We start from the raw sequence: 52,009 nt of genomic DNA on the forward strand, positions 1-52,009 counted from the left end.
CGTTCACGCAGTTGCCGGGCTTCGGCTTTTCCGTCGATCAGGAATGCGGACATTGTTTCTCCGGGTCTTACAGATGAAGCAGGCCCTGAGACCCAGGGCCTTGCCGACTCAGCTGCGGCGGTTGTCGGTTTTGTACGGTGCGGGCTGGACAGTGGCGCGGATGGGCAGTTGCGGCTCGCCCGGATTGCCCCAGATAACCGTGACTTCAGTACCTACTTCTGCCTGGGCGATGTCCAGGGTGCACAGCGAGAGCATCTCGCGGAAGAAGTAGCTGTAGCCACGAGAGGTGGAAACGCCGACCTCACGGCCGTTCACCAGCACCTTGTCGGCATACATGAAACCGCGCTGATCCCGGGGCATCTCCATGAAGGCGTAGTGCTCGCCCTTCTGGAACAGGGATGCGAATACCTTGAGCACATCATCGGGATTCCACACCAGGGTGCGAATCACCCGGCGTGGGTTGGCCACTTCCTTTTCCAGGGCCTCGCGGCCGATGAAGTCGTGATCGAACTTGATGTTGCGCCCCCAACCGAGCTCGACAGGGCTGCGGTACCAGGCGCTGACATCATCAGCCTCGAAGCTGCCGGCAACGTTGAAGGTCGAGGCGAACGCCGGCAGAGACGCTTCGAATTCGGCGCGATACTCAGCCATGTCCTCGCTGAAGATCGCCGGCAGGTAGTCGGTCACGATAGTGGGGAAACAGGCTTCCAGGTGGTTGATGAAGGCAGCTCGACCACCCAGCTTGCGAATCCCGAACGCTTCGCCGGCTCGCACCACTGCCTCATACACCTCGGCAGCATGTTCGGCAGGACCTTGCAGCTCCACACCAGGCTCCCCGGACATGCCCTGTCGCAGCGCGTAGACCTCATGCCCGGCAATCTTCACCACTTGCGAGTGCATGAACTTGATGTCCGCCAGGGCCACGCCTGTCAGCTTCTCGATCAATGCGGCAGCCTTGGGCCCAGCAACCTGGAATTTGAACCCTTCGACAACCTCCGAGCTGACGTTGTAATCACCCTTGCGTAGGTGGAAGTCCATGAGGAAGCCGCCGCGACCGAAGAGCATGAAGTCATCCTCCCCCCAGCGGCTGAGGATACCCTCATGGATCACCTTGCCATCACGATTGCAGTGGGTGACATGCTTGGACTGCATGATGTCGAACTTGGCGAAGCTGTTGATGGAGGTATCGGAGAAAAGCTTCAACACGTCCGGTCCACGGTAACGCCGCTGCCAAAGGAACGACCAATCACCGATGTAGCAGTGGTCCTTCCAGGACATGCTCTCGTCGAGCCAGTCCGTGTACTCAGGCTGCCCCCAACGGGACGTGAAATAGCCCTCTGGAGTCTTTCTGAAATTCTTGGGGAGCATGTCTTTACCTCGGTTACTTCAACGAATTGTTGTTATGCGTGGCCAGGCGTCAGCCTTCGAACACGATGGTTTTGCGACCGTTCGGAATGACGCGGTCTTCCAGATAGGCGCGCACTGCCCTGGCCAGGACGCGTCGTTCGATGTCACGCCCCTTACGTACGAGATCTTCCGCGCTATCGCGGTGGGAAATGCGCTCGACGTCTTGCTCGATGATCGGGCCCTCGTCCAGGTCGGCGGTGACGAAGTGCGAGGTCGCGCCAATCAGCTTCACGCCACGCTCATGGGCCTGGTGATAGGGACGCGCGCCCTTGAATCCCGGCAGGAAGCTGTGATGGATGTTGATGCAGCGCCCATCCAGCTTGCGCGAGAGGTCATCGGAGAGGATCTGCATGTAGCGAGCGAGCACAACTAGGTCGGTCCTGGTGGACTCGATCAAGGCAAGCAGTTTCTCTTCCTGCTGGGACTTGTTATCCCGGGTCACTGGCAGGTAGTGAAACGCTATGCCCTGCAGATCAACCGCGGCGTATCGCTCCTGGGGATGGTTGGCGACAACGGCCGATATCTCCATCGGCAGCTCGCCGATTCGGCTGCGGTAAAGCAGGTCGCGCAGGCAATGGTCATAGCCGGACACGAGCAGCATTACGCGCTTGCGCTGGTCCTGCGGACGCAGCGACCACTCCATGCCGTACCGATGGGCAACATCGGCGAATCCAGCCTTGATGTCCTCGAGTACCAGTTGCGTCGCGCTGTCTATCGCGTCGAACACCACCCGCATGAAGAACTGCTGAGTATCCAGATCATCGAATTGCTGCGCATCGAGGATGTTGCATCCCTGGTCAAAGAGGTAGCTGGAAACATCCTTCACGATTCCGGCGGTATTACGGCACGACAACAGCAGAATGAATTTTGGATTGGACACAGCGGTCTCCGATCATCGTTTTTATTGGAGTGGGCATCAGCGCAGCCGCACTGACGTCTGAGTCACTATAAAAACTAGATAAAATGAGATCCACGCATGCCATAGATGCACAGAATGCACGCCGTGCATAATGATCCAGCCAGTTTTCTCGCTCATGTGCGAATTGCTCAGCGCGTCGTAGCAACGGCACCAGCTACACCAAAAAAGGCCAAGCGAGAACGCGCTGTTCGAGACTCCATCCTATGTCGATCAGCACGCTCGCCAGGTAGGGATCGAGCACAGCGCCTACCCGCCCCACTCTCCTGGTGGCGGGAATATCGCAGTCGCGGTGAGTTGCCCACTGGTTCAGCGATGCCGAATCCCATCCGGCGTTTCAAGTAACGAACCTCTTGGAATACCTTAATGCATCACGATCACAAAAATACTCGACCCCATGCACAGCATTCATAGCGAAAAGAAGCTCGACCTAAACCTCCTGCCGGTCTTCGATGCTCTGATTCGGGAGGGCAGCGTGACCCGGGCCGCTGACAGCCTGGATCTCTCGCAAAGCGCGGTCAGTCACGCGCTGAAACGATTGCGGGACTTCTTCAACGATCCGCTGTTTATCAAGGTCGGTGACGGCATGAGGCCGACGCCCAAGGCCGAGCAGTTAGCAGTCTCGATACTGGGGGTCATCAGCACGGTACAAAACTCGCTACTCACCCAAACTCGCTTCGACCCGAGCACGGCGATCCGTACGTTCAAGTTCTGCATGACCGACATGGGCGAACTCGTGTTTCTACCCAGGATGATCCAGGAGCTAAAGCGCAGAGCACCACACTGCACCATTCAAACGCTGCAGGTCAGGCCCGAAAACATAGCTGCGACGCTAGAGTCGGGCGAGGCTGACCTTGCGATGGGATCGCAGCTTGCCGTAAACGACGAACTCTTCCAGCAGAATCTGTTCTTCCACAAGTTTGTCACGATCGTCAGTCGGGAAAACCGACAGGTTGGGGACTCGATCAGCCTTGAGCAATTCACCCGTATGAAGCACATCGTGATCAATCTCGGGGGCAAGACCACGCACTACGATCGAGCGCTGGACGAGCACGGTATCAAGCGTGGTGTGTTCCTGCTGACCCCCCACTACCTGGTCATTCCCATGCTGATCAAGAATGACCCTGAGCTGATTGCGACCGTTCCAGGAGAGATCGGCCGTATCTTCGATGAGTACGGCTGGGTTCGACGCCTGAAACCCCCAGTGGATCTCGCGCCATTCCCAATTTGTCAGTACTGGCATCCCCGCTTTCACCACGATGAGGCGAATCGCTGGCTCAGGCAGTTGATGAAGGAAATCTACGATGACTTCCTACCGGAATCTGGGAATGCCTGGTGAGGACGCTGGTGGAATGCCGACGCCGAAGGAGGAGGAGCAGTAGAAAAGGTCGGTGAGTGTTGCATGCCGGTCCTACTTTCATGCTGCCGCTTCGCACTAGGTCACCCCTATTCCGAGATGGCCAGCACAGCTATCGAAAGATAGGACCTTTTTGAAACGCAAATAGAGACGCTATGGCTGTCCTGCTCCAACCAGAGGCATAGCCATGAGAACAAAAATAATTTCCATCGGCCTCGCAGTTACCATCGCCATCCTGCTGATCGTCGCTGCCGCCCAAACCACCCCACAACGCTACACCGCAGACATCCCTGAAGCTTGCATGCATTCCAGCGTCAATTGCACATTGCCGCCGGGCTTTCGAGGCTGGCCTTCGATTCCGTGAGCCAACCGCGACCATAGTAATGCATACAACCTCCACGAGGCGCGCGACGAAGCCACGCACTTAGCATGGACAGGTGTTGCCCCGGGCAGAAAATCGACTTCCCGGGGCATAAGGCCTGGCCCAAAAGGTGGCTTCGCTTGCTGTGAAGGAATTGGGGGGGGGGAAGGAGCAAGAGAAAGCGCCGGCGGGCAGCGCTCACCGGCGCTTTTTCATTGGCGGGCAGTTCGGCCTCCGACCTCTACTTTGGCGGCTAGGGGTAGCGACAAGCGCTTGTACAGAACACCGAATGCATCCTGTACAAGAGGCACTAGGCAACAAGACGATTACTGATGGTTCTCACGCCAGTTTTTCGGTAACGGTCCAAGCGTAGTGCCGCCATCTACCAAATACTCACCGCCAGTAATAAAGCCCGAATCCTGGTGCGCAATAAACAACACCATACGGCTGATTTCTTCCGGCTGTGCCGCCCGCGGGATAGCCTGAATAGAAAGCATTCCACTGAGATCATGTGGCGCAGTCATCGGCGTGTGAACTGCCCCAGGGAACACCGCATTTACTCGAATATTGTCGTGAGCGAGCTCCAACGCCGCCGCCTTAGTCAGACCACGCACGCCCCACTTGCTGGCGCAATAAGCAGAAGCCAAAGGATATCCCTGGACGGCGGCAGTGGAACCAATGTTGATGATACTGCCGCGACCCAGTTCCTTCATTCCAGCGACAACAGAGCAGATTCCAAGATATACGCCCGTAAGGTTGATATCGAGCGTCCGTTGAAAAATGGCCTTCTCGCGGCCATCAAGCGGGTCAAAGCCAATAATACCGGCGTTATTAACTAATACAGAGACCAGACCAAAGGTGCGAGCCTGCTCCAGAGCAGCATCCCAAGACTCTTCATCAGTTACATCCAGAGTAACGAACATCGCACGTTCGCCCAACTCGTCTGCAAGCGCCTGGCCTTTGTCCTTTGCGATATCGCCAATGACAACATTCGCGCCCAGACGATGGAACGCGCGCGCATGAGACTCCCCCATGCCGCTGGCTGCGCCGGTAATCAGGACAGTTTCATTTTCGAAGCTCATCATCTTATTTATTTCCTTTTATGAGACTACTACTTAGAACGCATGTACATAAGCGTTTCAGCCGGGGACGGCCGATTTATCATGCCTATGCAGGCTAGACAAACATTCCAAGTAATTCCCCCTATCTGAGGATAGGGGATTAAGCACTCACACACGCTTATCTTGAGCCTATGCACATCCGGAGCTTTTACTGCATCGAATCGGCCTCACTAGAAAATACCGATCGTGACATTGGCGGCGTAGGGACTAGGGCTTACATCACCGTCTCTTAGTGTCCAAACACCGTAAGAACACGCTGCTCATCGATTCAAATCTGTCCAAGTTAACCGCAATAACGCAAGTGTTACGCGCCGCGGCGGCAATCTCAGTTTTTATGTCCGAAGCTTGGAACTGGATGATAGCCGTTAACCTTTTGTTCGACACTTCAATACAAGAAAGTTAAGGAAATACCATGAGCAAAGCAAATCCGCAGCCTCTATACCACGTAGCGCAAGTACCGGACGACCCTCGCACCACCTCTTACACACGTTTCTTCTTCGAGCTTGAGCCCACGGAATACACCAACTGGATCGATGAGTGCGAGTCTTGGAAGAAAACTTGCTTCATCGGCGACTGGTCCCCGCTAATGAAACTGAAAATTACTGGGCCGGACGCTCTGTCTTTCTTCTCCTCAATTTCCGTAAACAGCTTTGCAAAATTCGACATCGGTCAAGCCAAACATGCGGTTCTTTGTAATGTATCCGGCAAGATAATGGGAGATGGCGTCCTGATGCGCCTCTCCGAAGAAAGCTTCATTTACACCAGTGGGCCCGGAGTCGCCTGGGCGATGTATCAATTTGCAAAGGGTAATTACAACGCCAAGGCCGAAGTCGTTACCGAAGACTATTTCGCATTCCAGGTCCAAGGCCCCAACTCCTTGCTTCTCCTGGAGGAGCTCACGGGCGAAAGTTTGCGCGACATCGGCTTCATGCGATTCCGCAAGTCCAGCATCAATGGCATGACCTTCAACGTGCTCCGCCAAGGCATGGCCGGTGAACTCGGATACGAACTTCACGGCGAGAGCCACAACGGTGTCGAAATCTACAACACGATTCTTAAGGTGGGAGAGCGATATGGCATCCGCCGTCTTGGCGGACGCAGCAAGATGGTGAATCACGTCGAAGCCTGCTTCCCCACACCGACCGTGGACTATTTACCGGCAATGTTCGGTGACGATCAACGCGACTTTCTCGGTGTGATCCTGCAGAGCATGCCTTACTTCATGGAGTGGCTTGCTGTCGCCGGTAGTGCTCAAAGCAGGGACTTCACAACTTATGCCCGCACGCCGTTCGAGCTCGGCTGGGGTAAGAACGTGAAGTTCGACCACGAATTCATCGGTCGCGCCGCTCTAGAAGAAGCGGCCAATCCACGTCGGACAATGGTCACTCTCGTCTGGAATGGCGAAGATGTATCCGACGTTTCAGCCTCGTTTCTGAGCAAGGACGCAGAGCCATACACCTATATGGAAATGCCCCGAAACCTGCTGGGTTTGACCTGGATGGACAAAGTGCTAGTGGATGGCCACGAAATCGGCGTTTCGAGCTCGCGATGCTACAGCTACACCTTCCGCGAAATGCTGTCGTTGTGTGTTATCGACCAAGAGTACGCGACCCCAGGTACGGAGGTTGTAGTGGTTTGGGGCCATCCCGGCACCCGTCAGAAGCACATCCGCGCCCGCGTCGCGCCTGCCCCCTACAAGAAGGACAATCGTCGAATCGACGTCACCGGCCTTCCTTCAGCGCAAACCGTCTGAAATTAACGCCATTTATGCCGGGGTCTCTCCCGGCATTCATTCCTCGGCAGGTCTCGTACGCCGCTCGCCTCGAATCTTCCATCGTCAGCCAAGGCGCAAACAATTCATTCTGATAGATCACAGATGAAACCTGCGGAACATTTGATAAATCCGAGAAGTTTTTATTAAGAGCTCTCCAAGATCAGTATCACAAGAGGACCATAACAAGATGACTACCACTCTCGGTGATGAACGATTATCTCAACTGACAAACTCAGTCATTGCACAAATGTCTACAACACCCTCCACACGCCTACGCACGTTGATGGAATGCGCAGTTCGACATTTGCATGCATTTGCCATTGAAGCAAACCTGACACCTGAAGAATGGTTGACTGGAATTGCATTTCTCACAGCGACCGGTCAAATGTGTAATAGCGATCGACAAGAGTTCATCCTCCTCTCGGATGCCCTCGGTCTGAGCACTATCGTTAATCTGCTTCAGGATGGGAGTGGGGTAAACCAAGCCACCGAAAGCAGTCTGCTCGGTCCGTTCTATCGGGAGAATGCACCGAACTACCAGGCCAGTGAATCAATGGCACGCCGCTGCAATGGCCCCCAGCTTCAGCTCTATGGCCGAATCCTGAATACGGATGGAAATCCGATCCCCAATGCCACAGTGCAGATCTGGCAGACCGATTCAGAAGGGGTTTATGACATTCAGCGCGGACAGGAAATGGATACGCGGGGCGTCTACAGCACTGACGAGAACGGTTGTTACCATGCCTTCACGGTCATGCCGAAAAGCTACCCGCTACCTGACGACGGGCCGGTAAGACGCATGCTAGATGCCCAAAGTCGCCATGGGTACCGACCAGCTCATATCCACTACCTGATCAGCGCCCCCGAGCACAAAGAGCTCGTAACCGCCCTCTACATAGCTGGGGATTGCTACATCGATGACGACGCAGTCTTCGGAGTGAGTTCAACCACGCTGATCGTGACCCCAACCCTGGACAACAACGCTCCCCACCCTGAAGTACCAGCTATCTCGTACGACTTCCACTTGGCCCCTGGCATGACGGCAAGCGGTAGAATTGGTGCAGACGTTGCCACATTGAGCTTCTAGTTCGCCTTGCAAGCCCGCACGATGGAGAAAGGGCACGGTCTTCATACTGGCCGTGTCCTTATCCTCTGTCTTTGACTCTTTCCCGATGCTCGTACAATGCCACCGGAAGGCTAAGGCAGATTCGCGGCTAGGAACTCCGCCCCCTGGAGCAAGGCAGCATCACCCTCCTCCAACTCTGACGCATGGTTGTGCCAGAGATGGAACATATTCGGCCACACGTCCAATCTCACCCGCACTCCCATCCCACCTGCGTGCCTTGCCAGCCTAAGCGAGTCATCGAGAAGCAATTCGTTTGAGCCCACCTGTATCATCATGGGGGGCAATCCGATCATGCTGTTCTGCAGCACTGACACTCTTGGATCTACCGCGGAAATCTCTCCCAAGTAAAGAGAGGCGCAGTTCGCCAGCCACTCTGGGGTAAGGCAAATGTCGCTAGCTGCTTTGGTCGTGAAGCTCTCGTGCTGCAAACTGAGGTCGACCCAAGGCGATATAAGAAGTGCCGCTGCGGGCAAAGGTAGACATTGGCACTTAGCATCTTCCAGCAACGAAAGAATCAGATTCGCCCCTGACGAATCTCCTGCGAACACTATTTCTTCCGCAGCAATACCATTGCCAAGAAGCGCATGGTAAGCAGCAAGAATGTCTTCGCGTGCAGACGGGAATGGGTGTTCGGGTGCCAAACGATAGTCAAGGATCAACGCCCGTGCACCCGCCTGCAGAGCCAGATTGCCGGCCAGCCCCACGAAGGCCTCGGCAGATCCCAACACAAACCCTCCACCATGCACGTATACGAGTGTCCTGGACCCGACGTAGTCCTCTGGGATGGCCCACATCGCACTTACACCGTTCAGGTTAACCCGCTCCACCTGCATATCTGCCGGGGGCTGCAACTGTTTACAACGGGTATCAAAACTGAACCGCGCCAACTCCAGAGAGCTGAAATTCCGCATATGGGTATCAGGAAAATGCTGAGCGAGTGCTGGAGGTCGAGGCTGGGTCATGGCGGCTAGTTGTGACTCAATTGATGGAGGTGCTGGGTAAGCGTCCAGCCAAGTCACCTTCCGAACTCCAGCATTAAGGGCGATGGTGTCCGCGTATTTTTAAGCGGACGCGATAGCCCTTATCGCCGGGATTTCCATGCGCCAACGAAGCTCTTACCCCAAATTATTCAAGGCCCAGGTTGTTCAGGAATGCCTGCAACCCGGTGCGACCCTCTCCAGCGTTGCCATCAGCCACGGCATCAACGCCAACGTCATCCGCAAGTGGCTACCGCTTTACCGAGATCAGCCACCAGCGGCGTTGCCGGCGTTCGTTCCATTGAGGGCCACGCCCAAACGAACCACTGAGGCGTTCGCAATCATTGAGTTGTCCCTTGGCGAGCAAGCGGTCACGGTGAAATGGCCAGCCTCCGATCCTGAAGGTTGCGCCCGCTTTGTGCGTGGGCTCACCCCGTGATCCGCATCGATACCATCTGGCTCGCCACCGAGCCGATGGACATGCGCGCCGGCACCGACACCGCGTTGGCCCGTGTGGTGGCCGTGTTCGGTGCGGCGAAGCCGCACTGTGCCTATCTGTTCGCGAATCGCCGCGCCAACCGCATGAAAGTCCTGGTGCATGACGGCGTGGGTATCTGGCTGGCCGCGCGGAGATTAAACCAGGGCAAGTTTCACTGGCCAGGCATCCGGCATGGCTCGGAGGTCGAGCTCGACACCGAGCAACTTCAGGCTTTGGTTCTTGGCCTACCCTGGCAGCGTGTCGGCGCCGCCGGCGCGATCACAGTGCTGTAGCACCTGCCATTAGCCCATCGGTTTATCTCCGCTGACCGCCGGCTCTGGCACAATCAGCGGCATGACTGCTTCGCCCAATCTCGACCAACTGACTCCTGACCAGCTGCGCGCCCTGGCTGCGCAGTTGCTCACGCAGGTCGACGTGATGGGCAAGAAGATCCACCGCGACCAAACGGTGATCGAGAACCTCACCCACGAAATCGCCATCCTCAAGCGGCACAAGTTTGCCAAGCGCAGCGAGCAACTGAGCCCTGACCAGGGCCGCCTGCTGGATGACCTGCTCGACACCGACATCGTGGCCATCGAGGCGGAGCTGAAAGCGGTCAATCCGCCGGCTGCGCCGGCCGAAGCACGCCAGCAGCCCAAGCGTGCACCGCTGCCACCGCAACTCCCGCGCACCGTGATCCATCACGAACCGGAGAACACCCAGTGCGTCTGCGGCTGCCAGCTGCAACGCGTGGGTGAAGACGTCAGCGAAAAGCTGGATTACACGCCGGGCGTGTTCACCGTCGAGCAGCATGTGCGTGGGAAATGGGCCTGCCGCCAGTGCGAAACGCTGATCCAGGCGCCGGTGCCGGCGCAGGTGATCGACAAGGGTATCCCCACCGCTGGCCTGTTGGCGCACGTGATGGTGGCCAAATTCGCCGACCACCTGCCGCTGTACCGGCAGGAAAAGATCTTCGGCCGTGCCGGCCTGGCTATCGCTCGTTCGACGCTGGCGCAGTGGGTCGGGCAAACCGGCGTGCAGCTCCAGCCGCTGGTCGATGCGCTGCGCGAAGCGGTGCTGGGCCAACGCGTGATCCACGCTGACGAAACCCCGGTGCAAATGCTCGCGCCGGGCGAAAAGAAAACCCATCGGGCTTACGTCTGGGCCTACAGCACCACGCCCTTCGCCGATCTGAAGGCCGTGGTCTACGACTTCAGCCCCAGCCGTGCCGGCGAGCATGCGCGCAATTTTCTTGGCCAGTGGAATGGCAAGCTGGTCTGCGACGACTTTGCTGGCTACAAGGCCGGTTTCGAGCAAGGCATCACCGAAATCGGCTGCATGGCCCACGCCCGCCGCAAGTTCTTCGATCTGCACGCGGCGAACAAAAGCCAACTGGCTGAACAAGCGCTGCACTCGATCGCTGGGCTGTACGAAGTCGAACGCCAAGTGCGCGACATGAGCGATGAAGAACGCGGGCGAATACGGCAGGAAAAGGCCTCACCGATCCTCGCCGCGCTGCATGACTGGATGCTGGCCCAACGTGATCGGGTGCCCAACGGATCAGCCACGGCGAAAGCCTTGGATTACAGCCTCAAACGCTGGCAGGCACTGACTCGCTATGTCGAGGATGGTGCTGTGCCCATCGACAATAACCAAGTCGAGAACCAGATCCGCCCGTGGGCTCTAGGTCGCTCCAATTGGCTGTTTGCCGGGTCGCTACGCAGCGGCAAACGGGCGGCGGCAATCATGAGCCTGATCCAGTCGGCCCGCATGAACGGACATGATCCGTATGCCTATCTCAAGGACGTGCTGACACGACTGCCGACGCAGCGAGCAAGTGATATCGGCCAACTGCTGCCGCATCAGTGGGTGCCTGCCTGAATCACGCAAGGTGAGTTCGGCGTACGCTTACGGTGCTGGAGAGAAACACTCGTAATAAGAGGTTCCGGCTCACAGAGAGATGCTGCAATCTGGAGAATAGGAAGAGACAGCCAACGCAGTACCTATCGCAAGATAGTAATGCGGAGCCAGAGGAGACTTTCATGGGAGTGGTGCCAAGGGCCAATGCAGGCGCGTGCTCTTAGACCTGGTCACACCGCTGTTTAGCTCATATCCCAGCTCTGAACCGTGGAGACTTTAACTACGCCCCACATGGTCCCCTGTATAAAAAAGAACCCACCGGAGTGGGTTCAAAGGGTGACACTTTTAGGAGCCAATCATACAGCTTCGCACTTTTCCTTAAGCCGAACGTCCGCCTCAACTTTCTCCTTAGCTACCTTGCTCGGTTTCAGGAGGAAAGCCGCTAGACTCGGAAGTAGGATCAATGCACCAAACATATTAACGAGGAACATAAACGCCAGCAACAAACCCATATCAGCTTGGAACTTAATTGGCGAGAACATCCACGTGGCCACGCCAGCGGCTAGCGTCATACCAGTCAGCAACACCACCCTGCCAACAAACATCAGTGAACGTGCATACGCTTCTTCTAAGCTATACCCCATCCTCAACCAGAGCAGCATTATGCTAAGAATATATAGTGCGTAGTCGATACCGATCCCCACGCCCAACGCAGTAACTGGCAATGTGGAAACCTTAAGCCCTACCCCTACGAGCACCATCAGAGCTTCAGCCAATATACTAGTCAGCGCAAGCGGCAATATCGCTACCAATACCGCCCGCCACGATTTGAACGTTATTAGACTCAGAACTATAACCGCGACATACACCCCCAAAAGCATCAGGTAGTTATTTTTTTTAACCACCTGATTAGTGGCTGCCTCAATCCCAGCGTTACCTGCCGCCAGCAAAAACTTTACTTCCTTAGTGTTTGACTCTGCAGCGAAGCGCTCAACCACCTCTACAGCTTGCTGTAAAGTCTCAGCTTTGTGATCGCGCAGGTAAGCGTAGACCGTGAGCATGTTGCAATCACCATTGAACAACCCACGCGTGGCCTGAGTCATAACAGTGTTGAGCACTACCTGATTAGGGACGATCTCAGCCCATTTAAAGCTACCTTCATTGAAAGCCGCCCCCATCTGACGCACTAGGTCGGCAAATGAATTGGTAGCCTCTACTCCAGGAAGCTGCTGCAGGCGCCCCTGCAGATCGCGCACAGCAACCACCGTATCGTAATCAGCGCACTGTTCATCAGCAGTAGTCACCATGATTGCCATCACGTCACTACTGGTTGAGTAGTTTGTGGTGATGTACGCATTGTCCCGGTTGTATCGTGAGTCCGGATTGAGCTCCGGGGCGCCAGCATCAAGATCACCAATCTTCAGCTGTGAGGCCAATATGGCCCCCCCGATAGCCAGGCATGATGCAACGCAGACTGCACCAAATGCCCAACGGCGCTGAGTGAACCGGACAAGCAGTCCCCACGGCCCGCTATTGCCATTTAAAGCGCGTTCTTCGCTACGAAGGGCACGCTCAGCGGCATGACGGTTGACGCCCGTATAAGTGAGCAGAATCGGCAACAGGATCAAGTTGGTAAAGATAAGGATAGCGACGCCAAGGCTTGCGGCTAGTGCCAGCTCCCTGATTGCCTGAATATTGACCATAAACAGAACAGCAAAGCCTACGGCATCGCATACCAGGGCAGTAAATCCAGCCATGAACAGACGTCGGAATGTGTTACGCGCAGCGTCCACTTTTGATAGCCCGCGCCCGACATCCTGCATCACGCCGTTCATCTTCTGTGCGCCATGGCTCATGCCAATGGCAAAAATCAAGAACGGCACAAGGATCGAATATGGATCAAGGTGGAAGCCCATAAGCGGCAGCATGCCGAGCAGCCACAGTACGGCCACAAGGGAACACAGCACTACCAGCATCGTGCTGCGCAGGCAGCGGGTAAACCAGTACACCATGACAGTGGCAATGGCGATTGCCACACCGAAGAAGATCAGAATCTCTACCAAGCCATCGATCAAATCCCCCATTACCTTAGCGAATCCGATGATGTAAATGCCGACGTTATCGCTTTCGTACTTTGCCCGGATCACCTCCAACTGCTTGGATAGCTGTCCGTAGTCGAGGCTCTGGCCAACCTGGGCATCGTACTCAAGGAGGGGCACAATAATTGCGCTGGATTGAAAGTCACTGGCGACCAAACGACCGACTTCCCCGGACCGCATAATATTGAGTCGCAACTCTTCCAAGCTGGCCTTTGAACCATCATAGGCGTCCGGCATGACGGGCCCACCGTCAATACCCTGCTCGGTTACTGCAAGCCAGCGCGTGCTGCGCGTCCAGAGTGATTGCAAATACGGCCGTTCGACCCCTGGCAGCGCAAAAATCTCGTCGTTGACTTTGCGCAGAGTATCCAGGTAGTGGGGGTCCAAAATGCTCCCAGATTTATTTTCCACAACCACACGAAGAGTATTCCCCAACCCCTTCAAATCCTTTTCGTGGGTAAGATAGTTCTGGATATATGGATGATCATGGGGAATTACCGATTTATAACTAGCATTCAATCCAAGGTAGCGTGCCTGATACCCTAGAAACACCGTTATCAGCAGGCAAAGGAGAAGGATGACTCCGCGATTCTCAAACAACAGTCGCTCGAGGAACGAACTATCACCAACTTGAAACGAACTAGAGGATGCCCCGGTTTGGAATTGCATTTTACTTTGCCTCCAGCTGAACAATTTCTACACCAAGAGGTCCCACAACCAACAACTTCTCCCTTGAAAGTTGAAGGATGTCAGCGACAGGCTGATTGGACTGCGCAAGAGGAGAGAACTTTTCTCCCCCATCTCGGCTTACAATGATCTGGCCGTTATCGCTACCGAGAACTACCGCACCATCATCCAATATCTCACTGGCCTGCAATGAGGCAGAGACACCGCTTTCAATTCTGCTCCAGCTCTGCCCATGGTCACTTGAGCGCACCAAGTTACCTCTGAGACCAAACGCTAGAACATCACTGTTCTTGGTAACCACAGCACCAAACAATGTGCCCTCGTAAGGTTGTTGAAGCGCCCGGAATCGTTTCCCATCTTCACTACTCAGCAGCAAGCCCTGCTCACCGGCCACGTACAGAGGCCCCTGGGACTGTGTAAGAGCGTAGAAATGAAGACTTCCCGGGTTAACTTGCGCACTGTTTTCGGAAGTCCATGAAAGCCCCCCATTTACGGTGCGGTACATCAATCCATAGGCACCAGCAACCAAGACCTCTCTTGCGCCGCGAATGCTTAACGATAGAAATGGCTTGTCAGGTCCGTCCGCAACAAGATTCTGGGCACTAGTCAGCGCATCCAATGGCTGATCTACGGAAGAAGCGGTGCCAGCAGTGCTGTGGTGGACGGCTTCCGCGAGTACCAACTGCGCCGCCTGGATTCCATCGAGCTGACGGCTCCAGGTCTCCCCACCGTCCTCTGTGTGCAAAACCACCCCCAGATGCCCAACGGCCCAACCGGAAGTATCATTTGCGAAGGCAACATCGGTCAGCAGGACGCTCGCTGGTACTTCACGAGCCTGTCTCCAGGTAGCTCCCTGATCATCGGAAAGAACGATCAAACCTTTCTCACCAACGGCCACCAACCTATTGCCGGCCCGTGCCGCTGCCAACAAAAACCCTTTATCTGGATGCTTGATAGTGACCGCCGGTCGATCTAGGACCACGGGCCGAGTACGCTCACCTGCATGCGCATGACTAGTGCACCAGGTAATCGACAATAGCAAGGTCAGCAGCAAGGCCTTTTTATTTGCACGCATAGCTTTGTCCACGGGGCGATTAAACCCCTATTTGTTATTATCTTTACGAGCCCATTACTCAGCGAATGAACTAGCCACCTTCACGCGGATCCCGAAGAATCCTAGCGTCTAGGCTAAAATCTACACCGACCTGAAGAGCGCATAACCTATCTTAAGATAGACGCTATTCAATCCCTAAAAACACACAACCACCGCAACTGCCCACAATATAAAAAAGCCCTCGCAAAGCGAGGGCAAGACCAGCCTAAGCTGTAAACTAGAAGCTTGTGCTTAGCGTAAGCGCTACAAAGTCACGACCGACATAACGGTTATCATCATCATTACCAAAGAATTTGGTGTAGTTAATAGCCGCTTGCCAAGTTTGCTTATAGGTAGTAGCCAGACCGACGGTGACGTCCCCGCCTTGGTTTTCCCCATAGTTGCCGAATGCCCCCGAGGTCGGGGACCTACCTTTGAACACATAACCAATACCGATAGGCACGGACAGATCAAGACTTGGAGCAACTTGGTAGTAATCCAAGGTAACCACACCACGCGCACCATAGGCAAAACTATTCAAAGTGGTATCGCGCTGATCGCCATTCCGAGTAACCTTCGCCAATTTATGACCAGCAATCTCACCAGCAAAAGTTATATTGTCCCAGAGCATGCCTGCATTGCCGACATAAATGGCGGAAACCTGAGCATTCACTGTATCCCCCAAGGAGTCCGGCTGAAGGACACTGGTCGATACGCGCAGCGGGATATTATGGCGGTAACTGAGCTCGGCACCCAAATTGAGATTATCAATACTGGAGTTAACGCTAACTCCATACAGTTCGATATTCTCTTTATACTCCAGATGATAAGTACCAACAGAACCTGTTGCCGGATCAAATCCACCAGACAACTCCGTCATTACACGGGGTTCTTTGTAGTTGTAGCGAATAGCGTATAGCCCTAGGTCAAAATTGTATTGAGCCGGCCGCCAGCGAAGTGATACCCCAAATTGAGGAGCATCCGCTTCATCATCCGAGCCCCGGTAAAGGAACGCACCGGGCCCCACGATGATACGTTCGCCACCTTCGTCCAGGACGTCCGTCGACGCAAAGAACGTACCTACAGGCGGGAGGCGCGACTTTTCCCATTCAAACTGATAGAAGGCCTCCACCGTCCACTCATCGCTCAGCAGCGCACTCGCAGACAACTGGTTTACCGGAAGGAACACTTCCTGAGCCTTGATGTTAGGTACGCTGAGGGCCTTGTAGACATCGACCGGCGCCATAGCGGATGCAATGCCGTTGTCCGTAAAGAACAAGCTTTCGCCCCAGAGCAACGTGTGCCGCCCCAAACGGAAACTCAAAGGCATTCCACCTGGCTCGAATTGCGCGCCGATAAAGGCATTCATCAACTCAAAGCTTTGTCCCGCCCAGCGCTTGGTAGCAGAAGTAAATTGATCATTTTCAACACTGAACGGGTTGAACGTTTCAGGGGAGTCGTTACTGTTGCTGGAATTATAGACATCGTCATACCAGCCAGCGCCGCTCAAGTTGAACGTAAAATTCTGGTATTTCAGGTTGAGCTCTGTGAGCAGATCCACCCGGTTCATCACCAGATCGCCCTCATCAAAATTTCGCTCAATCTCATCAGAGTTCGGATCATTCAGGTTATTAGAGTTTCCACTCCCAGTTCTAACCCCAGCGGTATATTTAACTGTATTTGTCCAGTCTGCCGTAATCTCAGGACCAAGATCGAACGCCATGCCCTGACTTACCGCACTAAACCCGACGCCCGCAACAATTATTGCCCCTCGCGAAGCAGCTTTAATCAGCTTCGCTTCGCTTCCACGAACGGCATTTTCAAGAAAATCAGCGCAGGCACTTTTGCAGACGCGATTTATTATCATTGTTTTGCCTCCACACTCACGCGAGAGAAAAGCAGCACTTGCTTTCCCAATGTATTTAAACGTACCAACTCGAAGGCTGGCAAATTTAAGATAGAGGCATTCCACCAACTAAAAAACCTATCAAAAGATAGTAACCGCCCGATATCCAGTTGATATCCATAAATTTCGGCGTGTACTCAACGCATGAGCCCCAGCTGTCGAGCTCTGCTGGCCGCCTGCGCACGGCGACGCGTTCCAATCTTGTCAAATACCTGTTGCAGGTACCACTTCACACATCCCTCCGTGATACTCAGCTTTCGACCTATTTCTTTGTTTCTGAGGCCTTCATCAACCAGTTGAAGTATCTCGATTTCACGTCCATTCAAAGCTCCCAGGACGTTTTCAACGACTGCTGGCTCTGCCCTCTTTGCAACGGAGTTTTTCGTATCACGGAATGAAATTAGGACTTCCTCAATAAACTCCTCGGCGGACTTTCCTTCTTCTCCACTTGCTGACTCCGCTCCCATTAGCAGACCACTGAGCCAAGCTCCCTCGTCCGAGAAGGTGCGAATGAAACGCCCCCGAGCCGCAAGCTCTAGAGAGCGCTTAAGGTTTCGCTGAGCCCCGCGCTCATCGCCAGTTAGGACTAGCAAATGAGTGTGCACCACATCCCAACGGAGGAAGTTGCGGGTAGCGTCAGCTTTAGCCAAATAACGCTGCCAATGCTTGGCCAGATCCATCGCTTCGTTGAGCCGATTCTGCGCAATGGCCACACGTACGCTACAAAGTGCCTTTACCTCATCCTTGGTGGTCACGCCCAGCGACGGCTTCAAATGACTGAATTGCCCAATCAAGCCATGCTTCCGGCCCTGACGGATCATTTCATTCACTTCCCCCATGCGTAACAGGCAGCGCAGGCGTTCAGCCAGGGCCGAATAATGCAGACGGTCAAAACCATGCTTGGCGGCGGCTACTTCAGCTTTGTCGAGCAAATCGAATGCGGTTTCTGGATCACCATCATTGAACGCGAGACGCGCTGCGGTGAGCCATCCTGCGATCGCTTGATCTACGAAGCCCTCGGCCTCCACGTGCGGCAAGTATATTTCTAGCAGCCGACGCGCCTGATCCAGTTCGTTGCGCTCGTAATGCACTTCCGCCAGCGGCAGAGCAAGGATAGTTGCATAGGGCGACCCTATGCCAGCGATCGACTCCGCTGCAGTGAGCGCTTTAGTGAGTCCAGTGATAACGGCCTCGGTTTGTCCGCCCATAAATCGGGAAGGACCAATTACCGCCTCATGCACAATAATGGAGAGCTTGCTTTCACCCCGACTGAGATATTCACGCGTCAGGTTACTCAACCTTTCAATCTCATCGAGTTTGAAGCGCTCCCTCTGCGCATACAGCAACGCGTTGTAGATGCTACCGCGAATGATGGGATGCGCGTCACTGTACTTCTCAACAAGGCTACGAGCCTGCGTCTCCAACAGTGGCGTATCGTCAATCATCATTGACAACATGGCCTCTCGATGAAGAAGCTCGCTCCGCATTACCTCAATAAATTCCGGCGAGTACTTTGCTATGTATTCCGGATCACCGAGACAACGCCTAGCCTGGGCGAGCAACTCCTTGGCCGTCTCAAACTTCCATAGATGAAGCATGGACCAAGCTTGCGAGATCAGAATCCGGGGGTAACGACTTATTAGTGAGGAAGGAAGCTGCTCAACCATTCGCCAAGCGATGTCATCGCTTCGCTCAAAGAAAGCCACATGGTTATCTTCAATAATGCTCGCGGCCAGCTCTTGGTCTCCGGAGCTCAACGCATGATTGAACGCCTTGAAGAATTCCTCTTTGAGCACGTAGAAGTCGCTTGCCTCCCGGTGCAAATAGCTCAGCTTGGCCCCATCATTTTCCGATAGATACGTGAGCAGGAACTCACGAAACAGGGTATGCAACCGATAAGACTGCGATTTGGGGTGATCAGTAAAAACAAACAGGTCTCTGGACTGGCACTCCTTAAGCAGGCTCAGACCGTCTATTCGCTTGCTGACTATCGCGCAGGCTTCGGGCTCCAAACGCTCCAGAATGGCACAGGACACTAGGAAATCCTGGAGATCAGATTCCAGCGGCTCAAAAACCTCTTCGAAGAAAAACTCCTGAAAGAGCGCTCTTTCCTCAATACTGGTGAGATTGCTGACTTGACCACCGTCCGATCTGATCGCGCGGCTCAAGAGATTCAGACCACCAACCCATCCCTCAATACGCTGAAAAGGAGTTGGTACATCTGAAACCAAGGAGGACTCCAAGCCCTGATTCCCAAAGTGACAGGCGACTTCGTCTTCATCGAAAGCCATATCGTGGACATCCAGGTCCAACAACTCACCTCGCATGCGAAAGCGAGCCAGCCGAAGCGAAGGCTGGCCGCGCCCGGAAAGCAGAAAATGGAGGTTGGCAGGCGCCCGCTCCAACAGCTCGTCAATTGCCTCAAGGGCTGCGCCCTCTACGCACTGCAGATCGTCGATAAAGACAAACAAGGGCGTCCTGATGTCCCTTAGCTGCGTCGCACTACGCAGACAGGAGCCCGGGTCAGCATGCAAAGATGCCAGATCGGCTCGACGACAAAACACATCGCGCAAAGCAATGAGCATCTCCGTGGCGTCAGCATCATTGCGACACCCGACCCAGAAGCATGCAACTCCCGACGCTTGTAGCTCGATGAAATACTGCGACAGTAGTGTGGATCGACCATACCCCGCGGGAGCGCGTAGAGAGATCACTCTCTGGCCCTGAGCAGCTCGGAGCTGTTTCATCAACCGAGGACGTACGATCAATCCCTGGGTATTAAAGGCTGGACTCCTGGTGGCCGACAGCGGCGTGCGACTTTCTGGCTTTATCGCGACGACGGGGGCAACGGCATAGGTGTCACGGTGCATCTCGAACCTCCGTCAGGGCGGTAGGTAGCCTCTTGTAGTGACGCTTCAGCCAGTGAAAGTCTCGCTAGCTAGCTTCTTCTTATCAGGTCAGCGCGGGCGGCGCGGCCCGTATCATTGAATGCGCGAATCGAGGGGGGCACAGGCAGTCTGCCCCCCTTTCTTTTCGTCAGCGCTGCGCGCTCTGCACCAAGGACTCCGCGGAATAGAAGGAGCGTGGTCGAGCCTGTCGTGGGGTGTAATGGTCACTCCACTCACCGACTACATACGCATTCTGCTGGAAGTCGATGTTCTGGAAAGGCAATGCCACGATACCCGGCAGATCACAGGAAATGCTCGAGTACATGATGCCGCCGCGCCAGTGCTTGCCTTGAGTGTCCCACAGGTCACTCAACACGATGTTCCACGTGTCTTCATCCAGGTACAGGGTACGGCTCGCCACGGCGTTCCGCACACCGCTTCGCACTTTGCCTTCTACCTGCCAGACGCGATGCAGCTCCCAACGGACATGGTCAGGGTTGAAGAAGCGCTCGCCAATCGCCGCATCCTGGCCGGCCTTGAGCAGCTTGTTGGTGTTGTAGGGGATGTACATCTCCTTCGACCCAACCAGCTTCCACTCGTACTGCTCTGGCGAACCGAAGAAACCGTAGGCTTCGTCAAAGTTGGCAACGCCAGAGACGAAGAAGTTCGGAGTGTCAAATTGCACGTTCGGCAGCTTGCGTACGCGGCGCTGGCCTGGCATGTACTGCCAGGAGCCGAAGGGCACGTTCTGGTAATCCATCGGCAAGGTCCCGACTGTAGCCTCCCCTACTCGACGTGCGGGAGCCTTAATCTCTGCGCGGGAAAGCTGCCAATGCTTGCCGTCGAACTGCGCCTCGCCATTCTGGACGTAGTACGGGAAGACGCGACTGGCGTCTATCCGAGCGGTCAGAGACTTGGAACCATTGGTGTCAACGACTATGAGGTCCGCGAGGGTGTCCACCGCCTCACCTTTCCACGAAAGGTAGTGGTTCCACAGCGCTTCACCGCCGGTTTTGGCGATCGGGAATGGGACGCCGCCATAGGCACCGTGCACCGCTTTATCGCTATCGCTAATCGTAGCGTTGGTTGCGTTCTTTTTGGTGTCGTCATACACCCACTGCGGCGCAGTCGCGGTCCGGTGAGTCGGGTAAACGTCAATTCGGTAATCAGGATTGTTCTTCAGCAGGGTCTGAACACTGAGAGACAGTCGCCCCTCGTACTCAGCCATGTTCTTCGACGTGATGGTCAGCGTTGGCTTCTCGTCCGCGAAAGGTTCCCATGCCAGACTTCCCTTCGGGAGATTTGCAGGACATTGCGAATTATCCCCGCTCCACGCAGGAATGGTTCCCTCCGCATTGCCCGCTTTGACAGCCCCCATCGGGGTGAGCGTCGTGCCCAGCTGCTGAGCCTCTTGCGAAGAAACGGCGGCAGCGGCCATACCGCAGGAAACCTGAGCAATAGCGAAGACCAACGAGAGCTGCCAACGCTTGTTTGAAAGCAGATTTTGCATGTAATCCTCCGACCTTTCGGTCTTTCTTATTTTCACGCCTTGAGGATGCTTGGTTGGGTGCCTTTCGCCGGCCCCCCAGAAAAGTTGAGCTTTCTGAAGGACCAACCAGCTGGCATCGCTTCACCTATCCCTGCGGCCTCTCCTTCTGAGTGGTTCCGTCGGAGCCGAACCGGTGAGCAATCAAGCACGCGTCTCGACGGTACCCAAGGCACTTCATGCATCCACCTATCGATGGATAGGCCGAGCCACAAGCGGGAAGGCAGCAATCGGGGACTGAAATCGTCGCAGCTACCGCAAAGCGGCGAAGTGTGCAGCGCCGCCGGCCTCGAACAGAGTGAAGCGCCACAGCAGGTCTGCCCCAGGCCTTAAATGGATATTGCGCCACGCAACTCAGCGCCCTCCGAGCACGCAGATCGGGATACCCCCAGGTCATACCCAGCGGCGTTAAAAGCTCCCGATGGGTAATGTCGCGCAGCAGCCACGACCGCTCGCACAGCGATGGTATGGGCCGGCATTGGAGTGAGGCGATTCGACGCCAGAGCGGTCGCCCTGTCGTTAATGGCGAGCTCATTGCTCCATCTGTCCTGCCCGCGATCACCTGACCGAGCGCCTCGCTCGCTCGTATTTCGGTGGTGTAGATCGCCCCATCTATGGAAGTAGGAGCAGCGTCGTACACGGCGCCACCTAACCAAGCAGGTTCACCCCCAGTCACCACAGCCGAAGCCGCCCACAATGAAACTGCCCCCCTCTCCCCTGCCCGGGGCGAAACAGCAGTAGACCCTTCCTGAACCGGCAGGTACGGCGACCTAGCTAAGTGCGAGGCTTTCACGCTGCAAAGATCCTCGATATGCCGGAGAGGAAGGCCAACGCCGGGAAGCACTATCTTTCGGCAGGTGATCCGCCTGTTAGACAAGCAGAACCTGCGCGCACAATAAATTTAGATAAGCCACTGCAGGAGATTAAGCCGAATCATGTATCGCTTAATTCAATAAATATATTGCGATCCACCCACCACAAACCAGTGCCTTTTAACGAGCTTTTGTATTCGACTCCTGGCCCATTAAAAGCTCTCTCTTAAAGCAGCCAGAAGGATAATAAGATGCTGCAACGCACCATATTTTTTCTCGCAGACCTAAACGTTGGCAAAAAAATGATGCTGGCCTTTGGTTTGGTCTCATTGCTGTCCATCGCGGCAATTGCCATGGCCTTAAAGACAGCCGAGCTTCTACTGGATGGCAATAGACAGAGCCAAGCAATCGGTGAACTAAACCTTCTTCTGCAGGAAGCTCGTGGAGCCGAGAAAGACTTCTCTCTGACGGGCAAACAAGAGAACGCTGACCTCCTAGAGCTCAAGCTCTCCAAGCTAGACATTCGAGTCAACGAAATCCTGGAAGATAGAAGTACAGTTAACCATGAGCAATTGAAAAAAATTAGACTCAATGCTCGTGCCTATCGAGAGCAGTTTGACCATTTCCACGCCACTAAGACTCAATCAGACTTAGCGTTAGCCGAAATGCAGAAACAAGCCGACAACGCTCGAATTCAACTTGAGTTCGTAGAGCTAGACATGTTCAGTGCTTTACGGGAATCGGTGAACGGTCAAGGCGAACTAGATCCAAACACCCTAACATTTGCAGAAAACTCCTCGACGCTATTGCGCCTACTCCTGCAAATGCGGGGCTATGAATTTGGATATGTTCAGCGGGACGATAAGCAAGAACTCTCCGCTTGGAAGGAGATAATGAGCGATGCCGAGGCAGATGTGTCGCGGCTTCGGGGTCGGATTGGCGAGGAACACCAGGACATCCTCCAGGCAGCACAAGAAGCCCTTACCAATTACCACTCGGCCTTCAAGCGATACAGTGAAAGCCGCGCAGCCAACCAGCACAGCGCGATGCAAATGCAAGAGCTGGCCGACCGCGTATTGCAGGGTGCCAATGAGGCCTTGAATAGCCATCGAGACTGGTTGGAAAACTATGCTGATACCATTCTGCATCTGCTGGTTGTCAGCGCCGGCGTCATTCTCACGCTTGCACTGCTGGCAGGATGGGGGATCCGCCAATTGATCCTGCCACCACTCCATCAGACGCTGGACCTCGCCAAACGCATAGCCGCTGGAGACCTCAGCCAGAACATCACAACAGCGCGGCGCGACGAACTCGGTCAGCTTTACCGAGCGATGGGAGGCATGACCTCCAACCTGCGCGAGCTCATACGTCGGATCCTGGATGGCGTGGATCAACTGCGTGGTGCAGCGGGTGCGTTACAGGAAGCCAGTCAACAAAGTAGTGGCGGTGCGCTTGACCAGCAACGCCAGACAGCGCTCGCGGCTAACGCCACGCGCCAGATGGCAACCTCTGCCGAGGCGGTCGCCAACTATGCAGAGAATGCTTCCGGAGCAGCCGCAGATGCAAACAAGCACGCCAAAGCTGGCGAGCATGTAGTGCGTAAAAGCGCGGAGCAAATCGGCCGCCTTGCCAACGACGTGAAGTCATCCACTGATGTAATTAGGGACCTTCACCAAAGCAGTGAGCGCATAGGTGGCGTGTTGGACGTCATCAAAATGGTGGCTGAGCAGACCAATCTGTTGGCACTCAATGCGGCGATTGAGGCGGCTCGTGCCGGCGAGCAGGGGCGTGGCTTCGCGGTAGTGGCCGACGAAGTCAGGGCCCTAGCACGGCGAACTCAAGAGTCGACACACGAGATCGAAGCTCTTGTCGCAGAGCTGCAAGGTATTTCCTTGCGTGCTCTACAGCAAATGACCGAGAGCTCCGAGCTAAGCAACCAGGCAGTGGCGTACGGTGAACAGGCACGGCAGTCACTCAACCGAATCACCTCGGCGGTAAGCAGCATCGAGCTACTTAACGGACAGATTGCCGCCGCTGCCGGAGAGCAGAGTACCGTTGCGGTGGAGATAAGCCTGAACGTCGAGAATGTTCGCAGTGTTGCTAACCAAGGCGCCGATGCCACCCAACGTGTCGCGCTAGCCAGCACTGAGCTGACTCGCTTGGGCACGGAGCTCCAACAATTGGTTCAGCAATTTCGGATTTAGCTTTCGCGGTCCGAGACAGGCCAGCAAACCGCCGGGCATCCATCTGCTACGGCCATCCAAAGATAGGATCATTTCGATCCTGAGGCAGCACACCCTTCTGCCATCTTGGACGAACAGGGCTCGCCACCAAGAGATTGGAGAGTTTGATCAACCGCGCCTCTGTAGTCAGGGCAACGACTATTGGTTGGGCGCGCGTCATCACATGGTGCCCGCTCAGCCCCCAAACCAATGGATATTGGAATGATTTTCACCGTCGCAAACATACAAGCAACGTCGGATATTCGGTTCGACGTCAACGAGCGAGAGCTGCAGATCGTCTACACAAATCCACATCCAGGCAATCAGCGGCGCACACTACAGGTTCGCTTTGGCCCTCAAGCCACCAGAGAACTGGTTGAAGCTGTTCGTGCCCTTGACGCACAGCTCGACTCGCCACTGGATAGAGTTCTTTCTTCGGATTAGGTCGCTAAACCCGCGATTGACGACCGCACGAGACACCAGCGCTTGAGCAATTGGGAAGCCTGCTCACGGGGCTTTCGACTCGAAGGCACGATGTTGCCTCAACGTCTGCAACGCGGCCATGGGATGGCTAGCGCGGCAGCAATACGCTAGGGTTGAGCTACCCGCCAGGCCACCTTGCTGCTGCAGAGTTACTTCGGCATATTCCGCTGAGGGTACCAATACCAATAAGAAGAGCTATGGCCATGATTCCTGCCTCTACTAAGGACCAAGGGCCGCACAACCGTGACGCCCTTGAACCGAACCAGATATATCTGATCGCATCCAGACTGCAGCCACCGGTTGACGCTCGCAACCTTGTAGCCCGAGCGAAGCTAAGCAGCTTGGTACTATCGGGTGCGCATAAAACGCTGACGCTTGTGAGTTCGCCGGCAGGCTACGGCAAAACCTGCTTGCTAGCCGAGCTCCAGCAGGAGCTGCAAAAGTCAGGGATGCAGACTGCTTGGCTCTCGATAACCCCACTAGACCAGAGCCTGCCGGTCTTCAGTGCCTATCTCCGAGCAGCCATCGAGCTGGCATCCAATGTGGATCAAATCCATGGCCCGATTAGTCGGGTTGGCTCCAACACACTAAGTGAAGCCTTCAATCGAACCATGGCCCTGATTGAGGCGAGCGAAGAATCCCCGCTGTACCTCTTTCTGGATGATGTTCACCATTTGGCAGGCACCGACTCGGTGCGTCTCCTCTCCATGCTCATCGACCACACTCCGCAAGGAGTACGATTTGTACTCTCCTTTCGTGGCGAGCCATGTCTGTCAGTCGCAAGACACCGAATGCATGGCAAAGTGACTGACTTTACCAGCCAGGACCTACGTTTCGAAGAAAACGAAACGACCGCTTTGCTGGCGGCAGACGCAGTGACAGCAATCACCCCCGAAGACATTCGGTCCTTGGTACAGCGCCTTGAAGGGTGGGCAGGAGGTCTGAAGCTGGCTGCGCTGCTACTTAAGCGCACTCCCGAGCTTATTCAAGACCTAAAGAACTTTAGCGGCGAACGGCGCCAATTTGCCGACTTCTTCCTTCAAGATGTCTTGGCAGATCAACCTAACGACGTTCAAGAGTTCCTTATTTTGACGTCGATACTTTCCACCTTGAATGCTTCCACCTGTAACTTCCTGACAAAACGCACTGACGCCCAGCAAAAACTTCTTCAGTGTCTTTCCCAAGGGCTTTTTCTACTCCCATTGGATGGCGAAAATCGGGACTTCCGACTACATCCATTATTCTCTGAATTCCTCTATCGCACACTACTGGAGCGATATTCAGATCGAGTGTCAGAACTTCACATCAGCGCAAGTCGAGTTCTTGAAAACACCGGCAATTTTAACGAAGCATTTAGTCATGCGATCCAGGCGCAAGATGATCTGCGGGCCGCCGAGATAATGAACTCTCATTTGGAGGAAATTTTTGACGCCAAGGAAGAAGCCTTAGCACTGGTCAAGAAAATCCCTATGGATACTATGATGGAGTATCCAAAGATTGTCATGGCCCATGTATGGAAGCTTCTGACACTTTGGCAGTTCGAGACTTGCAAAAGGCTGCTCTCTACACTCCGACAGCGCTTGGACGAGAAAGAGAGAAAGAATGGTATTAATGAAGAGTCTCGCGAGCTACGCCTCATTTTCCATCATCGCGAAATGATGCTATCACTACTCTCCGACAACCTGGAAAACGTTGAAGAAAGTGCACAGTATTTAATTGATAACTATCATGACGCACACCCTCTTCTTAAAGGCAGCCTTTATAGTTCACTGATGTACGCTCGACGGGAGCGCTTCAAGTTCGATGATATGGAGCGCCTTAACTCTCTCGCCCTCGAGTATTTCAGTAACTTTGAACGCGGGCTTACCGATATATACCACCAAGCGATGATCGGCCCCTCCCGATTCGTAGCGGGTCAGACGCGTCGTGCTATCGATGAATTAAATGTGGCTTTACAACTGGCTGAAAAGATTGACGGGAAAGGCTCACCATTAGCCGCGCTGATTGCCATGCATCTCGCCAAAATCCACTACGAGTTGGACGATCTGGAACAATCACGCGAGCTGCTCTCCCAATACCTACCCTCTGCGAGCCAAAGGGGCTTTGTAGATCAGGCAATCGCTGGTTGGCTAACCGCCGCACGACTGGCGATGATCGATGGAAAGCCCACTAAAGCCTTTAGCCTACTCGATGAAGCTGACGCCTTTGCTGCGAAACACCAGTTTGATCGCTTGAAGTTCTTCAGTCTTGCTGAGCGCTTGAAGCTTCTGTTGCGTCGAGGTGAGATCGATGACGTAATTCGCCTCGGTAAGAAGCATGGCTTGCGCGGAGAGCCAGCCGCAACAGTAGCACCGCACGCAACCTCTAGGAGCCGCGACGAAGCCAGAGCCTTAGCATGGACACGTGTTGCCCAGGCAGAAGATCGAATTCCCGAGGCAATAGGCTTGGCCAAGCAGTGGCACCGCTACCTTAACGGCAGAGATGCCGTGAGGAGCTGCCTCCGTTGGGAGTTGGTGATAGCCCACTTGCTACTCCTCTCCGGAGACAAACGGGCCGCACAGCGCACGCTGAGAGAGGCGTTATCAACAGCTGAACCTGGTGGCTTTATTCGCTTGTTCCTCGATGAAGGTGCCTGGCTCGAAGGCTTGCTTAAAGAACAACTGGAGAGCACTCCTACTAGCGAGAAAACAGGAGACGCATTTGCTCTGACAGTTCTTGAACACATGGGCGGCAGCCCGAGCCAAGCGGCGAAGCTCACGGCCGAGGACGTTCCAGTTATCGGCGCCTTTAATACTAGGGAAATGGAAATCCTGTTAATGGTCTCTGCCGGCATGCTGAACCGCGAGATAGGCAACAGGCTTGGTATGACCGAGGGATCGGTGAAATGGTACCTGCAGCAGATCTATGACAAGCTCGGAATCCGGCGCCGCTCTCAAGCGGTGGAACGCGCCAGGCAGTTGGGGATCATTCAGTAGATCGAAGCTCGACCAAGCGTCCGAACTACGAAGGCGTCAGAACGCACGAAACAGCCACTCTGACGCCGATTAACCTATTTCCACAACCGCGGAACAGGATGCAGGTAACCAGCGTTTTTTGAACGCGGTGCCTGGTCCAACAATCTGCACCTGCAGCTCTGCTTCACAGGCAACACACGGCTTTTTAGAACCGCGAGGGAGAACCCTCGCCCACCTCGAGTGGCAGGTTCCTCCTTTGCCGTCGCGGAACAGATGCGAGCGAAATGTCGGCTTGTCTGCCCCCGCCCAAAAGAGCACAGCGCATGCCCTGCACTGGGAGCGAGCCAGTGCAAGGTCTTTTGTTCGGCGTCAGAATGAGCGTGATGCTCTAGGAATACGAAGATGGTCGCTTTCGCGAAAACTCGGGCGTTCGGAGATAAAAGAAACGCGGAAATCCCCAGCAAGATAACCGCGCAAAGGGTGAACTACTAAGTCAGACCGCAGCGCCAACGATGATGTCGGACATGCGCTGGAATCGCTCGATGTTGACGGCCTGCGGCAGCACGCCCGCAGTTAGGCAAGAGAAGCTGATATCGAGTTGAGGATCAATCCAGAACATCGTCGTGCCAGCCCCATAATTTCCGAAGGTCTCGCGAGACGTGAGCGTGCCAAATTGATGATGCACGAGCTTCTCGCCACGCACGCTGAAGCCTAGCCCGATGTAGGCCGGTGGCGGGTTATCCCAACCAGCGCGAAGGGCCACACCACGGTAAAGCTCGTTGTAGAGATCGCCAGTCCAATTTTGACGAGCGAGCTCTATCATCCGCGGTGAAAGAATACGAGCGCCATCCAACTCGCCGTTCAGCCTTAGCATCTCGGCAAAGCGCCACATATCCGATGCAGTAGAAACTGCACCAACATGGGGGGCTTCGTTCACCTCTTCCTCGAACAAGCTGTACTTCCCGGGCTGGGTACGTCCCAGGACAGCAATCGGAACCACGCCGCGCATGTCCGGGACGACTTTTCGGGCACGGAGATCCGGCCGCACGCCCAGCCATGAATCGACCATGCCCAGCGGTGCAAACAAGTCTTCATGGAGAATGCTGCGGAAATCTCGACCTTTGGGGTCAGTTCGCCTCAGCATCTCGGCTATCAGTATCTGGTTGCATGCGGGGGCGTAGTCGCAGCGCAGACCTGGATCGATAACACCGTGTACGTTCTCACAGACTGCAGCCAGGAGCTCATCGAGGCGGTCCTGATACATATCGGGCTTCGGGGTCCATACCCCTGGCATACCGGTAGTGTGGGTCAGCAGATGGAAAAGTGTGGTCTTATCCCTGGGCGCCCCCATGAACTCGGGAATGATGTCTTTGACCTTAGTGGTCAGGGCAAATTGCCCCAACTCCACAGCTCGCAGAGCAAGCACGTTGGTAAATGCCTTGGTCAGCGAGAAAATGCTGAACACCGAGTTCCTGCTCAGACTTCTGGTGTGATCAGCATCCTCAAAGCCTATGGCCTCATCCAGACCAACTACGCCTGCACGTGATACGCGGATCACGGCACCGTGGTAGAGACCCTTCTCAACATCAGCGCGAATGACCGATCTCACTAGGTCAAGGCGCTCTTCTGACCATTGGCTCTTTGAATTCGAGATGTTCATCAATATCTCCGCAAATTATGCAATGCGTACGATTCAGGCCGGATTCTTCTCTTTCCAATCGAGAGCCTTTTGCACAGCCGCATCGATCAATGCATGGCGATCGGAAATAAAGCCGAATAGTTCAGGGTGCGGGAAGATGAAAAGCTCACCCTCTTTGATCGCATGAACGACCTGCTTACCCGTGTATTCAGGCGTCAGCCATGGAATCTGGACGTTGCCGAAATGCTCAGTTTCCTCAAGCATTACGTCATGGAGCTTGCCGTCATTCAGCTCATTCGGACGATTACGCGAGCTCTTGCCAATATTGGTCCGCACCGGTCCAGGGCAAAGCACACTTACGCCTACATTGGTGCCTTCGAGCTCCTGGCTCAATACCTCAGAAAGGGCATTCACACCAAACTTGGTGACGCAATAGGAACCAAGCTCCGGAGTAGTAGCAAGGCCAGACATCGACGACGTATTCACGATATGGCCGCCGTCGGCATTGCTTTTCAGAATGGGGAGAAACGCTTGGACGCCATGAATGACGCCCCAGAGATTCACATTAATAATCCAGCGCCAATCGGAGATGGACAAATCGGCGATCGCTCCCATGGGCCCGACACCAGCATTATTGCAAACAACATGGACTGTACCGAAGCGTTCGACCGTGGCGCGAGCCAATGCCTCGACGCTTTCGTAATTACTTACATCAGTGCGAATACCTACCGCACCGATTTCCGAGGCAGTGGCTTGAAGTGTTCCCTCTTCGATATCAGCAATGACGACCGTCATTCCCTCAGCTATGAGCTGTTCGGCGATGCCTCTGCCAATACCGGAGGCGCCACCGGTCACGACAGCAACCTTTCCTTTCAAGTTTTCAAGCTTACTCATACATACCTCTTCTTGTAATTTATTCGTCAAGTATCAGCGCTTGGCCAATTGAGGATTAGTCAGAATTACGTTCCGAACAAACTCGTCAACTGAACCATCGCCAACAAATCCCAGTTGAAGTGCACCTGGAGCTTTAAGCGGACACTGCTTAAAAAGCGCCTCAACTTGGGGGACGGACTCACAAGTGACAAGTTCATAAACCTGAGGACCGTAGTAGTCGGCAAGTGCAGATACAAAGTCCTTCATCTGCAGATAAAGCGCAGGCAGAGTCCAGTTTCGTCTAGCGGGTAAATCACCAGCAGCTACTTCCCCAGCATGAAGAAGATTCTCAATGCAGCGTTTCAAGGACATCACCCACGTTCCCGATTCCAGCTCCATCGGAAGGGTGAATGGGCGGCCTGCAGCCACCGAAAAGAACACGTCGCTCAAAAAGGCGGAGAGCATGGTCATGGAGCCTGCAGGGCGCGCAACAATCCCCGACAGTCGCAATGCCACACCATCAATAAAGCACGCCCTCGTATAGTCATTGATGAGAAGCTCACCGATTAGCTTATGAGTGGCATAACTAATCCCTGGATTTGGAAGCGTCTCATCATCGACATGTGAACCCCACGGCGGAGAAAACACCGCAACAGAGCTCGCATAAACGACCCGCGGGCAGTTCCCTTGAAGGCGTAACCGTTCAAGAAGCTCTATCGTAGCGTCAAGATTGGTTGACTTTCCGATCTCGAAGTTCTCGACAGATTGTCGGCCCGCAACAGTCGCAAGGTGAAAGATGCGGTCCGGCTTTCCGTCCAAGATACGACTCAGAGTAACGCCATCGTCCAATCGACCTTCAATTTGATTGACACGCGCGTCAGATATAGCGTGATCAAAAGCAATATCTGTCAGTACGAACGTATCATCAGGGGCCGCTCGACTTAACAGCTCCCAAGCAAGGGCGCTGCCCACAAATCCAGCCGCCCCGGTAATTAGCGTATGCACCGCCACCTCCAGACTTCAGATTACAATCCAGGCGCTACGGGATGTAGGCAATAGTACGAACTTCAATACTCTCTCGTGCAGGAGCATCGGGGCTGGTGTGCGGATCGTTGAATGAACTATGGGCGGCCCACTGCACGGCTTCAGCATCAGAGTCGACCATCTTGAACATCAACACTTCTTCTGGGGTCATGGCTGGATAGAAATACCAGCGTTGCTCATCGCTGTAGGAGATGTTGAATCCGAACGCAGGACTAACACCCGATCGAGTTGCTAGCAGTTTGCAAAGGTGCTGATCCTCTCGAGAAATGGTAGAACCGTCCACTACCGCCAGCGGGTTACGGTCAATAGTCTTGAGAGGCCGCCAAACGTTGATGATCATCCACCGACCGGAGAGATAACGAGCCTTGTGCTCCTCGGGTGCATAGAGTTGAGCAATTGCGTGCGCGGTAGGTATGTCATAGTCGACATGGGTGTTCATGGCCGGGGTACGGGCATTCGTCTGACCACCCTCCGTAGCACCACGGACTTGCTCACCAAAAACCTTCACATATTCAGCACCGGTTTTTTCTTTAATGAGCTCAGCAACCTCGGCAAAATACACCGAGCGGACCTGATCCACATCGAAGAAATTGGTTACCGAACTATCAATTCGCCCGAGGGTAAACGCATTCGCCTCAAGGGACGCGTTGATGTTTCTCGCGTTGTGGATCCTGACATCATGGGGAATCAACCTGATACTTGCGTTTGCCTTTACGGCATCATCCATCACAGAAAGTTTTTGTGTAGGGTCACCAAAATTCATGACCACATCAACATGATCAATATTAACACCAGCATTATTAGCCATTTTCAATGCCCTCCAAGTTTAAACAGCGTGGAGCTTGAGCGGGACATTGACCCAGCCCTGAATATTGTTATTGATCAAGCGAACAGGATTACCTGCCAACTCAATTCGCTTTACTTTCTGCAGAAGAACTCTGAAGAGGCATTCAAATTCGACGCGGGCGAGTAGCTGGCCGGCGCAGCTGTGCACACCGACACCGAATCCGAGGTGGGGTCCCCGGCGCCGCACATCAAACTTTCCTGGTTGATCCCAACGGCTTTCATCCCGTCCGGCTGCTTTGAGGAAAACGCCGACCACATCGCCTTGCTTCAGCGGCATTCCTTCAAGTTCGGTATCGGACATGACCAATCGCCCCAGCATCCTAGGTGGCGGGTCGAATCGCAGCGACTCTTCGAAGGCCGCCTTCACAAGACTGGGATCCTCGCGCAGGGCATCCCATTGCTCCGGATCCTGGCTTAGGGCGTGAAGGGTGTTACCGATACCAGTCATCGTGGTGTCGAATCCTGCCCCCAGCAGGGTGAGGACAAGCAAATCGGCCTCTTCCTTGTTGATGACACCATCTTTCTCAAGCTGGTAGATCTTGCTAGCCATCCCCCCCGAAGACACAGTTTCACGAGTTGCATTCTTGTCCATCCAGGCGAACGCGTCTTCGGCCTCGACGATGGATTTAGTAAGAATCTCGTTGCGGGGGCCAGCACCATTGAACGCAGCAAGACCAAACTTAAGAATCTTTTCTCGCCCTTCGGATGGCAGGCCAATAATGTCCGGGAAAATCTTAAGAATATAATTAGCTGCGAGTTCCTGAACGCCGTCCACGACTTGCCGTCGCAACATTTCATCGACTATTACTTCCGCTTGGCGAGTAAACTCCGATTCCAGTCCCTTGATTCCTTCAGGCCCGAGGATTTTCATAATTGCGTCACGTGCGCGCTTATGCTCCGGCGGATCCTCAGTAACCAAGATCCGTGGGACCAGCGATTGATCATCGACACCAAAGGGACGGCCGGTCGAAGAGAAGATCTTCCAGTTACTCAGGACTGCCTGGGCGGCCTTGTGGCTACCGACGAAGAAGCAGTCATGTTTATTAAGCCGAACAACAGGACCAATCTTACTGACATTAATCTCTTCAGAGTTACGAATCGACTCCTCAGTCCAGAGATCAATATCAGTAGACGGGATGGAATCCCTAAACAGGCCAGCCATAATTATCTCCTCTTATTTTTTTTGCAGCTCCAGCAACTGGACTGCCTACTCAAACCCGCGACTTAGCACTACATAGATTCCGAAACTATCAACACCTAGAAGGACGAGCACCTATCTAAGGATAGAGACAACCAAACCTAGAAACTAATGCCTGGATAAACTCGACATAACAGCTAGGCGATTCCATTTTCGAGATCCTCGTTATCCTGATTGGTCGTGGGCGGCACATGTAGGCAGACAATATCCGCGGACTCACACTCAAAAGCCGGAAAGCGGCGCCGGACCAAAGGGTCATGACCGGGTATCAAATGATCTGGAGAGTCCGCCAGCCGAGAAATAAGCCTATAACCATCCAGCATGTCACCCACGTTAAATACGATGGGGAACGGAGAGTCTTCGAGAATATTTGAATAAAAATGACTAGCATCCGAAGCCAGCACCACCCATCCGCGCGAGGTATGAACACGCACTACCTGCAGGCCAGCGGTATGTCCACCAACCTTGTATACCTCGACCCCAGGAACCAACTCATAATCGCCATCATGGAACACGACCCTATTTTGGTAGACACCCCGAATAAGGTTGACCACATCTTCAACGTTGTATGAATGACGTAGTGGTCGATGCAGCATGTAACGCCCAGTTGCGAAGCTCACTTCATCATCTTGAATATGAAATCTTGCCTTGGGCAGTAGATCAATATTCCCAGCATGGTCGTAGTGGAGATGCGTGATGATTACGTCGTGGAGCTCATCAGGATTAACTCCAAGATTTCTCAAGGAGTCGATAGGGCAACGCAACAACGCACGACCGCGTTTATCTGCCGCCTGCTGATTGAAGCCAGTATCGACCAGAATTGAATCTACCTCCCCCTTGATTAACCAAACGAAGTAGTCCATTGGCATTGCATGATCGTGGCTGTGATGGCAGTCAATAAAATTCTCGTGACGACTGCGGTCCACGCGTGCGTAACGCACCGCAAAGACTTCATAAGTTGGAAGTAAACTCAATTCCGGCCTCCCGCTTTTCTATACCAACTCCAGTAAAAGAGCTCTTTCAGGAGCCTTGTACAGTTTCGGCCTTGCGCAAACGGTCAACGATCCAGCGAAACTGACCGAGAGCTTGATCCGAAGAAGTTGGCACCATATCGGCGTCCGGTTTCAGATTCAGAACGCGCTGCTGAGCCTCAATCATGACGCGATCCTCTTCAAAGGCCATCCTGGCAGCTTTGAACATCTCGTCAGCCATTTCGTCATTACCGCGGATCGAATCTGGCCCCCAAGAGAAGAAGTATCTGGAGGTAGTCTCGGTAATGGCGGTGACGCCTTGACACGTCAAGGATTCAAACAGCGGTTTGTCGGTAGGAGGTTGATCGCCCAAAAGTGCGGCGGTACCTGGCGGATAGACAGCGTTGTGCATGATCATCACGCCAGGGACATAGAATGTGTAAGCATTCCACATATCAACAGTGTCACCTGTAACACCACTAATAGTCGGCGGCGCCGGCTGACTTACCACCCAGCGCTCAACTCGAACAGCTCGTTCAAGCCGGGTTACTTTCGGACGTGTACGAGCCCAGTCGAGACTCGAACCGAAGCTATTCGGGTGCACATACGAAAGATGCGAGAAGTCCAGCAAGTTGTCGTTGATGTACTGATAATGCGCGAGGTAGTCGATTTGGCCAGATCGGAATATCCATTTTGGATCGTCAAGCTTGGCCGAGAGCGGGATTAGCGAAGGATCAGCCGATTCAGGATCACCCATCCAGATCCAGACCCAACTATGCTGCTCTACAACAGGGAAGCTTCGTACACAGGCTTTCGCAGGAATCGTTTCTTGGCCCGGAACTTCAACACACTTTCCATTCGGAGCGAACTTGAGGCCGTGGTACATGCAGCGCAGTGCATCACCTTCTACCGAGCCCAGTGATAGCGGCGCGGCGCGGTGGCAGCAACGATCCTGAAGTGCGACAACATCCCCTTTGCTATCACGGTAGAGCACGATCGGTTCGTTAATGATGGTTCGACTTACAGGGGTATCACCAGGAACCTCGTAATCCCATGCTGCGATGTACCAACAGTTCTTCACGAACATACTGTTTTCCTCTTCTTATTCTGAAGTCTTGAGAAAGGCCCCTAAGGGTCGCACCCAGATGCGAGAAATGCCTTATCCACCTTTATTGTGTGGTAATTGCCTAACTCAAAAACCTATCTTTAGAAAGCCCGGTGTGACGTACTTGATCGCCAAGCTCGGGTCATGCCGAATGAGCGCGTGCGCCACGTTTTGGCAATACGCGCCTCACCTGTATGATGGAGCGCAGCATCGCGGTATATTTTTAAAATAGCGACTCGGTCCCAGGCGCTGGTTTCCGCGGATTGACGAGGATGACCGAACAGGACATAAATTCCATCGCCTGCATTTCCAGGTTTAAGCAGGACGCTAGCTACGATCGGGAAGAGTCAGCACGTCGACTGAATCTATTTACACATTACCCCTTGAACCATCGCAGCACAGCAAGTGACTAGGACTGCCTTGTAGTAAGAGACAGGGAGAGATCCGCCCGCGCGTAATTAGCCCAGAAATCCGCTCGCAACATAAAGTACGTAATAGCAAAGCAATTTATTTCGTTGTTGCTTCGTAGCTAGTCATCCGGCGCTCCATCAGGAGAGACGTAACGCCGAATAACTACACCTTTCTGCATTCCCTATCTTTTCTCTCCTATCGAAAGATAGAGATAGTGGTCGCCTGTCTTTTTCTGTGACAGGCCGCCACTAACCAGCCCTCTCGATGGTCACGCCTCCGTGACCGCTCACGATCCCACCGTTGTTGCGCAGATCCTCTGCTACATAGGATTGCCGCCAATCTTCACGGTACGGACGGCCAGCGAGATCAAAGGTGGAAAGCATCGCTTTGCGCTTGTATTCCAAATTTCCGAGCATCGCGAAGAAGCCTGCCTCGTCCGCCTGGCGCTTGGCCGGCTCGCGCTCCTGCATTCGGCGCTTCAGCTCAATGGCAGTAGGACTGGCGATCTCAACGAAGCAGCGGCGACGTTCGTATGCATACCAATCCAGCGCGTCGTCCGCAGCCTGGTTATTGAACTGAGCGGACAGGGATTTGATAAGCAACGACGCATCCTGCACCCCGGAAGTGAGTCCCAGGCCACCAATTGGGTTGGTCGCGTGAGCCGCATCACCGGCTAGCAGCACCCTTCCGCTTCGATAGGTTTCAGCTGAACGCTGATGCACCCGATATGAGTTAGCCAGCACCAACTCGTATGGCTCACTGGGATCAGGCAGGATTCGCTTGAAGCGCTCAGTGATACGAGCAACACGCTGCTCTTCAGTCAGCTCCGTGCTTTCGCCGTAGGCAACACGCCACAAACCGTCATTATTGATCTTTGCGACAACGCGCCAATCATCGGGATCGGCCACCATGTTGTTGTCGGCATAGTCGAACTTCTCGAAGTCGTAGATGAGGTTCGTCGCCATGAAGACCTCATCCCAAGTGAAGCCCTCGAACTGAACCCCCATGGCCTTGCGGACAGCGGAACCGGCGCCGTCGCATCCGATCAGCCAATCAGCGTCCAGGTATTCTTCGCAACCATCGCGCTCCAGCTGCAATTGCACTTTGTCGTCGGATTGGGTGTATCCCTGAAAAGCTGTCGCCCACTGGATCGTCGCATTCGGCAGAGCTTTCAGCCGCTCAAGGAGCAAGTCCGCGAGCTCATCCTGGCCGAAATGAAGGATGTACGAGTAGGGGGTGATTCCCTCCAGATCGTGAAAATCAAGCCCACCCTTTTGCCCAGACAACAGGAAGTGTTGAGTGAATCGGTAGCCAAAGGCGCCAATGCGCTTCGCGTCTTCCAATACCCCGACGTCATCGAGAACCTTCAGCGTGGAGGGCAAATAGACCATTGCCCGTGGAGATCGAAGAACCCCCTCCCCTTTGTCGATTACGGTGACTTCGGCTCCGGCCTGCGCTAGCCCCAATGCAATCAACAATCCAGTAGGACCAGCACCAACCACGACGACCTTGTTACCGGCAGCCATCTCAACCTCCTGAGATCTTTTTGTTATTGCCCGCAGAACCATGAAATACGGTCGTGTCGGGCGGGAGGTTGTCAGTTAGAAGCGCAAGAGAGTGCGATACACCTATCAAAAGATAGCGAGGGGATCGGGACGGAGCCGAGCGCTGACAGCGGAAGGGGAAGGGGAAGGGGAACATCTCACGGGAAGCCTGGTGCTCGGGTAACCTGAATGCACGCTGGCCACTCCTCCCGCACAGGCCCTGAGAAGCTTTGGATCCGATAGCGAAGCGGCATCAGCGCAATATTGGATCCACTATACCGCTTAGCCCTGTATGACGCGCAGCCCTGGTCTTGACGACTGCTTGGTGGCAAATAGCTCTGCATAGCCCAAAGTAGCATTGGCGTGCTCCTTCATGATTCCCTCCGCCCTAGCGCCTGCGCCATGGATCAACGCGTCGTACACGGCGTGATGCTGCATATGGGCAAAATTAAATCGGCGGTATTCCCGCGCCATGTCATTACGGTCCACAGCTAGCGCGGTGACGGACGCGAACGGAAGGTGGTTGTTGCGCATCAGGGCCATCTCGATGGCGGGATTCCCGCTGGCCTCAATGATCAGACTGTGGAAGCGCATATTCAGATCCTGATAAGCCTCCAGGTCATCGTCAGTGACGAATCCCTTCGCAAATAACAGATCCCCTTCTTCCAGGCATTGCTGAAGACCCCGCAGGCACTCCTCGGACAAGCCTCGCTCAGCGGCCTGCCTGGCCGCCAAACCTTCCAGCACCCCCCTGACCTCAACCGCCCCCGCAATTTCCTCGGGACTAACCCCCCTGACCAGATAGCCCCGGGCGCCGGCCCGACTCAACAGGCCCTCCTGCTCCAACGTGCGAAAAGCAATACGAACCGGCGTCCTTGAGACCCCAAGCGCCTCAGCAGTGGGTATTTCAGCCAGCCTTTCGCCAGCCGCGAGTTCGCCAGAAGCGATCATTTTTCGAAGGGTCACGAGGACATGCTGCCCGGGCTTGCTCATCTTCAACTCCCAAAAAAGGACTACGCACCTGCGTATTGGATTCAAAAATCCCGATTGACATCTTACCTCGGCGTGTGAGCAAACTAAATTGGATCCAATAACAACAATCCCGTCTGGGAGGAGTCAATCATGTTCCTGAAGAACGCCTGGTACGTTGCGTGCACACCCGATGAGATCGCCGACAAGCCACTGGGGCGGCAGATTTGTGGCGAGAAGATCGCCTTTTACCGTGGTGCCGAAGGAAAGGTCCACGCCGTAGAGGATTTCTGTCCCCACCGCGGCGCCCCGCTTTCGCTTGGTTTCGTAAGGGACGGACAGCTCGTTTGCGGTTATCACGGCCTGGTAATGGGCTGCGATGGAAAGACCGTCTCGATGCCCGGCCAACGAGTGCAAGGCTTCCCTTGCATCCGCTCCTTCCCGGTAGTCGAGCGGTACGGCTTCATCTGGATCTGGCCAGGCGACGCCACCCTTGCCGATGCCAATGAGATCCACCACCTCGAATGGGCTGAAAGCCCCGACTGGGCTTACGGCGGTGGCCTGTACCACATCCAATGCGACTATCGACTGATGATTGACAACCTGATGGACCTGACGCACGAAACGTACGTGCACGCGTCAAGCATTGGCCAGAAGGAGATCGACGAAGCTCCGGTTGCCACTCATTCCGAAGGCGACACCGTCATCACTTCGCGGTACATGAGCAACATCATGGCCCCACCCTTCTGGCAGGCGGCGCTCCGCGGCAACAACCTTCCGGACGATCAGCTCGTTGACCGCTGGCAAATTTGCCGTTTCACCCCTCCCAGCCATGTGCTGATCGATGTTGGCGTGGCGCTGGCAGGCAATGGTGGAATCAATGCGCCCGCGAATCTCAAGGCCAACAGCATCGTGGTCGATTTCATTACACCGGAGACAGAAACGTCGATCTGGTACTTCTGGGGAATGGCCCGGAACTTCCAAGCCCAGGACCAAGCACTCACGGAACGCATCCAGGAGGGCCAAGGGAAGATCTTCGCCGAAGACCTCGAGATTCTTGAGCAACAGCAACGCAACCTGCTGGCTTACCCCGAACGCAAGCTGCTCAAGCTGAACATCGACGCAGGTGGCGTCCAATCCCGTCGCATCCTTGATCGACTCATTGCTCGTGAAAGCACCACGGAGGTCATGTGATGGAAGTAGTCGTCACTGCAATCGCAGTCGAAGCGGAAGGCATCAAAAGCTTCGAATTCCGCAGGGCCGATGGTGCGCATTTACCCGCATTCAGCGCCGGATCTCACATCGACGTGCGCACCCCCGATGGTCACCAACGCCAGTACTCGCTCTGCAACTCACAGGATGAGCGAGACCGCTACCTCGTCGGGGTGCTGAAGGAACCGAACTCACGGGGTGGCTCCAAGTCGATGCATGAGCAATTGGAGGTCGGCGCCCGGGTCGAAATTAGCGAGCCGAAGAACCTGTTTCCACTCCACAACGCGACCAAGCGGAGTCTGCTGTTCGCCGGCGGCATCGGCATAACCCCGATCCTCTGTATGGCGGAGCGCCTAGCAACAATTGGCGCCGACTTTGAGCTGCACTATTGCTCACGCTCTGACGACCGAGCGGCGTTTGTCGACCGCATCAAGTCATCGTCCTTTGCAAGTCGCGTGCATTTTCATTTCGACACCGGCCCCGAAGAGCAGAAGCTGCAGGCCAGCGTCGTCCTCGGCGAGCCAGGAGATGGCGTTCATCTATACGTCTGCGGCCCTGGCGGATTCATGGACTTCATTCTCAACACCGCGCGGGACAGCGAATGGAGCGAAGACCACCTCCATCGGGAATACTTTGCTGCCCAACCAGCGTCCGCGCCAGGTGCGGATCAGGCATTCGAAGTCCAGGTCAGCAGCACCGGTGAGGTGTATACCGTTCCGGCAGAAATGAATGTTGTCCAAGCCCTGGCAGAGCATGGAATCGATATCCCCTATTCTTGCGAACAAGGCATCTGCGGTACCTGCACTACACGCGTACTAGGTGGCGAGCCGGATCATCGCGATATGTTCCTCTCCGCGGAGGAGAAGGCAGCGAACGACCAGTTCATGCCTTGCTGCTCTCGAGCCAAAAGCTCCCGCCTCATCCTAGATCTTTGATCCTCTCTGCCCATGCTCAAACCGGCTTCATTGGGCCGGTTTGAGCCCATCCCCTTACCCTCTCCGAGTAGTTAGTCGAGATCAGGCTATCCAAGGATAGGTGTCCTAACACACAGCTCCCTTCATCGTGTATCTGCCAATAACAATAGTGCAGGAGTGCTTCGATGAATTCGATGACGTGGGGCGATGCCCGTGTGGACCATTCCGGTTTCCAACGAGACGAGTTCGTTGTCGAAGGAACTCGGACTATTGTCTACAGCGCTGGTCAGGGAGAACCGCTCGTGTTCTTTCATGGTGCCGGCACCTGGCACGGCATCGACTTTGCCCGCGCATGGATCGATCGTTTTCGCGTTATCCTGCCCTATCACCCCGGTTTCGGTGAGTCAGATGATAGTGAGTCAGCCAGTAACTTCCATGGCTACATAGATCACTACCGAAACTTATTCTCCCTGATGAATCTAAGTCGATTTCATCTCGTCGGCTTTTCCCTCGGCGGCCGACTGGCCGCTGAGTACGCAGCCGAAAACACTGAGCAAATTACGAAACTGGCTCTAATTGCTCCAGCTGGTCTCGAAGTGCAAAACATCTCGCTTCCGGACCTTCGCGAAGTAAAGCCGGAAGAATTCCCTGCCTACATGGTGAACGATCTCTCCACGCTCAAGCGTTACCTTCCTGACGGCTTCGATCCGCAGTTCATAAAGATGAGAGAAAGAGAGACGTCGTCGACAATGCGACTGCTTTCGGATGGGTTCAACAACTTATCAATGCCTGAGCTACTCCAGAAGCTGAGCATGCCCTCCCTAATTGCATGGGGACAGGAAGATCGGCTTCTTCCAGCCCCCCTCGCTGTGCACTGGCATAAACACCTACCTAATGCACAAATCCAATTCTTTGCAGATGCAGGGCATCTAGTTCTGGACGAGTCCGTCGTTGCCAGGGAAGCAGTTGCGAAGTTTCTTTCAGCCACACCGAACAAGAACGAGCAGTAAGCCTGCTTGCTAGGAGTACCCCATGTCTGCCGAATTTCTAGATCTGATAATTTCCGCCATTAGATCGGAAGCTAAAGACACTCTTTCGTTTGAACTTAAGTGCGCGGACGGAAAAGAACTTCCCGAATTCTCACCAGGTGCCCATCTCGAAGTTCACCTCTCTAATAGCCTGATTCGTCACTATTCGTTGTTCAACGACTCGACTGAGCGCAAGCGATATCAAGTAGCGGTGAGCCTTGCCCCCGAGAGCCGGGGCGGCTCTAGCTTCCTTCACGGCGGCCTCAAGGTTGGGCAAACCCTGCGAGTCCGGCCTCCGCGCAACAATTTCCCGCTAGTCGCTGACGCTGAACACTACAACTTCATTGCCGGCGGGATCGGGATCACCCCGATGCTTTCCATGGTTCGCTGGTGTGAACGTCAAGGTAAGAATTGGCACTTGCACTATCTCGCCCGCACGAAATTGAGAGCCGCATTTTACGAAGAGCTTCTGGGCTTCGACAGAGAGAAAGTCACATTCCATTTCTTAGACGATAGTAACGGAACCCAATTTGATGTCGAATCGGCAATCTCACAGATGCGCTCCGATAGCCACATCTATTGCTGCGGACCTATGCCGCTCATGCAACGCGTTGAGCAGGCCGCTTCAACTCGCCCTTCTGATCACGTTCACTTTGAATGGTTTAGTGCTCGACCAAAGGACGAATCAGAAGTCAACGATGGGTTCAAACTTATTATCAAGAGTACCGGACAGGAATACCTAGTTCCCGCGGACAAAACCATTCTGGATGTCCTCGAAGAAAATGACTACATGATCCCTTACTCCTGCCGCGAAGGCATCTGCGGCAGTTGCGAGGCAACAGTTGTATGCGGAACACCGGACCATCGAGACACTGTGCTTTCGGACGAAGCAAAAGCAGCAGGAAAAACCATGCTGGTTTGCGTTTCGCGCTCTAAAACACCTGTTCTTGAACTGGATATCTAACAGCAGTAGTGCACAGCATCGTCGATGCATCCATGAAAGCGAAATAAAACTTCAAATCTATCTTTCGATAGATGACCTGTGCGGTCCTACAAGTATTTTTACTGATGTGCTGCAGCAATATTAATAAGAGGTCAGTGAGGAGATCCGATGCAACCATTTTCCTACAACGCACTTCCTGCGCGTGTGATATTTGGCTTCGATACGCTTCGCCAGGTTGCTGAAGAAGTTCAGCTACTTGGATGCAAACGCGCGCTTGTTCTATCAACGCCGCATCAAAAGGCAGAAGCGCAGCATTTATCGAATTCCCTCGGGGAGCTGTCAGTCGGTACGTTCACTGAGGCCACCATGCACACTCCCGTCGAAGTTACGGCGCGGGCGGTGGAGCACGTCAAGCGCCTAGACGCTGACTGCGTCATTGCTCTTGGGGGAGGATCGACAATCGGCCTTGGCAAAGCCATCGCACTTAACACCGACCTTCCCCAGATCGCCATTCCGACCACTTATGCCGGGTCGGAAGCCACCCCGATCCTCGGCCAGACCGAAAAGGGTATCAAGACCACACAGCGGACCCTAAAGGTCCTGCCGGAAGTCATCATCTATGACGTGGAGCTTACCCTTACCCTCCCGGCGCAGCTGACTGTCACGTCCGGTCTGAACGCAATTGCTCACGCTGTCGAGGCGCTGTATTCGAAAGATGCCAACCCACTGATTTCGATGCTTGCCGAGCAAGGCATTGCCGCAATTGCCCGCGCCATTCCTCGCATCCATGCCAACCCAAATGATCGCGAAGCACGCTCCGATGCCCTCTTTGGCGCTTGGGCGTGCGGTACCTGTTTAGGCGCGGTAGGCATGTCCCTGCACCACAAGCTGTGCCACACGCTCGGCGGCAGCTTCGATCTACCGCACGCGGAGACCCATACCGTGGTGCTTCCTCATGCGGTTGCCTACAACGCGTCGGCTGCTCCGGAAGCCATAGCGCGTGTTGCCCGAGCGCTCGGAGTCGATGACGCAGCCAAGGGGCTGTACGACTTGGCCACCAAGCACGGTGCTCCGAAAAGCCTCGCTGACATCGGCCTTCGTAGAGAAGACGTGGCGCGCGCGGCTGACATCGCCTGTGCCTCCCCTTACTGGAACCCCCGAACGATCGAACGAGCAAGCATCGGCGAGCTCCTCGAAAACGCTTTCCTCGGCATCCGTCCTAACTCCAACTAAAACGCGCCTGGAGAACCTCATGGAAATCAATCCGCATATCCTCCGCCATCACCACATTACCCTGAACGTCGGCGGTGCCCAGGAAGACTACGACTTCCACACCAAGGTGCTCGGACTGAAGAGCGTCAAAAAGACCGGTCTCTACGACGGAAACGAGCCGATTTACCATCTCTACTACGGGAACGACCTCGGCGAAGAAAGCACGCTGGTCACCTGCTTCCCGATGCGTCAGTCCGGTCGTAAGGCCCGCCGTGGCTCTGGCCAGGTCAAGACTCTCGCCCTTTCGGTACCAGTCTCCTCGCTTAGCTTCTGGGAGAAGCATCTTTCCAGTTTCGGGTTCAAGCCGGCCTTCATGGAACGATTTGGCGAGAAGCTCCTGCAGTTTGCCCATCCATGCGGCATCGTCTATGAGCTAGTCGGCATTGCTGACGACAACCGCAAGCCGTACTCCAATGGGGCTATCCCAAGCGAATTTGGTATTCGTGGAACCCACGGCATTACGGTCACGGTTCGCGATCTGGAGAACTCCTCCGAGTTCATGCATTACGGCTGGAGCGGGAAGCAGCGAGAAGTCGATGGTGCATTCACCCGCTTCGAGGTGGGCAATGGTGGTACCGGCACCATCATCGACTTCGAGCTCGCACCCAATCTGCCGCAGGGTTCCTGGGCCTATGGCGAGGGCACCGTTCACCATTGCGCCTTCGAAGTCTCCGACCTGGAGATCCAACGCAGCGTCAAGCTGCATCTCGAAGGCCTTGGTTATACCGACGTTTCCGACCGCAAAGATCGCGGCTACTTCGACTCGATCTACGTTCGCACGCCTGGTGGTGCCCTGTTCGAAGCCTCGGTGTCCAAGCCTCAGGGTTTCCTCGTCGACGAGTCGTACGAGAATCTCGGCGGAACAATCCAGATTCCGCCACAGCTGGGCGCCAATGCTCAGGAAATCGCGGCATACCTCGAACCACTCAAGTACTGAGGACAGAGGCATGTCCCCTACCCCACATCTGGACCAACCTGCTCACGAGTTCGGCCCGGCACCAGAAGCTACCGGCATGGCGGTAATTCTGATCCACGGCCGAACGCAAGGACCGCAGGACATGGTCGCGATTGCCGATCGCCTCAACGTGCAAGACGTTTCCTACGTAGCGCTGCAGGCGAGCGACAACAGCTGGTATCCCGACAAGTTCATGGCACCGCTGGAGAACAATCGGCCGCATCTCGACCACGCTCTCGCGCGCGTGGAAGTAGCAGTCGGACGCCTTGAAGATCGCGGCATTCCCCGATCCCGGATCGTCCTACTCGGTTTCTCCCAAGGCGCATGCTTGGCCTGCGAATTCGTTTACCGCAATCCAACTCGTTGGGGCGGATTGGTCGCCTACACAGGTGGACTGATCGGGCCGGAGCAAATGACCTGGCTACTTGATCGGAAGCTGCAGCGGACCCCTATCTTCCTGGGAAATGGAGATGCCGATCCGTGGGTTCCTCTAGCCAGGACCGACCAGACCGCAACCGTCTTTGGCCGCATGGGCGGCGACGTGGAGCTTGAGACTTATCCAGGGCGCGAACACGCCGTCTGTGACGACGAAATCGCCCACGGCCGAGCAATCATCCAGTTGCTCAAGCAATCCGTTTCAGCACAAGTAGACAGCAGAGGAAGTAACGAATGAGCTTGCCAAGCATTGGCTTCATCGGCTTGGGGACCATGGGCGAACCAATGGCTACCAGGCTGGTAGAAGCAGGTTATTCGCTGACGGTTTTTGATCTCAACACTAGTTCGGTGAGCCGCCTCGTAGCGATGGGCGCAACCTCCGCCCACAGTCCGGCCGAAGTTGCAGCTCAAGCCGAAATCGTACTCGCCAGCTTGCCGACCCCCGACATCATGCTCAAGGTCGCTCTGGGTGAAAACGGCGTCTGCAACGGTGGCAAGGTCCGAGTGTTCATCGACCTGTCCACATCTGGCCCGCGGGCAGCCAAGCAGCTTGCCAGCGGACTGGCAGCACATGACATCACAGCGCTCGATTGTCCTGTGAGTGGCGGAGCGGCAGGAGCCCGCAAAGGGACGCTCGCCTTGATGGTGTCGGGTCCTGAGCGCGAGCAAGCGGAGACGACCCCGATCCTGAAAAACCTCGGGAAAGTCATTTCCTGCGGCAACGAACCAGGTCTGGGTCAGACGATGAAGTTAGTGAACAACCTGGTCTCGGTCACGGCTTTGGCAGTTTCCTGCGAAGCCTTGGTAATGGGCGTTAAAGCCGGGCTGGATGCGAAGGTCATGCTCGACGTCTTCAATGCTGGAAGTGGCCGTAACAGTGCAACCACCGACAAGCTCCCTCGAGCGATCCTCCCTCGCACGTTCGACTTCGGGTTCACCACCGGCCTGTCACTGAAGGACACCCGCATCTGCCTGGAAGAAGCCGAGGCCATGGGTGTGCCGATGCCCGTCGGGAGTGCCGTGCGGCAGGTTCTGAACATGACCCGCGCAACTTACGGCGAGGGAGCTGACTTCACTCGAATTGCCTGCCTCATCGAACAGTGGGCGGGCATCGAAATGCCTGCGATTCAAGTCCAAGACAACGCATAGGAATAGAGAATGAACCGAGAGCTTTTTGAAAAGGGCTTTGCCAATCGTAAAGCCGTACTGGGTGCAGAACACGTCGAGCGTTCTTACGCTGCAGCGGATAGCTTCAATAAGCCGATGCAGGAGCTGGTTACTGAGTACTGCTGGGGCGCGGTATGGGGTGATGAAACCCTCCCGTTCAAAACGCGGAGCATCATCAACCTTGCTGCACTGACAGCGATGAACCAACACCACGAACTGGGCGTCCACGTGAAAGGTGCCTTGACCAACGGTGTCACTCGGGAAGAAATCCGTGCTGTGCTAATGCAGGCTGCAATTTACTGCGGCGTGCCGGCTGCTCTTGCTGCTTTCCGAGTAGCCAGCGAGGCAATCAAGGCTTGGGATGCTGAACACGCCTGAGTCATCAAAGAACCCGCTCTGCAATGGAGCGGGTTCTGATCCAAACCTCGTGCATCAAAACGACAGTTGCGAGTTCAAGACCATGAGTCCTCATCAGTTGCGTGACGACTCTCCTTCCTAGCCTGTCACGCCCTACCCCTGGGGCAATCGTTCGATAGGTGTTCTGAGGCATTACCACTGCAATTGTTATACGAGCCCGAGTGCACGGTTCGTTGCTGCGCGGCACAAGCACGACCGCAACCAACAAAAAATCCAAGTAACGAGGAACATCTGGAATGATCAAGTCTCGCGCTGCGGTGGCCTTCGCCCCCAATCAGCCACTGCAGATCGTTGTAGTCGACGTAGCGCCGCCCAAGGCGGGCGAAGTCCTGGTGCGCATCGTGGCGACCGGCGTCTGCCACACCGACGCCTACACCCTGTCCGGTGCTGACTCCGAAGGCGTGTTCCCCTGCATCCTCGGTCACGAGGGTGGTGGCATCGTCGAGGCCGTAGGTGAGGGCGTCACCTCGCTGGCGGTGGGCGACCACGTGATCCCGCTCTATACGGCCGAGTGCCGTGAGTGCAAGTTCTGCAAATCCGGCAAGACCAACCTCTGCCAGAAAGTGCGCGCTACCCAGGGCAAGGGCCTGATGCCCGACGGTACCAGCCGTTTCAGCTACAACGGCGAGCCGGTCTACCACTACATGGGCTGCTCGACTTTCTCCGAATACACCGTGCTGCCGGAAATCTCCCTGGCGAAGATTCCCAAGGACGCCCCGCTGGAGAAGGTCTGCCTGCTCGGCTGCGGAGTGACCACCGGCATCGGTGCCGTGCTCAACACCGCCAAGGTAGAAGAAGGCGCCACCGTAGCCATCTTCGGCCTGGGCGGTATCGGCCTGGCAGCGATCATCGGCGCCAAGATGGCGAAGGCCTCACGGATCATCGCCATCGACATCAACCCGGACAAATTCGAGGTGGCCCGCGAGCTGGGCGCTACCGATTTCGTCAATCCGAAGGAACACAGCAAGCCGATCCAGGACGTCATCGTCGAGCTCACCGACGGCGGCGTCGACTACAGCTTCGAGTGTGTCGGCAACGTCAACCTGATGCGCGCCGCGCTCGAGTGCTGCCACAAGGGTTGGGGCGAGTCCGTGATCATCGGCGTGGCGCCCTCCGGTGCCGAGATCAGCACCCGTCCGTTCCAACTGGTGACTGGCCGCGTCTGGCGCGGTTCGGCCTTCGGCGGCGTGAAGGGCCGCACCGAACTGTCGAGCTACGTGGACAAGGCACAGCAGGGCGCGATCCCGTTGGACACCTTCATCACCCACACCATGACCCTGGATGACATCAACAAGGCCTTCGACCTGATGCACGAAGGCAAGAGCATCCGAACGGTTATCCAGTTTCAAGACTGAGTCTAACGACCCAGTTATCCAAGGCCGAGAGCAATGCTCTCCAGCCATCTTTAGACCCACAAAGAGAAATCACAAGATGTCCATCTTCACGCACGTAACTGTTGGCACCAACGACCTGGCCAAAGCCCGTAGCTTCTACGACAACGTTTTGGGTGCGCTGGGTAATAAGCGCATTGCAGATCTTGGCGAAAATGGCTCTATCTGGGGCGTAGACGCTCCGTCCTTCTTCGTACTGAAACCTGCAAACGGCGAACCTGCCAGCGTAGGTAACGGTGTCACTGTTAGCTTCGAAGCACCCAATCGCGCCGCCATTGATGCGTTCCATGCCGCTGCCCTTGCTGCCGGCGGTAAAGACGAAGGTGCTCCCGGCCCGCGTGGTTGGGCTCCGAACGCATACGCCGCATATGCTCGCGACCTCGATGGGAACAAGCTGGCGGTTTACTGCTTTAAAGCTGAGTAAGCACATCAGGCGCCGAACCTAAGGCGCTATCGAAGGCGCACTGCCGTTGCATGCATGTGCGCCCTCCTCCGAAACCAATAATCACGAACTTTCAGTGGTTCCTCTGGAAACCACCGAATCCCGAAACACTCGCATGAGTGGAAGGAGTTGGCATGTCTGGTAATCGTGGTGTCGTTTATCTCGGTGCGGGCAAGGTCGAAGTGCAGAAGATCGACTACCCGAAAATGCAGGATCCCCGCGGCAAGAAGATCGAGCACGGGGTGATTCTGAAGGTGGTCTCCACCAACATCTGCGGCTCGGACCAGCACATGGTGCGCGGCCGTACCACCGCCCAGGTCGGCCTGGTGCTCGGCCACGAGATCACCGGTGAGGTGATCGAGAAAGGCAGTGACGTGGAAAGCCTGAAGATCGGCGACCTGGTTTCCGTGCCGTTCAACGTAGCTTGCGGCCGCTGCCGCTCCTGCAAGGAAATGCACACCGGTGTCTGCCTCACAGTCAACCCGGCCCGCGCCGGCGGTGCCTACGGCTATGTCGACATGGGCGACTGGACCGGCGGCCAGGCCGAGTACGTGCTGGTGCCCTACGCCGACTTCAACCTGCTCAAGCTGCCGGACCGCGACAAGGCCATGGAGAAGATCCGTGACCTGACCTGCCTCTCCGACATCCTGCCCACCGGCTACCACGGCGCGGTCACCGCCGGCGTCGGCCCGGGCAGCACCGTGTATGTCGCCGGTGCCGGCCCCGTGGGCCTCGCCGCCGCCGCTTCCGCCCGCCTGCTGGGCGCCGCCGTGGTCATCGTTGGTGATGTGAACCCGGTGCGTCTGGTGCATGCCAAAGCGCAGGGCTTCGAGGTCGCCGACCTGTCCCAAGACACCCCGCTGCACGAGCAGATTGCTGCTCTGCTGGGCGAGCCGGAAGTGGATTGCGCCATCGACGCTGTAGGCTTCGAAGCGCGTGGCCATGGCCATTCCGGTGCGCAACACGAAGCGCCGGCCACCGTGCTCAACTCGCTGATGCAGGTCACCCGCGTGGCCGGCAAGATCGGTATCCCCGGCCTCTACGTCACCGAGGACCCGGGCGCTACCGATGCCGCAGCGAAGATCGGCAGCCTGAGCATCCGCTTCGGCCTCGGCTGGGCGAAATCCCACAGCTTCCACACCGGCCAGACTCCGGTGATGAAGTACAACCGCGCGCTCATGCAGGCGATCATGTGGGACCGCATCAACATCGCTGAAGTGGTGGGTGTGCAGGTCATCAGCCTGGACGACGCACCGCGTGGCTACGGCGAGTTCGATGCCGGTGTGCCGAAGAAATTCGTCATCGACCCGCACAAGACCTTCAGCGCAGCCTGAATCGATTCTACCGTCGACGCCGCGATCTGTGCCTGCGGCGTCAACCTTAAGGAGCCTTCGGGCTCCTCTTTTTTCCCACAATCAATTAACGAGTGAGCATCCGGTCCCCGCTGACTGCCCATCCCTATCACAACCACAGGGCACGCCCAATCGTTGGAGTGAGTAGGATTGAGCAGAGTTTACGGCACACGGCCCACTCACTTGGGACACACAGCGAGCACATCCGTTTGAACCTTCAAGATGCCACCTTGGCCCTCTTCCTCACCGCTCACATTCATGGCACCAATGCAGCCATCAAGGCCACAGCCAAGCGCTGCGCCAATTGCCTTCCCCACAACAAACGGGACTTGATGCTCTCTATCATTGACAGCACCGAGCCGCTCAAGCTGGTCAGGTACATTGCTGAAAACCTGGACTCTGCCGATATGGGGCAGTACGCGCCTTAAAGCTCAGCGACAGTTGCTATTACCTGAATTGTGCCTACTGGGTGAACGGAACCCTATGGACTTGCCCCTATCAAACCGGACACCGGCACCCCGTTAAGTTGATGCCTCAGCCAAGCGCCTGAACTCTCGTGGTGAGCGGTAGTTCAATGCGCTGTGCGGATGTTCCTCGTTGTAATGCTCAAAGGCGATGGCCAGATTATGCAGGGCCGTCGCTCGATCAGGCTTGGGCATGTGGTGGATGTAGTCACGCTTCATGGTCTTCACGAAGCTCTCCGCCATGCCATTGCTCTGCGGGCTGCACACTGGGGTGGTCAGGGGCAGCAGGCCGATCTGTCGGGCAAAGGCTCGGGTCTGTTCGGCGGTATAAGCCGAGCCGTTATCGCTCAGCCATTGCACCGGCGATGCGGGCAGTTCGCCACCGAAGCGTTGTTCAACAGCTTCCAGCATCACGTCGCGGACATCGTCGCCGCTGTAGCCGTTTGGGCTGGCCACCCAGCTGATGGCTTCGCGATCACAGCAGTCCAGGGCGAAGGTCACACGCAGTTTGTCACCATCCTCGCAGCGGAACTCGAAGCCATCCGAACACCAGCGGGTGTTGCTCGTGTCCACCGCGACACGACCTTCGTGACGCCGTGCCACGCCCGGCTGTTTGCGCCGGCGCTCCAGCAACAGATCGTGGTCACGCATGACCCGGTAAATCCGCTTCACGTTGACCGGTGGCAGGGCCTGTTGCTCATGCTGTCGACGCAACAGCCCCCACACCCGCCGATAGCCATAGCTGGGCAACGTGCCGACTGCCTGCTTGATCTGTTCGACCAGGACTCCATCGTTGAGCGCCCGGCGCCGACGCGGCTGCGGCCCTGGAGCGGGCTGTTTGAGTCGAGCCGTCAATTGCGAGCGCGCTACACCGAGACTTTCACTGACCGCTTTCACTGGTCGTCCCCCGGCAACAAGGGTGAGTGCGCAAGCCATTTTCGCGAGCGAGCGATCTCCACCGCTTCCTTGAGGATCTCGGCCTCCATGGTCTTCTTGCCCAGCATCCGTTGCAGCTCGCGGATCTGTTTCAGCGCGTCGGCCAACTCAGAGGCCGGCACCACGGCCTCACCGGCACTGACCGCCGACAGGCTGCCGTCCTGATAGAGCTTGCGCCAGTGGAACAATTGGTTGGGATTGATGCCATTGCGCCGGGCCACCACCGAGACGCTTTGCCCGGGTTCGAAACTTTCGCGCACCATGGCCAGCTTCTCCTCGGCACTCCAACGGCGGCGCCGCTCCTGGCCGAGCACTTCGATGGTTTTGTCTTTGCTGGTAGTCATAAACACAGTCGTTTGCCTATCCCTTATGGTAAGGGGGAAACGGTGTCCTGTGTTTCAAGGGGCTCGCCCA

The 52,009-nt window shown here is 55.4% G+C and carries 42 protein-coding genes; 23 read left to right on the forward strand and 19 right to left on the reverse strand.

The features are described 5' to 3' along the window. Positions 1-108: 108 nt before the first annotated feature. Both E8F06_RS09965 and purU read right to left on the reverse strand, forming a co-directional pair. Positions 109-1,368 (reverse strand): aminomethyl transferase family protein, encoded by a 1,260-nt coding sequence (locus E8F06_RS09965; RefSeq protein ID WP_179057973.1) that lies wholly within the window; start codon positions 1,366-1,368, stop codon positions 109-111. Between the two features lie 49 nt (positions 1,369-1,417). Next, entirely contained in the window at positions 1,418-2,287 is an 870-nt protein-coding gene (gene purU, locus E8F06_RS09970; RefSeq protein ID WP_280360163.1) for a formyltetrahydrofolate deformylase, read from the reverse strand. 433 nt (positions 2,288-2,720) lie between these two features. On the opposite strand from purU, the gene E8F06_RS09975 reads away from it, so the two are divergent. Both E8F06_RS09975 and E8F06_RS09980 read left to right on the forward strand, forming a co-directional pair. After that, positions 2,721-3,662, forward strand: coding sequence for a LysR family transcriptional regulator (locus tag E8F06_RS09975; protein ID WP_280360162.1), 942 nt, complete (start codon positions 2,721-2,723; stop codon positions 3,660-3,662). Between the two features lie 205 nt (positions 3,663-3,867). Beyond that, entirely contained in the window at positions 3,868-4,044 is a 177-nt protein-coding gene (locus E8F06_RS09980) for a hypothetical protein (RefSeq protein WP_280366635.1), read from the forward strand. 323 nt (positions 4,045-4,367) lie between these two features. Here the strand turns inward: E8F06_RS09980 and E8F06_RS09985 are convergent, their stop codons facing one another. Next, positions 4,368-5,126, reverse strand: coding sequence for an SDR family NAD(P)-dependent oxidoreductase (locus E8F06_RS09985; protein WP_280360161.1), 759 nt, complete (start codon positions 5,124-5,126; stop codon positions 4,368-4,370). Between the two features lie 448 nt (positions 5,127-5,574). Here E8F06_RS09985 and E8F06_RS09990 point away from each other — a divergent pair, with 448 nt between their 5' ends. Next, the gene (locus E8F06_RS09990) at positions 5,575-6,915 is read left to right on the forward strand and encodes an aminomethyl transferase family protein (protein WP_280360159.1); all 1,341 of its coding nucleotides are present in this window, start codon (positions 5,575-5,577) and stop codon (positions 6,913-6,915) included. A gap of 208 nt (positions 6,916-7,123) precedes the next feature. After that, complete coding sequence (locus E8F06_RS09995; RefSeq protein WP_280360158.1) at positions 7,124-8,023, forward strand: dioxygenase; 900 nt, start codon at positions 7,124-7,126, stop codon at positions 8,021-8,023. A 110-nt stretch (positions 8,024-8,133) separates the two neighbouring features. Here E8F06_RS09995 and E8F06_RS10000 read toward each other — a convergent pair whose 3' ends face one another. Next, positions 8,134-9,081 carry an alpha/beta hydrolase gene (locus E8F06_RS10000; RefSeq protein ID WP_280360156.1) on the reverse strand — a complete coding sequence of 316 codons (948 nt, stop codon included), beginning with the start codon at positions 9,079-9,081 and terminating at the stop codon, positions 8,134-8,136. Between the two features lie 79 nt (positions 9,082-9,160). On the opposite strand from E8F06_RS10000, the gene E8F06_RS10005 reads away from it, so the two are divergent. From E8F06_RS10005 to E8F06_RS10015, 3 genes are all read left to right on the forward strand, one after another. Beyond that, on the forward strand, positions 9,161-9,478 hold the full coding sequence (locus tag E8F06_RS10005; RefSeq protein ID WP_280360154.1) for a transposase: 318 nt from the start codon (positions 9,161-9,163) through the stop codon (positions 9,476-9,478). Beyond that, positions 9,475-9,810, forward strand: coding sequence for an IS66 family insertion sequence element accessory protein TnpB (tnpB, locus tag E8F06_RS10010; protein ID WP_165671676.1), 336 nt, complete (start codon positions 9,475-9,477; stop codon positions 9,808-9,810). The genes E8F06_RS10005 and tnpB overlap by 4 nt, the downstream gene beginning before the upstream one ends. Positions 9,811-9,871: 61 nt before the next feature. Next, positions 9,872-11,398: an IS66 family transposase gene (locus E8F06_RS10015; protein WP_280360150.1), complete on the forward strand. Its 1,527-nt coding sequence runs from the start codon at positions 9,872-9,874 to the stop codon at positions 11,396-11,398. Between the two features lie 335 nt (positions 11,399-11,733). Here the strand turns inward: E8F06_RS10015 and E8F06_RS10020 are convergent, their stop codons facing one another. From E8F06_RS10020 to E8F06_RS10040, 5 genes are all read right to left on the reverse strand, one after another. Next, the gene (locus E8F06_RS10020; protein WP_280360148.1) at positions 11,734-14,145 is read right to left on the reverse strand and encodes an MMPL family transporter; all 2,412 of its coding nucleotides are present in this window, start codon (positions 14,143-14,145) and stop codon (positions 11,734-11,736) included. Between the two features lies 1 nt (position 14,146). Beyond that, the gene (locus tag E8F06_RS10025; RefSeq protein ID WP_179060065.1) at positions 14,147-15,238 is read right to left on the reverse strand and encodes a glycosyl hydrolase; all 1,092 of its coding nucleotides are present in this window, start codon (positions 15,236-15,238) and stop codon (positions 14,147-14,149) included. A gap of 256 nt (positions 15,239-15,494) precedes the next feature. Further along, the gene (locus E8F06_RS10030; RefSeq protein WP_280360146.1) at positions 15,495-17,123 is read right to left on the reverse strand and encodes a DUF1302 domain-containing protein; all 1,629 of its coding nucleotides are present in this window, start codon (positions 17,121-17,123) and stop codon (positions 15,495-15,497) included. A gap of 176 nt (positions 17,124-17,299) precedes the next feature. Then, positions 17,300-20,032 (reverse strand): LuxR C-terminal-related transcriptional regulator, encoded by a 2,733-nt coding sequence (locus tag E8F06_RS10035; RefSeq protein ID WP_280360145.1) that lies wholly within the window; start codon positions 20,030-20,032, stop codon positions 17,300-17,302. 166 nt (positions 20,033-20,198) lie between these two features. Then, a complete protein-coding gene (locus E8F06_RS10040) occupies positions 20,199-21,560 on the reverse strand; it encodes a DUF1329 domain-containing protein (protein ID WP_280360143.1) in 1,362 nt (453 codons plus the stop codon). Positions 21,561-22,659: 1,099 nt separating this feature from the next. On the opposite strand from E8F06_RS10040, the gene E8F06_RS10045 reads away from it, so the two are divergent. From E8F06_RS10045 to E8F06_RS10055, 3 genes are all read left to right on the forward strand, one after another. Continuing rightward, positions 22,660-24,612 (forward strand): methyl-accepting chemotaxis protein, encoded by a 1,953-nt coding sequence (locus tag E8F06_RS10045; protein WP_280360141.1) that lies wholly within the window; start codon positions 22,660-22,662, stop codon positions 24,610-24,612. Between the two features lie 240 nt (positions 24,613-24,852). Next, entirely contained in the window at positions 24,853-25,074 is a 222-nt protein-coding gene (locus tag E8F06_RS10050; protein ID WP_280351895.1) for a hypothetical protein, read from the forward strand. 242 nt (positions 25,075-25,316) lie between these two features. After that, the gene (locus E8F06_RS10055; RefSeq protein ID WP_280360140.1) at positions 25,317-28,088 is read left to right on the forward strand and encodes a LuxR C-terminal-related transcriptional regulator; all 2,772 of its coding nucleotides are present in this window, start codon (positions 25,317-25,319) and stop codon (positions 28,086-28,088) included. A gap of 472 nt (positions 28,089-28,560) precedes the next feature. Here the strand turns inward: E8F06_RS10055 and E8F06_RS10060 are convergent, their stop codons facing one another. The 9 genes from E8F06_RS10060 to E8F06_RS10100 form a co-directional block, all read right to left on the reverse strand. Beyond that, positions 28,561-29,727 carry a serine hydrolase domain-containing protein gene (locus E8F06_RS10060; protein ID WP_280360138.1) on the reverse strand — a complete coding sequence of 389 codons (1,167 nt, stop codon included), beginning with the start codon at positions 29,725-29,727 and terminating at the stop codon, positions 28,561-28,563. 33 nt (positions 29,728-29,760) lie between these two features. Next, complete coding sequence (locus E8F06_RS10065) at positions 29,761-30,600, reverse strand: SDR family NAD(P)-dependent oxidoreductase (protein WP_280360136.1); 840 nt, start codon at positions 30,598-30,600, stop codon at positions 29,761-29,763. 33 nt (positions 30,601-30,633) lie between these two features. Further along, positions 30,634-31,584, reverse strand: coding sequence for an NAD-dependent epimerase/dehydratase family protein (locus E8F06_RS10070; RefSeq protein WP_280360134.1), 951 nt, complete (start codon positions 31,582-31,584; stop codon positions 30,634-30,636). A 34-nt stretch (positions 31,585-31,618) separates the two neighbouring features. Next, positions 31,619-32,431: a CmcJ/NvfI family oxidoreductase gene (locus tag E8F06_RS10075; RefSeq protein ID WP_280360133.1), complete on the reverse strand. Its 813-nt coding sequence runs from the start codon at positions 32,429-32,431 to the stop codon at positions 31,619-31,621. 18 nt (positions 32,432-32,449) lie between these two features. After that, complete coding sequence (locus E8F06_RS10080) at positions 32,450-33,631, reverse strand: cytochrome P450 (protein WP_280360132.1); 1,182 nt, start codon at positions 33,629-33,631, stop codon at positions 32,450-32,452. Between the two features lie 173 nt (positions 33,632-33,804). Continuing rightward, positions 33,805-34,641 carry an N-acyl homoserine lactonase family protein gene (locus E8F06_RS10085; protein WP_280360130.1) on the reverse strand — a complete coding sequence of 279 codons (837 nt, stop codon included), beginning with the start codon at positions 34,639-34,641 and terminating at the stop codon, positions 33,805-33,807. Positions 34,642-34,687: 46 nt separating this feature from the next. Then, positions 34,688-35,725, reverse strand: coding sequence for an aromatic ring-hydroxylating dioxygenase subunit alpha (locus E8F06_RS10090; protein ID WP_280360128.1), 1,038 nt, complete (start codon positions 35,723-35,725; stop codon positions 34,688-34,690). A gap of 677 nt (positions 35,726-36,402) precedes the next feature. After that, complete coding sequence (locus E8F06_RS10095; RefSeq protein WP_280360127.1) at positions 36,403-37,680, reverse strand: FAD-dependent monooxygenase; 1,278 nt, start codon at positions 37,678-37,680, stop codon at positions 36,403-36,405. Positions 37,681-37,980: 300 nt separating this feature from the next. After that, on the reverse strand, positions 37,981-38,691 hold the full coding sequence (locus E8F06_RS10100; RefSeq protein WP_179060080.1) for a GntR family transcriptional regulator: 711 nt from the start codon (positions 38,689-38,691) through the stop codon (positions 37,981-37,983). A 129-nt stretch (positions 38,692-38,820) separates the two neighbouring features. Here E8F06_RS10100 and E8F06_RS10105 point away from each other — a divergent pair, with 129 nt between their 5' ends. The 13 genes from E8F06_RS10105 to E8F06_RS10165 all read left to right on the forward strand — a co-directional run bounded on the left by E8F06_RS10105 (position 38,821) and on the right by E8F06_RS10165 (position 50,623). Further along, positions 38,821-39,861, forward strand: a complete 1,041-nt coding sequence (locus E8F06_RS10105; protein ID WP_280360126.1) for an aromatic ring-hydroxylating dioxygenase subunit alpha — start codon at positions 38,821-38,823, stop codon at positions 39,859-39,861. Then, positions 39,858-40,814, forward strand: a complete 957-nt coding sequence (locus E8F06_RS10110) for a PDR/VanB family oxidoreductase (RefSeq protein WP_280360125.1) — start codon at positions 39,858-39,860, stop codon at positions 40,812-40,814. The genes E8F06_RS10105 and E8F06_RS10110 overlap by 4 nt, the downstream gene beginning before the upstream one ends. A gap of 164 nt (positions 40,815-40,978) precedes the next feature. Further along, a complete protein-coding gene (locus E8F06_RS10115; protein ID WP_280360124.1) occupies positions 40,979-41,803 on the forward strand; it encodes an alpha/beta hydrolase in 825 nt (274 codons plus the stop codon). 22 nt (positions 41,804-41,825) lie between these two features. Further along, the gene (locus E8F06_RS10120) at positions 41,826-42,785 is read left to right on the forward strand and encodes a PDR/VanB family oxidoreductase (protein WP_280360123.1); all 960 of its coding nucleotides are present in this window, start codon (positions 41,826-41,828) and stop codon (positions 42,783-42,785) included. Positions 42,786-42,932: 147 nt separating this feature from the next. After that, entirely contained in the window at positions 42,933-43,997 is a 1,065-nt protein-coding gene (locus tag E8F06_RS10125) for a maleylacetate reductase (protein WP_280360122.1), read from the forward strand. Positions 43,998-44,016: 19 nt separating this feature from the next. Continuing rightward, the gene (locus tag E8F06_RS10130) at positions 44,017-44,973 is read left to right on the forward strand and encodes a VOC family protein (RefSeq protein WP_179060086.1); all 957 of its coding nucleotides are present in this window, start codon (positions 44,017-44,019) and stop codon (positions 44,971-44,973) included. 10 nt (positions 44,974-44,983) lie between these two features. After that, a complete protein-coding gene (locus tag E8F06_RS10135) occupies positions 44,984-45,664 on the forward strand; it encodes a dienelactone hydrolase family protein (protein ID WP_179060087.1) in 681 nt (226 codons plus the stop codon). Next, positions 45,661-46,575: an NAD(P)-dependent oxidoreductase gene (locus tag E8F06_RS10140; RefSeq protein WP_179060088.1), complete on the forward strand. Its 915-nt coding sequence runs from the start codon at positions 45,661-45,663 to the stop codon at positions 46,573-46,575. Before E8F06_RS10135 ends, E8F06_RS10140 begins: the two co-directional genes overlap by 4 nt. A 9-nt stretch (positions 46,576-46,584) precedes the next feature. Continuing rightward, positions 46,585-46,971 (forward strand): carboxymuconolactone decarboxylase family protein, encoded by a 387-nt coding sequence (locus E8F06_RS10145; protein ID WP_179060089.1) that lies wholly within the window; start codon positions 46,585-46,587, stop codon positions 46,969-46,971. Positions 46,972-47,246: 275 nt separating this feature from the next. Further along, a complete protein-coding gene (locus E8F06_RS10150; protein WP_280360120.1) occupies positions 47,247-48,365 on the forward strand; it encodes an S-(hydroxymethyl)glutathione dehydrogenase/class III alcohol dehydrogenase in 1,119 nt (372 codons plus the stop codon). A 76-nt stretch (positions 48,366-48,441) separates the two neighbouring features. Next, complete coding sequence (locus tag E8F06_RS10155) at positions 48,442-48,825, forward strand: VOC family protein (protein WP_179060091.1); 384 nt, start codon at positions 48,442-48,444, stop codon at positions 48,823-48,825. Positions 48,826-48,977: 152 nt separating this feature from the next. Continuing rightward, positions 48,978-50,177, forward strand: coding sequence for a formaldehyde dehydrogenase, glutathione-independent (gene fdhA, locus E8F06_RS10160; RefSeq protein ID WP_280360119.1), 1,200 nt, complete (start codon positions 48,978-48,980; stop codon positions 50,175-50,177). 248 nt (positions 50,178-50,425) lie between these two features. Further along, positions 50,426-50,623: a hypothetical protein gene (locus tag E8F06_RS10165; RefSeq protein WP_348530035.1), complete on the forward strand. Its 198-nt coding sequence runs from the start codon at positions 50,426-50,428 to the stop codon at positions 50,621-50,623. A 93-nt stretch (positions 50,624-50,716) separates the two neighbouring features. Here E8F06_RS10165 and E8F06_RS10170 read toward each other — a convergent pair. Next, positions 50,717-51,939 (reverse strand): IS3 family transposase gene (locus E8F06_RS10170; protein WP_280360116.1). Its coding sequence is split into 2 segments (ribosomal slippage): positions 50,717-51,594 and positions 51,594-51,939, totalling 1,224 coding nucleotides; the frame shifts between segments, so codons are not numbered across the junction. Between the last annotated feature and the right edge of the window lie 70 nt (positions 51,940-52,009).

The sequence above is a fragment of the Pseudomonas sp. BN411 genome (assembly GCF_029871235.1).
Classification (GTDB): domain Bacteria; phylum Pseudomonadota; class Gammaproteobacteria; order Pseudomonadales; family Pseudomonadaceae; genus Metapseudomonas.

What these genes read in the sequence shown, in the direction of transcription:
- E8F06_RS10050 (WP_280351895.1), top strand. Translation starts at nt 24,853, where the DNA reads ATGATTTTCACCGTCGCAAACATACAAGCAACGTCGGATATTCGGTTC.
- E8F06_RS10135 (WP_179060087.1), top strand. Translation starts at nt 44,984, where the DNA reads ATGTCCCCTACCCCACATCTGGACCAACCTGCTCACGAGTTCGGCCCG.
- E8F06_RS10055 (WP_280360140.1), top strand. Translation starts at nt 25,317, where the DNA reads ATGATTCCTGCCTCTACTAAGGACCAAGGGCCGCACAACCGTGACGCC.
- E8F06_RS10075 (WP_280360133.1), bottom strand. Translation starts at nt 32,431, where the DNA reads ATGGCTAATAATGCTGGTGTTAATATTGATCATGTTGATGTGGTCATG.
- E8F06_RS10005 (WP_280360154.1), top strand. Translation starts at nt 9,161, where the DNA reads ATGCGCCAACGAAGCTCTTACCCCAAATTATTCAAGGCCCAGGTTGTT.
- fdhA (WP_280360119.1), top strand. Translation starts at nt 48,978, where the DNA reads ATGTCTGGTAATCGTGGTGTCGTTTATCTCGGTGCGGGCAAGGTCGAA.
- E8F06_RS09995 (WP_280360158.1), top strand. Translation starts at nt 7,124, where the DNA reads ATGACTACCACTCTCGGTGATGAACGATTATCTCAACTGACAAACTCA.
- E8F06_RS10080 (WP_280360132.1), bottom strand. Translation starts at nt 33,631, where the DNA reads ATGGCTGGCCTGTTTAGGGATTCCATCCCGTCTACTGATATTGATCTC.
- E8F06_RS10040 (WP_280360143.1), bottom strand. Translation starts at nt 21,560, where the DNA reads ATGCAAAATCTGCTTTCAAACAAGCGTTGGCAGCTCTCGTTGGTCTTC.
- E8F06_RS10125 (WP_280360122.1), top strand. Translation starts at nt 42,933, where the DNA reads ATGCAACCATTTTCCTACAACGCACTTCCTGCGCGTGTGATATTTGGC.
- E8F06_RS09965 (WP_179057973.1), bottom strand. Translation starts at nt 1,368, where the DNA reads ATGCTCCCCAAGAATTTCAGAAAGACTCCAGAGGGCTATTTCACGTCC.
- E8F06_RS10030 (WP_280360146.1), bottom strand. Translation starts at nt 17,123, where the DNA reads ATGATAATAAATCGCGTCTGCAAAAGTGCCTGCGCTGATTTTCTTGAA.
- E8F06_RS10145 (WP_179060089.1), top strand. Translation starts at nt 46,585, where the DNA reads ATGAACCGAGAGCTTTTTGAAAAGGGCTTTGCCAATCGTAAAGCCGTA.
- E8F06_RS09975 (WP_280360162.1), top strand. Translation starts at nt 2,721, where the DNA reads ATGCACAGCATTCATAGCGAAAAGAAGCTCGACCTAAACCTCCTGCCG.
- E8F06_RS10105 (WP_280360126.1), top strand. Translation starts at nt 38,821, where the DNA reads ATGTTCCTGAAGAACGCCTGGTACGTTGCGTGCACACCCGATGAGATC.
- E8F06_RS10155 (WP_179060091.1), top strand. Translation starts at nt 48,442, where the DNA reads ATGTCCATCTTCACGCACGTAACTGTTGGCACCAACGACCTGGCCAAA.
- E8F06_RS09985 (WP_280360161.1), bottom strand. Translation starts at nt 5,126, where the DNA reads ATGATGAGCTTCGAAAATGAAACTGTCCTGATTACCGGCGCAGCCAGC.
- E8F06_RS10150 (WP_280360120.1), top strand. Translation starts at nt 47,247, where the DNA reads ATGATCAAGTCTCGCGCTGCGGTGGCCTTCGCCCCCAATCAGCCACTG.
- E8F06_RS10020 (WP_280360148.1), bottom strand. Translation starts at nt 14,145, where the DNA reads ATGCAATTCCAAACCGGGGCATCCTCTAGTTCGTTTCAAGTTGGTGAT.
- E8F06_RS09980 (WP_280366635.1), top strand. Translation starts at nt 3,868, where the DNA reads ATGAGAACAAAAATAATTTCCATCGGCCTCGCAGTTACCATCGCCATC.
- E8F06_RS10035 (WP_280360145.1), bottom strand. Translation starts at nt 20,032, where the DNA reads ATGCACCGTGACACCTATGCCGTTGCCCCCGTCGTCGCGATAAAGCCA.
- E8F06_RS10095 (WP_280360127.1), bottom strand. Translation starts at nt 37,680, where the DNA reads ATGGCTGCCGGTAACAAGGTCGTCGTGGTTGGTGCTGGTCCTACTGGA.
- E8F06_RS10045 (WP_280360141.1), top strand. Translation starts at nt 22,660, where the DNA reads ATGCTGCAACGCACCATATTTTTTCTCGCAGACCTAAACGTTGGCAAA.
- E8F06_RS10015 (WP_280360150.1), top strand. Translation starts at nt 9,872, where the DNA reads ATGACTGCTTCGCCCAATCTCGACCAACTGACTCCTGACCAGCTGCGC.
- E8F06_RS10130 (WP_179060086.1), top strand. Translation starts at nt 44,017, where the DNA reads ATGGAAATCAATCCGCATATCCTCCGCCATCACCACATTACCCTGAAC.
- E8F06_RS09990 (WP_280360159.1), top strand. Translation starts at nt 5,575, where the DNA reads ATGAGCAAAGCAAATCCGCAGCCTCTATACCACGTAGCGCAAGTACCG.
- E8F06_RS10090 (WP_280360128.1), bottom strand. Translation starts at nt 35,725, where the DNA reads ATGTTCGTGAAGAACTGTTGGTACATCGCAGCATGGGATTACGAGGTT.
- E8F06_RS10060 (WP_280360138.1), bottom strand. Translation starts at nt 29,727, where the DNA reads ATGAACATCTCGAATTCAAAGAGCCAATGGTCAGAAGAGCGCCTTGAC.
- E8F06_RS10115 (WP_280360124.1), top strand. Translation starts at nt 40,979, where the DNA reads ATGAATTCGATGACGTGGGGCGATGCCCGTGTGGACCATTCCGGTTTC.
- E8F06_RS10100 (WP_179060080.1), bottom strand. Translation starts at nt 38,691, where the DNA reads ATGAGCAAGCCCGGGCAGCATGTCCTCGTGACCCTTCGAAAAATGATC.
- E8F06_RS10140 (WP_179060088.1), top strand. Translation starts at nt 45,661, where the DNA reads ATGAGCTTGCCAAGCATTGGCTTCATCGGCTTGGGGACCATGGGCGAA.
- E8F06_RS10065 (WP_280360136.1), bottom strand. Translation starts at nt 30,600, where the DNA reads ATGAGTAAGCTTGAAAACTTGAAAGGAAAGGTTGCTGTCGTGACCGGT.
- E8F06_RS10120 (WP_280360123.1), top strand. Translation starts at nt 41,826, where the DNA reads ATGTCTGCCGAATTTCTAGATCTGATAATTTCCGCCATTAGATCGGAA.
- E8F06_RS10025 (WP_179060065.1), bottom strand. Translation starts at nt 15,238, where the DNA reads ATGCGTGCAAATAAAAAGGCCTTGCTGCTGACCTTGCTATTGTCGATT.